The sequence below is a fragment of the Paenibacillus sp. 1_12 genome, from assembly GCF_900114475.1.
Lineage (GTDB): Bacteria > Bacillota > Bacilli > Paenibacillales > NBRC-103111 > Paenibacillus_S.
Genome location: NZ_FOTE01000020.1, coordinates 1 through 57,671 on the forward strand (window position 1 = coordinate 1; position 57,671 = coordinate 57,671).

Genomic DNA, 57,671 nt, shown 5'->3' on the forward strand with positions numbered 1-57,671 from the left:
AAAGTGGAACAACGAATTTTTCGTCAGGATTGGTCTAATTCCAGCTTTCTGGCTCTACTATGAAGCGCAATATGGATACACATTAGAAAATTATACCCAGTATATGAAGGATAAACAGAAAGCGAAAAGTGCTAGTAGATTAGCAAAAATGAAAGAACGCGGACAAGAATATTACACTCCTGAGCGCGTTCGGAAAATGCAGTATGCCCAGAGATTAGCTACATATTAAATTCAAGTTGAATCACGTTGGTGAGCCGTATGCCTTAGTAGGGCACGTGCGGTTCGATAAGGGGGGAGCCATGAGAGTGGTTCCCCTACTTTATTTGCATGCAGCCTTAGCCTACGAGGGTGTCTTCTAATGAAGTTATCTATGAACATTCGACATAATAAGATGAATTTCATCAAGAAACCTAATAAATTTCTAATAGTTACCTCAAACTTTTTGAAACATTTTCACGTATAGTAAGTGTATAGCTTAAGTGGAGGTGTTCTTATGAGAGACATACAATTACTACACAAAGGAAAAGTTTATCATGGACGCATAGGATATGATCAACCAGATATGATGGAAGTAGAAACCCTAAAGCCCGTAGAATTTGCTAGAGGGGATAAAGTGCTTTGCTTTGATTTCCAAAGACGTCAACCGACAAAGGTTTTATATGCAACCTCGACAAAATTGATTCTTGCCACAGCAGAATCGGAATTGTTTAACATAGGAAAAAGACCTGAAAAAGCGTATGAGGACTTCTTTATGAATGATGATTTGGAACCGGTAAAAAGCTTTAAATTGAACACCTATGCGACACTTAACGATGATTTTAAAATTACAGCGGTTCGAATCTCAGATGTAAGTCAGATTGGTATTGGCTTGGAGGTCAACGATTTCTCGATCAAGCTGAACCATGTGTATGATACCAAAATATTTTGCGATGATGAGTGCATTATGCCTAAAATTATCGTTCGTTACGCACATATTTTGGAAAAAACGATTCGCTACGGAGCAGAGATTCACCAGATCTCATCCAGTGACTTGAACAAATTTCAATATTATGTAGCAACTCAGCAATTTAAACAACTGATGCACGCTTAACACTTTTATAACATTTCACAAACGCTGGGAGCTGATCTCAGCGTTTTTTTTACGTTGATTACGATGCTTGAAAGAAGAATGTGGAAAGATAGGATTAGGCTCGAATGATGAAGATGAGAAAAAGTATTGCCCCTGTTTATAACACGTGTTATATTGAGTTTGAGGTGTTAGACATGACGGGTAAAAGAGTAACCAGCTTTGATGTCGCCAAACGTGCTGGAGTGTCCCGAAGCGTTGTTTCGGCTGTGTTAAACGGAACCCAGGGAATTGGGGTCGGTGAGGAAAAGCGAAAAGCGGTGTTGGATGCAATTCGTGAGCTGAACTACCAGGTCGATGCACAGGCACGAGGGATGAAAACAGGTCTTAGCCGCTGTCTGGCTGCGTACGGCAATGTGACGAACCTGCTTTTTTTGCAGGTGCTTGAGGGTATGCAGGCCGCTTGTGCAGGTCAGGGCTATCATGTACTGCTGTATCCATTCGGTCCATCGGAGCATCAGAAGCTGGAGGGGCTACTCGATTTATACCTGCAGCGGCGGATTGATGGCATTGTCGCTTTGGACCGTCCGAATCAGGTAAGTGAATCTTGGGTGGAGTTGGTGAACAGCCACAAGCTGCCTTATATTTCTGTAGAAGGTTACCCCGAACATAATCAGATCACATCCGTATTAATGGATTATCGGGAAAGCATTCACCTTGCTCTGGACTTTATATGGGAACGCACGGGGCTGGCTCCTGTCTATCTGGAGTTGTATCATGAGCATATTCCACTTGGCAGCGGGGACCGGCAGCGTAGACTTGCTTATGAGGAGTGGATGGCAGACAAGCAATTGGAGCCTTGCATGCTGTCAGCGGCCGATGGTCCATGGGAGCAGCGGCGTGAATTTTGGACAGATTGGGTTTCGGAACGCAGCAAGCCCTTAGCCATATTGACCAACTGGTCAAGGGGGGCTGTGTATATATGCCGTGCCGCACAGCTGCTTGGAGTCGAGGTTGGCCGCAATATTCATGTGATGGCAGCGGACAATACGGAGCGGATCAATCAGCATATGTATCCGACGATTACTTCTGTAGAGGTTCCCTATGTAGAGATGGGGCGTCTGGCAGCGGAACGTATATTGGAAACGATTGATGGCCGCAGAGCCTTCACCGATCATAGCGATATGATGGTTTCCTCAAAGCTCATAGTTCGGGATAGTGTGGGCTGCTGTATATGACACTTCGTTTTTCTAGAAGGGTCCGCTTTCTCTACTCGGGCTGTGTGTTTCTTTTATTCATCTTATATAGTTTTTTTTGAATTTAATAACACGTGTTATCAAATAAAAGGAGTGGTCTGTATGTTTTATGTATGGGAAAAACTGAACGCCCGCGTGCTTGAGCTTGATGAATTTCGATACAGAGAAAAATTAGCGATTCCTGCTTTTCAAAGCTTGGAGGACCCGGAGGGTGAAATTGGTGCGAGACCTGCTTTGCCTTTAACGCAGTCTCCAGATATGAAGGAAATGTCATTGGGCGAGCATTGGCGTGGACGTGACCGCTATCTGTGGTTGGCTGCTGATGTGGTGGTACCGAAGGATTGGCAGGGCAAGAAGGTGCTGGGTCGTTTTGATTTTGGTAAAACGGGAGGAAGCTCTGGTTTTGAGTCACTGCTGTATGTGAATGGACAGCCTTATCAAGGTGTCGACTCCAATCATCAGGAGGTTTTTTTCGAAGAGGCTGCAGGAGCGACTTTAGGGCTGTGTTTCAGATTATGGAGCGGTTTGGGCGGCTATCAATCCAAGGCAATTATGGAGCATCAGTTAAAGCGGGCTGAGCTGTGCTGGCTGGATGAAGCTGCAGATGACCTATATTACACAGCTCGTGCGGCACTCAGTGTAGCTAGAGTAATCCATGAGCACTCGCCGGAGCGGCAGACATTGCTGTCTGCGGTTGATCAAGCTTTTCTACTAGTAGATTGGTCCCGACCGGGCTCGGATGATTTTTACGCATCAGTAAGTGCCGCGGCACACCTGCTGCGGACAACGGTCAAGGAGCTTCCAAAGCATCATGCGGTTACGGTACGCTGTATCGGGCATACGCATATTGATGTGGCCTGGCTGTGGCGGCTTAAGCATACGCGTGAGAAAGCGGTTCGATCTTTCTCCACGGTGCTGCGCTTGATGGAGAAGTTTCCGGATTACGTGTTCCTGCAGACGATGCCTCAGCTGTATGATTATATCAAAACCGACTATCCGGAAGTGTACGAGCAGATTAAAGAGAGAGTCAAGGAAGGACGCTGGGAAGCCGGCGGAGGCATGTGGCTGGAGGCCGACTGCAACCTGACCACAGGTGAATCCTTGGTAAGACAACTGCTGTATGGTACGCGGTTTCTTCGTGAGGAATTCGGTGCGGAATGCACGTATTTGTGGCTGCCGGATGTATTTGGTTACAGCTGGGCGCTGCCACAGATTTTGCGGAAATCCGGAATCGACACCTTCATGACGACCAAAATCAGCTGGAATCAATATAACCGTATGCCGCATGATACCTTTCAATGGCGGGGGATTGATGGCACCGAAATTTTAACGCATTTTATTACGACACCTGATCCTGATGCAGGTGATGGCGGTTGGTTGTATACGTATAATGGCGAGGTAACAGCTAGATCAGTGAACGGAATCTGGGAAACGTATCGCGACAAGCCTGTGAATCGGGAGCTGTTGTTAGCTTATGGCTATGGAGATGGTGGCGGTGGCGTCAATAGAGAAATGCTGGAGCTGCGCCGTAGGCTTGATGAGCTGCCAGGTATCCCGCATGTGACGACAGGTCGAGCCGATGAATATTTTGCCGAGCTGCATAAAACGATAGCGGAAACAAAGGAATATGTCCATACATGGGATGGCGAGCTGTATCTGGAGCTGCATCGCGGTACTTATACGAGTCAAGCTTATAACAAGCTGATGAATCGTAAGCTGGAATTGCTGGCTCGCGAAGCGGAATGGCTGGGAGTTATGGGCAGCCTGAGCCAAGGAAATTGGCAGCCTTATGCGAAGCAAAGAATCGATGAGGCATGGAAAATCGTGCTTAGAAATCAGTTCCATGATATCATTCCGGGCTCTTCGATTAAAGAGGTTTATGAGGACTCGACGTTAGAATATGCTGAAGCAGAAAAGCTGCTGCAGTTGGCATGCGATCAAGCCGAGGGAGCCCTGATCGTCAGCACGACTGCAACTGGAAATCAGACAAACGAAATGCATGACTCTGAAGCTGACAGCTCGGTTTATACGGTATGGAACAGCGCAGGCTGGGAAAGAAGCGGTCTTGTGCAGGTGAAGTACGATAGCTTCCTAATGGCTAACCAGCACATGGAGTGGAAGGATGAGAAGGGTCATACGTTAACCGCGCAGCAGGATGCCGATGGCTGGTGGGTGCAGTTGAATGGAGTCGCTTCGATGGGTTATACGACGATTTATGCTGTGCTTCGTGGTGCAGCGGCTAATCAAGAAACTCAACAGGCAAAAGCTACAGCTGAATCCCGTGATCTAACGGGCAAGGAGCGTATGTTGGCTGCCTCTTCTGAAGTGTTTACCTCACTCGACAATGGGATTGAAACACCGCATTATGTGTTGGCCTGGAATGAGAAAGGGCAGCTGACTTCGATTTGGGACAAAATGGCGCAGCGTGAAGTGTTAGCTGAAGGCTCCAATGGCAATGTGCTGCAAGTATTTGAGGATAAACCCAAAAGCAGACATGAAGCTTGGGATATAGATATTTATTATCAGGAGAAAAAAGAAGAAATTACCGCATTAACTTTAGCTGCAATTAGCGAAATCGGATCTCTACGTGCTGTCGTGACATTCAAATGGACTTACAAAGCTTCTACTATCGTTCAGCAAATGGTTCTGTATCGCGATTCGCGCCGAATTGATTTTGTGAATGAAGTAGATTGGCATGAGCAGCGCAAGCTGTTAAAAGCTGCATTTCCAGTTGAGGTACGCTCGACGGAAGCGACCTTCGATATTCAATATGGGAATGTGAAACGGCCAACACATTGGAATACGAGCTGGGATTATGCACGCTTTGAGGTTGTAGGGCACCAATGGGCTGATTTATCCGAGCGCGGTTATGGAGTCAGTCTGTTGAACGATTGCAAATACGGCTACGACATTAAGGACAATGTGATGCGGCTGACCCTAATCAAATCGGCAATCGTTCCCGATGATCAGGCAGACCAAGGGTACCATGCCTTCACTTATTCACTGCTGCCGCATACAGGGGATTGGATTGAAGGCGGAACGGTGGTCGAGGCATGGGATCTTAATGCACCCATGTCGAGCAAGCCGGGTGCTTCTGCTGGATCTGCATCGTTATTCAGGTTGTCGGGCGGCTATGTGCATATTGATGCCGTGAAAAAAGCAGAAGATGATGATCGCATGGTACTGCGCTTCCACGAGTTCGGCGGACAGCGTGGAATGATTGAATTGAATAGTGATTACACGATACGAAGCTGGCAGGAATGCGATTTGATGGAGCGTCCGATAAGCGAGCCGTCGAATGCATCAGTGATACGTTTGGCTGTTAAGCCTTATGAGATCAAGACAATTCTGATTGATGCTGTCAAAGGCTGATTCGATATATAAGCAGCTCATTACCACATAACTACAGCCTGACGGTATTCCGATTGGACTGGACATCAGGTAGGGGAAGGGCTGGGGAGCAATCCTGCTCTGTCACAGGAGAACATATATGAATGCCGATGTTTCATCAGTAATTAATTCATATAGAGACAATGATTACTATAGAGACAATAAACAAATAACCTGTCTAACACCTTCGTGTTTGGACGGGTTATTTGTTTTTCAGGATCAGGATTGAATCATCTACACCTTGTTTGACAAGGCAAACGATCCTAGCATTTCTTATTGCTGCTGCAGTTGTTTGACGAGCCGCTTGGCGGGACCGTTAGGCGTTGAGATCGTTTCATATACATTGACCGTCAAACCATTTTCAAACTGCTCGGTTTTAATGCTGCTGAAGGTAATTTTCTGATTCCCGGTTATAAGCTTCTGGGTGCCTGTAAAACTGGCTGTTTGTGATCCGAGAGAACGTCCAAGCCCATCGACCAGCTCAAACTCAAGCTGCGAGAAGTTAGGATCGATAATAACCTGCTCCTGCCGTGTTACGGTCAAGTCCATTTTCAGGACATAGTTGTAGGCATTGGAGCTATATAAAGTTGTGATGGCATAAGCATCAAAGCTAAGCTCAAACGGATAAAAGCTGATGGTTTTATCAATGGACTCATTTTGTACGGCCACCTGATACGTACCTACGGACAGCTTGTTGGCAGCCGAGGATTTGGGGTCAAATACGTTCAGCGCGAGCTGTGAACCCATTTCCGTTGTAGGCAGCATGTAAGAATAGGACACGACGTAGCTTGTATTTGGCATAATTTGGCTTGCTGCTGTAGATTGTCTGACTCCGGCAAAAGCAAGTCCTTGTCCATTAATTAGCTCGGTTCCAAGCGTAGGAAGTGTAATGGGGCTGCTTCCATTATTGGTAAGCTTGTATTTGGCAATGGCAGTTCTATAACCAAAATCACTGTTTTCATGTATATGAAGCTCCATTAAGGAAACCCCGATATTCGTATCCAGCCACCCGTTAGCGGCAAAGCTCATGGGCGTACCCATTTCATATGACTTGGCTTGAATAGCAGCATTACTCGCAAACTCGGCATGACTTAAATCAAATAGCATAACTGGACGTTTGACGGTGCTGCGGTTGGTTGTGTTGGAGCTCGAATTGGCTGATGTATTATTCGATACGTTTGAGCTGCCTGATGCTGTATTCGGAGAGGAACCATTATTATTACTGTTCGCGCTGCTCGATCCATTGTTAGTACTGCTGCTTCCTGTACTGCCTGAAGCATTGGAACCTGAATTCGTATTTCCGCCCGTGCCTCCATTGGATGACGTGTCTGTGTTATTTGTGTTCGTAGCGGTATTTCCAGCTGTTCCAGAATTGCCTGACGTATTGGTATTACCGCTGCCTGTGTTGTTGTTTGAGGTGTTACTATTACTATTTGTATTGACGGCAGAAGTGGTGTTTTCAAACAAAACAAGATTAACGCTTTGAGGCTCAATACCGTCTGGAAGCAGGACTGAATATTGGACAGTTGCCGTTTGACCTGCAGATAGGAAACCGCTCCGTACAGACTGTTCCTGGCTTGCTTCCATGCTCCCCGTACCAAACTGGTAGCTTCCGGTTAAAGCGGGAAGTACCGCAGCAGCAGTACTGTCATTGCGGATTTTAATCGTTGTTTGCAAAAGGACGCCTTCAGTTTGTTTCACGGCTATACCCTTGTCAGCAGCAATCGTCAGGCTGCTATCACTACCGAACAGGGAATAGGGCTGCTCTGAACCCACGGGCACTTTGATTTCGGTTTCGGATACAGGTAATGTTCCCAGCAGATGCTCTTCCGCTGCACTGACATAAAAAGCATCTAAATGTGTGCTGCTCATTTTGAAATTATCAGGTACCGAGGTACGGATCATGAGCTTGGTGAGCTTGCCTGGAAGCAGGGATTGTGGGCTTCCTTCTATAAAGGCTCCACTGTATTTTAATGAATCGGACGCCTGTAAACGAAACTGCAGGCTGTTAGGCAAGGTTAGTGTGGCTTTATCGCCATTTTGTGCAAATAATTCGGTATAGATGTAGCTCCCGCCATTTTCATTAATTCGGTAGCTTCGACCTAATCGAATAGCCACCTGAACTTCCTTTGAATAGGAAACATCCAAATCGTTCATAGGAATTAGAATTTGCTTAGATGCATCGTACATGGAAGTGACGACATTCGAAATCGATAAATCGCCAATGCTTCTCATAAAAGTAGGTTGGCTGTTATCCCATGCAAACAAATTGATTACAAGCTCATCAGGACTTTCTCCCGCTGCCATTTCTGAATAGAAGCGGAACTCCTGATCCTTTCCTGACGTCACACGAGCATTTTGCTTGCTTGTCAATTGGGCGGGAAATAAATTTCCTTGTCGATCCACAATACGAACACCGTAGCTATTGAAATCAATATCACTCCCGCTGCCATTGTGCATGTTTAATGAAAACTGTATAGAAGTCGAATCCTTTCCCGAAGTAAAGGCGGCGTTCTCCAAAGTGAAATAAGAATCTGCGGCAACAAATACACCTTCTTTTCCGGCAAAAGCCGATGGGGCCACAGCTAACAAGCAGCTTGTACAAACCGCTACAGCAACGAGCCATTTTTTTGCAGATAAAGACCATTTATCATTGCGTTTCATGTAGGTTCCTCCTAAGGGCTTTCCTGTGGAAAGCCTACTTCGTAAGTATGATTGCTCTAATCAGTTCTTAGCGCATCTATTGGACGCAGCTTGGAAGCTTTATTGGCAGGGTAGAGCCCGAATATCATGCCTACTGCAACTGAAAATAAAAAGGCATACAGACTCACCTCAAAAGAAAGCTGCGTGGTCTGTTTCGGATTCATCATCGGCCAAGCGATGGCGATGCCGCTTCCCAGCAGCAGGCCAATAATACCCCCAAGACCGCTAATCACCGTAGCTTCTATTAAAAATTGCAGCAGTATGTTTCTGCGTTTTGCTCCGATGGATTTACGGATCCCGATTTCCCGTGTTCGTTCACTAACCGTAACAAGCATAATGTTCATAATTCCGATACCGCCAACAAGCAATGAAATGCAGGCGACACTAATTAGTTGATTATTCAAGGTGCTAGATGCGGCTACACGAGCATTCATTAATTCATCCTGATTCACTAGTTGAAATCCAGTTTCACTTTTAAACTTATAGCTCAAATATTGCTTCATCGTATTTTGCGCGACAGACAACTCTTCTTTGGTAGGTGCCTCCAAATAAGTCGTACGGATATTGCCAAGCTTAAAGGCACGGCGTGCCGTCTCCAAAGGGACAAAGACGGAATTATCCAATGAGACCCCGCTAATGTTGGAGCCTTTGGTTTTTAAGGTGCCGACGATAGTAAATACGATTCCATCTATGTTAATATCTTCGCCGATCGGGTCCAGAGTTCCAAAGTAATTCTGGGCTACCGTGCTGCCCAATATAGCCACGGGGTTGCGAAACTCCATGTCCGCATCAAGAATAAAACGGCCTGAGGCCAGTTCCCCTTTCATCAGGGACAAGTAGCGGTCATTGGTTCCAACTACCGTATACTTTTCCTGGATACGATCGTATTTAATATTGGAATTGCTCTTAACCATGGTAGGTGCGATAGTTTCAATCTCGGGAAGCTGCTCAAGCGACATCAACTCATCATAATCGAGCTGAGTGGCGCGGCCGTTGCCCAGCGTGTTGACGACAATCAGATTGGTGCCCAGACTTTCATATTGCTTTTCTATCTGAGCGCTTGCTCCTTGCCCAATGGCTACCAAAGTGACAACAGAGCTAACCCCGATAATAACGCCCAGCATGGTCAAGATCGTCCGCATCGGATTTGCAGTTACTGTTCGCAGTGCCATATACAATAATTCCAACGGATTCATACCTGCACCTCAGAAGGTTTAGTCTCAGGAGAAGTAGTAGGTGCGCTGTGTGCACGCAGTGACGTTTCGTCAGGCAGCGGCAAAAGACGTTCATCCTTCACAATAGCTCCATCCCGAATGGAAATAACTCTTCTGGCATGATCGGCGATATGGGAGTCATGAGTAATCAGCACAATCGTATTTCCCTGCTTATTTAACTCAATGACGAGCTCTAGCACCTCATTGCCTGTTTTCGTATCAAGTGCGCCTGTAGGTTCATCCGCCAACAGCAGTGAAGGAGAGCCTGACAACGCTCGGGCGATGGCAACACGCTGCTGCTGTCCTCCGGAAAGCTCGCTTGGCTTATGGTGACCACGCGCACCCATCCCAAGCAATTCGAGCATGCGCATTGCTTTCTCCCGCCGCTCTTTTTTGCCGAGTCCTGAGTAGATCAAGGGCAGCTCGACATTTTCCAAAGCATTCAGCCGGGGCAGCAGATTAAATTGCTGGAAAATAAATCCGATCTTTTTGTTCCGCAGCTCTGCAAGCTGATTATCGCTCATATTTTCAGTGGCAACACCATCGAGTGAATAGCTGCCGGAAGTAGGGATATCCAACAATCCAATCGTATTCATAAGCGTTGATTTACCTGAGCCGCTGGGGCCGATTATAGCCACAAAGTCGCCCTTGGCGACTGATAGTGAGAGGTCGTTTAATATGTGCAGCTTCTCCGCACCGCGTTCATATACCTTTGTGATATTGCGTAATTCAATCATTGATTGCATCCCGGGAATACCTCCTTATCGTGCTAACATTTATCGATTGTTCCCGCCTGTTCTTTGATTGCCGCCGCCACCAGTGCTACCCGCACCAGCACCGCCAGCACCACCAGCACCACCAGGAAATCCGCCAGCACCACCAGCTCCAGCCGGAAATCCGCCAGCTCCAGTGCCACCTGCACCGCTTTGAAATTGTTGACGGAGACGGTCGATGTCAGCTTGACTGGCATTCTGTGTTCTTTGACGTGTGGCCACCACTACTTGATCGCCTTCCTTCAGGCCCTCAGTAACTTCAATATCGGTTTTGCTGCGGATCCCGATTTTTATTTCGTGGCGTTCTTCTTTGGTGCCATCCGCTTTTTGCAGTGTAACGTATCGTTTTCCCTGCTGCTGCTGAAGTGCTTCGATAGGAAGCAGGACGATATCTTTTTTATCCTGAATAATAATTTCGGCTGTAGCTGTCATTCCGTAGCGCAGCTCGCTCGTGTTTTTGACGGATAATACCGCATCAAAAAAGGTAACTCCATTCGTGGTCGTACCTACGGTTGATACTTGATTAACCTCGCCTTCAAACACTTTATTGGTGATCGAATCTACACGGACCGCAGCCTTCATGCCTGCTTTGACATTGGGCAAGTCCAATTCATCGACTTGAATCGGCAGCTGCATATAATCAAGGCTGGCAACAGCTCCGAGCAGCGTATTTACTTCGATCTTGGAGCCGACCGGATAGCTGGCGAGCACGTTGCTTTTCTTATTGGCAAAATCGGTAGAAAACACGCCATCAAAAGGAGCGAGTATCGTCAGCTGCTTCACTTTTTCCTGAAGGTCGTTGATCGTATTTTTTTGACGTTCTATCGCCGATTGCTTACTTGTAATGTCGTTTTGCAGCGTATCGTTGAACAGCGAGGCAATGATATCGCCTTGCTTGACCATGCTTCCATTTTTCACCTTTAATTCTTTGATGACACCGCTTGCGCTGGTAAGAATGGTTTCAATTGAATTGTAATCCAGTACGCCTTTATCCGACGATTCCACAAGACGACCGTTGAGCTGTAAGCTGCCCTTTACCTTCATTCCAGCCGCTAGTGTACCGTCATTGGTTATCTTGATGTCGACTTCAAGCAATTTGCCGCCGTTGGCATCCGCCTTGGGTTGAGTCCCAACAGCTTCAACCTTAGCGGTTTTAGTCAGGTTAAAACCGTCAATGGTAAGGTCGATCAGATCTCCCTTTTTAAGCTGCACCGCATTTTCCAGCAAAAAGGATAGCTTCGTAATGAACGAGGAAGAGTCGGACAACGTTGCGAAGCGGCTGGTTTTACCGACATTGGAGCCTACATCCAAATTGTTGATCAAGCTCAAGGTACCAGTGAGAGGCGCAACGATTTGTAAATGATTTTGCTGATTTTGCAATTCACTTAGATCCTTTTGCAGCTGTAGATAAGTGGATTCAGCCTCCTGTAGGCTGATTTCCTGGGAAGGTACCGATATTTCCAGTAAAACATCCCCTTTTTTGACAGCCTGATTACGTGTCAGGTTCATGGTTTTGATCGTACCATCGGCAGTAGCTATAATATTCTGCATATCTCTGGCCTCGAATTGTGAAGTGCCTGATACTACAGATCGGATGGTCCCTTTTTTGATTGACAGAACTTTCTCTTGCGGATTAGCAGCCTGCGTTTTGGGTTTGGAGGAAACGTACCAATAGGCACCAGCTCCACACAGTACCAATAGACTGACTACTAGGATCCCTATTTTTTTGCGAAATTTCATTCAAGCTTCTCCTTTCAAGCGACTTGGCAGGGGGGTGCCAGTTTCCTAATACTTTAGCAATGGGATGTGAATGAAGTGTGAAATGCTTCCAATGGAATCCGGTTAAGTGTAAAAAAAATGTGAAGACGAGCTCAGAATAGACAAGGGACCACGCGCAGCAAATAAAAAATTCGGTTCGTGATCAAAACTTCAAGATCTCCTTGTCTTGCTTGTTGTGCTCTTTCATTAGTGAGGTGAATGTCAAAAAAACCTTGATTGGCATCATGCCGTTCAAGGTTTTTTGGGGTGGGGCTGCCGAACCATAAGATGAACATATTCATACCACATTTATCCAATCGGATCAGATTGACCACCGGCACTTTTCTTATCTCAGGGCGGGGGTTATTCCTGAAATAGCTTTTTTAAATTCTCTTGATAAGGTGCGCGGATAACGCCTTTTTCAGTAATAATCGCAGTCACATATTCATTAGGCGTAATATCAAAGGCTGGATTAAACACTTTAACGCCCTTCGGTGCGGTACGTTTGCCAAAGCCCTGTGTAATTTCGTCCTCATGACGTTCCTCTATCGGAATGTCTGCTCCGTTAGCCGTATTCAGGTCAATGGTTGACATCGGGCAAGCCACATAAAAAGGAATACCGTGAGCCTTGGCAAGCACTGCCACGCTGTAAGTACCAATCTTGTTAGCAACATCGCCATTGGCGGCGACACGGTCCGTACCAACAATAACAGCTTGTACCCAACCTTTACTCATGACTACTCCGGCCATGTTGTCGCAGATCAGTGTAACGTCAACACCTGCCTGCTGAAGCTCGAAGGCGGTCAGACGTGCGCCTTGAAGCACTGGACGGGTCTCATCGGCGAACACCTTAAGATTCATACCGCGCTCCTGTGCCAAATACATCGGTGCGAGGGCCGTACCGTAGCGGGCTGTAGCTAGGCCGCCTGCATTGCAATGCGTAAGCACGCCCATTCCGTCCTCGAACAGATCCAGCGCGTGCACGCCGATAAGCCGGCATGTTTCCTCGTCCTCGCTTTGGATCAGCTTCGCTTCATCCAACAGCGCCTGCTTCATCGCTTCCGGCTCGCCGCCTGCGGAAGCCAGCTCCGTAGCACGCTGCTTCATCCGCTCCAGCGCCCAGAACAAGTTCACCGCCGTCGGGCGCGACGTCGCCAAATAATCACACTGCTTGGCCGTTTCGGCAAGCAGATGCTCCAGCCCGCCGCTTGTACCACGCATGCCGAGGTAAACCCCATACGCCGCTGCAATGCCGATAGCGGGTGCGCCGCGTACTGCGAGCTGCTTGATCGCATCCCATACCTGCTCGGCTGTTGTCAGCTCCAAATATACGATTTCATCCGGCAGCAGCCGTTGATCGAGCAGATCCAAGCTCTGGGTCGCCGAGTTCCAGCGTACCGATTGCAGCCAATCGGCTGCCTCATTCTTTTCTTCCTGCTTCTCATTTACGCTCATCTTAGTTGCTCCTTTCAAATTCTATTCAATCGCTTTGGCTGCAATTTCCAGCAGGTCGTTAATCGATTGAGCCTGACGGTTATGCTTGATAAGAGCCGTTCCAATTCGGAGCGCAATGCGCTGTGCGCGTTCTTTGGCTGCTTCGTCCTCAAGCTTATTGATGTCGGCAACCTGTGCAAGACCGTGTACGCGGCGAACCATTTTGCATCCGGTATAACCGATGGCGTCACGAAGCAACTGCTCCAAATACCACTCCTGATAGTTTTCATCTGCAAAGACGCGGTCTACGCCATACAAGGACCAGATAGAACGAAACTCACCACTGAAGGTATGCCAAATATCTCGAATCGTTCCAAGTAAGTAACCACGGTAATCATCACGTGACAGCTGATCCTGACTCCAGCCTTCCTGTGCGGCATAATTCAGCAGCAGGTTGGCAAATACAGCGCCGATATCAAAACCCATTGGACCATAATAGGCGAACTCAGGATCGATAACCTTAGTGGAATCCTCGGTAATAAAAATACTGCCTGTATGCAAATCACCGTGAAGCAGGGCTTGAGCTTTGGTCAGGAAGCCGTTACGCAGAACGGCAACCTCAAGGAGCAGCTCCTTGTCGACCCATAGGGCTTCGACTTCACTTTGGATGGCTGGAGGAATATTATTCGTTTCCGCATTGCGATACGGATCGTCAAAGATCAGATCCTCCGTAATTTTGCAAAGCTCTGGATTAATAAATTGTTTGACGCGCAGCTTCTTTTCCTGCTGATTCATGCCAAGATCCGACGTATAAAATAACGTGTGAGCCATGAAACGTCCGATATGCTGAGCAAAAAGCGGATAGCGGTTGCCATCCATCAAGCCTTTACGCATGATCACATGATCACTTAAATCCTGCATGACCGTTAAGGCCAAATCTTTGTCATACGTATACACATGAGGTACCAGATCAGGGCATAAGGATTCTTGTATTTGTAAAGCTTCGCTTTCAATACGTGCCCGGTCCAGCGTGAGCGGCCAGGATTCCCCGACAACCTTGGCATAAGGTAAGGCCTGTTTCAAAATGATGCTTTTGCCTGTCGAAGCTTCTGAAATATGAAATACGAGATTCAAATTGCCGTCTCCGATTTCATGACTGGAAAGCTCGCTTCCAGCGGTAAACAAGTCAGGTATAGTGCGTGCATAAGCTACTGCTTCTGCTTCTGTCAAAGCATGATATGTAGACATGGTTTGATATTCCTCCTTCTAGTTTGGGTAAAGAACGAGCCTCGATAAATTATGCTTATAAAATTACATGGAAAAATGCATCAAGTATGCTCTTTATCCGAAAGACTGCTAACCTATAGTATAACAAAATGAGTCATCGCTTGGAATAGCAGATCATGGTTACTGTGGGGAACAAACTCTAATTTACAAAATATACATCTGGCGATAATACACCGATAACGCTCAGGTTCTATATTAAAGCTATACGATTCGTATTGGGAGGGTTTCATAGGATGAAGCTGCTTGGAAAATTATTGTCTGTAGTTTTTGCTGCGGGTGTTGTACTTCTGTTGGGAGTTCAGGCTCAAGAGGAGCCAGTTCATGCAAATCCATATAAGGCTAATTATCAACAATATGAACGTATTCAAAAGCCAGTACTCGTTGTAAACAGTGATAATAACCGGAATCCTTAAGCAGAGCACTAAGCAATTCTTCCATAACAATAAAAAGAAAAGGGAAGGCTCTCAGGCCCTCCCTTTTTTCTTTTTGCATCAAACGCTCCTAAAATAGCTTGCTGCGACCTCGATGCTCGACAAGATCGATGGCACCCAATACCACATGGGCTAAACCGAATCCTGCTACAGCTGCTGCGGCCATGGGGTACTTACCTCGCAGTGCAACACCGGAAGCCGTAACAGCTGTACCCAAAACAGTAGGAATAAGTCCTTCTCGCATGGTGGTTCCTCCTCTGGATCTTGAGTGGATGTTCGAATGCATTTATAGTTTGAGGTTAAATCGATAAATGTATGTTTGCCAAATAGTTGCATTATCAAGCTGAACAATCTTATAATGGAGTATTACGAATTACAGTTGGCATCATTATTTGCTTGTAGAAGGGGGTGAGGGTGATCAAGGAAAGCGTATCAAAGCCAGTGGCGTTAAAGGAATGGGCCGTAGCTATAGAAGCACTTCGAGAAGGGCGGCAAATTTTGATCATGCGAAAAGGTGGGATTCGTGAAGAAACACGGGACTTTCACATTGAAAGCGAGAGCTTTTATTTATATCCGACCTATGAGCATCAGAAGAAGCAATGGATCAAGCCGGAGCATCAGTATAAGCTGGATCTGACCTTGAAGGACTGGAACATTGAGGATACAGAGATTGAGGTTCATTGTTATGCGGAGCTGGTAGAGGATATACTAATAGAAGATCAGGAGCAATTGAACAAGCTGAGCGAGCTGCATTTATGGACCGATTCATTTGCCGAGGAGAGATTGAAGTGGAAGCGTGCCAAACCGCTCCATGTGATGCTGCTGCGGGTCTATGAGCTGGATGTGCCGATCAAGCTGCCGATTATTCCTTCATACATAGGCTGCAAATCATGGATTCAATTGGAGGACAGCACGATTAACACGGCATCTCGTAAGCCAGTGCTTCCAGATGAAGTGTTCGAAGGAGTAGTTGCTCAAATCAACAACGCTTTAAAAGGGTAATAGATAAGAAGAATGAAAAACTACGTTAAATGAGACATGTTTGGCATATAATTTGCAAACTCTTCGCTCCAACCATTGAGAATCAGTGATAATCAGTTTATAATGATTATTAGATAAGAATAATCACTCTAAATATAGACTTTAAATATGGAGGAAATAAGATCATGGCACAAACAACGGAATTCACTATAGACGGTTTGAAAGCTACTGTCGAAGGCAAGGAAATTTTGAAGGGCTTGAACCTCACCATGAAGGGCGGAGAAATCCATGCTATTATGGGACCCAATGGAACAGGTAAAAGTACGCTGGCTTCTACAATCATGGGTCATCCCAAGTATGAAGTTACCGAAGGCGCGATCACAATCAATGGCGAAGATGTTCTTGAAATGGCTGTTGACGAAAGAGCTCGTGCAGGTATTTTCTTAGCCATGCAGTACCCGAGTGAAATTACCGGTGTCACGAATGCCGATTTTCTGCGCAGTGCAATTAATGCCCGTCGCGAGGAAGGCAGCGAAATTTCCTTGATCCGCTTTATCCGTCAAATGGAGAGCAAAATGAAAGAGCTTGAAATGAATCCGGAATTTATGCACCGTTATTTGAATGAAGGATTTTCCGGCGGCGAAAAGAAGCGTAATGAAATTTTGCAAATGCTGCTTCTTGAACCAAGTGTTGTTATTTTGGATGAAATCGACTCCGGTCTGGATATAGATGCTCTTCGTATTGTCGCAGCTGGTGTGAACGCTATGCGTTCCGAAGATCGCAGCTTTCTGATCATTACCCATTACCAACGTTTGCTTAACTACGTAAAACCGGATTTTGTACATGTTATGATGCAAGGACGTATTGTGAAATCGGGCGGTCCTGAACTGGCAGAGCGTCTTGAGAATGATGGCTACGACTGGATTAAGGAAGAGTTGGGCATTGACGATGAGACCGTTGGCGGACAGGAAGAAGAATTTAAAATCCCAATGAACACTTCAGGTCCAAAATACTAAGTGATAATCGTACAGGAGGAATATATATGACTACACAAGCCATTCTTCCCATCGATCGTCAAGCCATCGTGCAGCTGTCCCAATCGAGACAAGAGCCTGAGTGGATGACCAATCTGCGTTCAGAAGCGCTGGAATTGGCCGGATCGTTGGAATTACCCGTGCTTGAAAAAACAAGAATTGACCGTTGGAACCTTCGTTCTTTCGGAACACATAAAGCAGAAGCAGAAATAACTTCCATGGAGCAGCTGCCCGAATTCACTAAAGCACTGCTGCAGGATGACAGCCATCAAGCAAGCTTGATCATTCAAAGAAACTCCAGCATCGTTTTCCAGAATGTTTCAGAGGAGCTAACCAAGCAGGGTGTGATTTTTTCCAGCCTGGAAGCTGCTTTAACGAATCATCCGGAGCTGGTAAAGCAGTACTTCATGAGTGTGGTCAGCAAGGATGAAAACAAACTGACAGCTCTGCACACAGCACTATGGAGCGGCGGCGTATTTTTGTATGTACCGAAAAATGTAAAAGTCGATCTGCCGCTGCAAGCTTTATTCCTTACGGATGACGCAGATGCTTGCTTCTCGCCGCATGTACTTATCGTTGCCGAGCAGCATTCTTCTGTCACCTATGTCGATAATTTTGCGTCAAACGGGGATTTGAATAATCTTGTACAGAACGGTGTTGTGGAAGTCATCTTGAAGCCTGGTGCGGTAGTTAACTATGCATCGGTCCACAACTTTGACGAATCAGTTATCGATTTATCCTACAGAAGAGCTCTTGTCGAGCAGGATGCTTCGATGAACTGGGTGATCGGTGAAATGAACTACGGTAATGTGATGTCGGATACAACGTCTTTGTTGAAGGGCAATGGCTCCACCTCTGACGCCAAAATCATATGTGTGGGTACCAACGAACAGAAGCTGAATGTAACGACTCGCGCAGTTCACTTTGGCAAAAACTCCAGCAGCGACATGATTACCCGTGCCGTTATGCGTGATGCAGCAACAGCGATTATTAACGGTATCACGAAGATCGAAAAAGGCGCTACTGGAGCCAACGGCCAGCAAACCGAAAAGGTGCTTATGCTGAGTCCTAAAGCACGCGGCGACGCGAATCCGATCCTGCTTATCGATGAGGATGATGTGAAAGCCGGACATGCCGCCAGCGTTGGCCAAGTAAATCCGGAGCAAATTCATTATCTGATGTCCCGCGGGATTACACGTGAAGAAGCACAGCGCTTGGTTATTTATGGTTTCCTTGCACCTGTGGTTTCGATTATCCCAATGAAAAACATTCAGGAACAGCTGCAGCGCTTCGTTGAAAGGAAGCTGGGACAATGAATAGCAGAGAAATCCGTCAACTATTTCCCATCCTTCATCAGGAAGTAAACGGTCATCCTCTGGTATATCTGGATTCGGCTGCGACTTCGCAAAAACCGGTGTCCGTCATTGAAGCCATCAAGCATTATTATGAATATGATAACTCCAATGTGCATCGCGGTGTCCATACACTGGGATCAAGAGCTACAGACGCTTATGAGGGTGCACGTGAAAAGGTAGCTAAATTCATTAATGCCGGTTCTACTGAAGAAGTAATATTTACCCGCGGCACAACAACGGCTTTGAATATGGTCGCATCCGGTTATGCACGTGTGATTTGCCAGGAGGGTGATGAAATCGTCATTACCCCAATGGAACATCATAGCAATCTGATTCCATGGCAGCAGGTTGCCAAAGCAACCGGAGCCGTCTTGAAATATATTCCACTGCAGGAAGATGGTTCGATTCTTCTGCAGGATGTGGAAGCTACGATAACGGATCGTACCAAAATTGTATCGGTTACCTATGTTTCCAATGTGCTTGGTGTTGTGAATCCTATCAAAGCTATCACAGAAATCGCGCATCGTCATGGTGCAAAGATGGTGGTCGACGGCGCGCAAAGCACACCTCATTTGAAGGTTGATGTACAAGATCTGGATTGTGACTTTTACGCCTTATCAGGGCACAAAATGTGCGGTCCAACCGGCATTGGTGCCCTGTATGGAAAAAAGACGCTGCTTCAGCATATGGAGCCTATCGAGTTTGGCGGCGAAATGATTGATCATGTGGATCTCTATGACTCTACATGGAAGGAGCTCCCTTGGAAGTTCGAGGGAGGAACGCCAGTCATTGCGGGAGCCGTAGGACTTGGCGCCGCGATTGACTTTCTTGAAAGCATAGGCATGAGTGAAATTGAACGTCACGAAAGGCAGCTGACAGCTTATGCTGTTGAGCGCTTGAGTGAGATTGAGGATTTGAAGATTTATGGACCGCTTACGGATCGTGCCGGTTTGGTTACATTTAATTTAGGTGATGTACATCCGCATGATGTAGCTACCGTGCTGGATACAGATGGAATTGCTATTCGTGCAGGTCATCATTGCTGCCAGCCATTAATGCGCTGGCTGCAGGTATCGTCAACGGCTCGGGCGAGCTTTTACCTTTATAATACGGAAGAGGATGTTGACCGTCTGGTTGCTTCGCTTCTAAAAACAAAGGAGTACTTCGGCCATGCAATTGGATGATTTGTACCGTAGAGTCATTATGGATCATTATAAAACCCCTCGTAATCGCGGCACCTTTGAAGATGAGGCTGTCACCATTGACCTGAACAATCCGACATGCGGCGATAAAATTCAGCTTCAGATGCAGATTGATGACGGCAAGGTGAAGGCTGCCAAATTTGTCGGTGAAGGCTGCTCCATCAGTCTTTCCTCCGCTTCGATGATGACTGATGCTGTCAAAGGCAAAACAATCGAAGAGGCGTTGGAGATGGCAGACAAATTCTCCTCGCTCATGAAGGGTGAGCCTGTAGAATTTGAATATGAGGATATTGAGGCCCTCTCAGGGGTGAACAAGTTTCCGGCACGCATCAAGTGCGCAACGTTGTCATGGAACGCCTTACGTAAGGGAATTGAACAGTCGCAGCGACAGGAGTAAGTCGTATAGCATAGCAATATGATGAACATTTTAAAGGAGGTTTACCTATTATGGCCAAGCAAATGCCCGAAATGGAAGCTTATCAATATGGATTTCGTGACGAACACGAATCAATCTTCAAAAGCGGCAAAGGCTTAACCCGCGAAATCATTATGGAAATTTCCGCCATGAAAAAAGAACCGGACTGGATGCTTGATTTTCGCTTAAAGTCCTTTGAGCAGTTTTTGAAAATGCCTATGCCACGCTGGGGCGGCAACATGGATGATCTGGATTTCGAAGAAATTCAGTACTATGTTAAGCCTTCGGAAAAGCAAGGTAAAACTTGGGAAGAAGTTCCTACGGAAATCAAGGAAACCTTTGATAAGCTCGGAATCCCTGAAGCTGAGCAAAAGTTTCTAGCCGGTGTTTCTGCACAGTATGAATCCGAAGTGGTATACCACAGCATGCAGAAGGAGCTTGAGGATCTTGGTGTTATCTTTACGGATACCGACACCGCGCTTCGTGAATATCCGGAACTTTTCAGAGAGCATTTCGGCACGATTATTCCTCCTAGCGATAATAAATTCGCTGCACTGAACAGTGCGGTATGGTCGGGCGGAAGCTTTATCTATGTACCGAAGGGCGTAAAGGTGGACACTCCACTTCAAGCTTACTTCCGTATTAACTCCGAGAACATGGGACAATTTGAGCGTACGCTGATTATCACAGACGAGGACAGCTTTGTTCACTATGTTGAAGGCTGTACAGCTCCAATCTATAGCACGAATTCCTTGCACAGCGCGGTTGTGGAAATCATTTGTAAGAAAAACTCACGTGCCCGTTATACAACGATTCAAAACTGGGCTCCGAATATTTATAACCTGGTAACCAAACGTGCTGTTGCTGAAGAAAATGCGACCATGGAATGGGTTGATGGCAACATTGGCTCCAAGCTGACCATGAAGTATCCTGCAGTTGTACTCAAAGGCCGCGGCGCTAAAGGTATGGTTCTTTCCATTGCTGTTGCCGGACGTGGACAGCATCAGGATGCAGGCGCCAAAATGACTCACCTGGCACCTGATACGACGTCAACGATTGTATCCAAATCGATCAGTAAGCATGGCGGTAAAGTAACTTATCGTGGTCTTGCTTCGTTCGGACGGAACTCTCAAGGTTCTAAGGCTAATATCAAATGTGATACGCTGATCATGGATAAAGAGTCCACCTCGGATACAATTCCATACAACGAAATCATGAATGATAATATTACGCTTGAGCATGAAGCTACGGTATCCAAGGTATCTGAAGATCAATTGTTCTATCTGATGAGCCGTGGTTTGACGGAAGCGGAAGCTACACAAATGATCGTCATGGGCTTTATCGAACCATTCACTAAGGAACTGCCGATGGAATACGCAGTTGAAATGAATCGTTTGATCAAGTTCGAAATGGAAGGTTCTATCGGTTAAGCTTTCTCATTACAGCCAGCTGTGATCGGCTTAGATAAGGCATCGTCTCTCTACGGAGGAACGATGCCTTTTTGTTTTGCATGGAAATGTATAAGGGAACTCTTAAATTCTCATGATAAGCAAGAGTTATCAATTTGGATTCTATTATGATGAGAAAGAGGAGCAGCCTACTTATGAAGCTTCCAGTCAAATACGTGATGATCAGTGTATTGGCGGTATGTTTGACCACTGCAGGCAGTGGATGCAGTCCGAATAAGGTCCAGCAGCAATCGGTTGCAGATTCAAAATTAAAAATACTCAATAGGGGAGGAGTTGGTGGTGCTAACTCACTGAGTGCAGACGATTCGGCACATCTGCCTATTACGATTTATGACGGAATTTCCTATGTAACAGGTAACGATTTGGCACAAGCCTTGCAGTTACATAGCAAATGGGAAGCAGATCGGAATATTTACCAGCTGGGGGACTTTGATGCGGCTTATGAGCTCAAGATTGGCTCTAATGATGTTCAGGTAGATGAAGGCACAATAAGGATAGCTCAGCCACCTATATTGCATAATTCAGTGGTTTATGTGCCGGTATCTGCACTTTCCCCATTGTTTGCATCGTATACAAATTTTATCGTTACAGACAAAGAAGTTAAGATCGATCCCTCTACTGTGAACACAACACAGCCTATAGATGGACCCGAAGATACAAGTTCGGGAGGGGATGCTGATTTTATGGACGATCCGAATGATCCTTTCAAGGGAGACCAGCGAGCATCAGATCAGAAAGAGAAGACAATAGCTTCTTTTGCCCATAACATCGGTTCAGCAAGACTCAATGACCCTATATCCGAGCTTTCACATTCAGCTATCCCCGCAGCCAATTTAAAAAATGTTGATGTCAATCAATTAATAGCAAAAGCCGAAAGTTATATAGGTGTCAAATATTTGTTCGGTGCTCCGCCTTACCCGCAGTCGGCCAAATTTGATTGCTCTACATTTACTCGCTATATTTATGGCCGTTATGGGATTCCCTTGGGCAGAACAGCGCGTGCACAAGCAGCTGAGGGAACAAGTGTAAGCAGGAAACAGCTTCGTAAAGGCGACTTATTGTTTTTTTATGTGCCAGGTCGGTTTCGTTCAAATAAAACAGTGGGTCATGTTGCTATTTATATGGGCAATAACCGTGTCATCCATGCTTCGCCTTCGCCGGAAAATGGTGTTCAAATAACGAATATCGATAAACCGTATTGGAAAGAAACCTTCTTAGAAGCCAAAAGATTTGTTTATTGACTACAAGCTAGCTGGATAGCAGCATCATGACAAAAGAGCCTATCTATGGGGATAGGCTCGATTAAGCGAATGCTATTCATTATACATTGCTTTTTATAGCTATACATATACCTCTTCGATTACTAATTCTGGGTGATCGGTCAGATTTACAAAGTGGTCGTCAACCTGCACCAGTGGCTTAAACATGTCGGATGGATGTGTTAGTACAATGAAACCGGTCTCACCAGATGATAAAAGAACACGCTTACCAATAAAATTTGGTATCATATTCCGAATAAACACCTGTGTAATCTTGGGATCGAGCTTGCCAAAGCTCAGCCTATGAAGTTCTCTAAGCACGAACAATAGATCCCGCTTTTTTTGGTAAACACGGGAAGAAATCATGGCACTGTATATATCAGCAACAGCAACTATTTTGGAAAGCGGAAGAATTGCAGATCCCTTAATTCCATGAGGATAACCGCTTCCATCGAATCGTTCATGATGCTGCAGAGCTGCTTGAGCCAATGCTTCACTCATGTTAGAGTCCTTAATAAGCTGATACCCAATGACCGGGTGCTGTTTAATCTCTTCGAATTCTTCATCCGTCAAACGTCCAGGTTTGGTCAATATGGATTTATCGATCCGGCATTTGCCTATATCATGCAGATAGCCGGCTTTTCCAGCTATTAACGCTCTTTCGTTGGTTTGTCCAAGCCATTTGGCAATATAGTAAGAAATCATGCCGACTTGCACACTATGCTGATATGTATAATCATCTTGGTTATTTAGTGTCAAAAGCAACGAAACGACATCTCTTTCATGAGCAAACTCGTTAGAAAGTGGAGCAAAGCTTTCGTTAACCTGGGATTCATCAAGCTTGCCGCTTCGTTCAACCTGCTCGAACAAATCCTTAATACCGTCGACCGCCTCCTCATATGCTTTTGCATGTTTGGAAAGATCCTCTTCAAGCAATGGAGCAGATTCTGGATGATTAGATGAATTATCGAAACGAATCATCAGATCCACATAATCAATGTGATGCAAATTCAGCTTACTGATATCCGAAGAATTCAAAACGGTATGGGCAGAAACGACAAGGAGCCCGTTTTTATTAAAAATATCTGAACCCGTGCGATCTCCAACCTGTAAATCCATTACTGACACTCTCAAGAAGATCACCTCAACTAAAAGTATAAAAAATAGTAGAATAATTCCAGTTTTATGCCCTTATCCTATCAAACTAATCTAGTTCTTGACAATAAGCATAATGAACCATATACCTCCAAAAATAGTCAAGAATAGATTAAATTATACTAAAGTCATGGGACGGTGGGATCACATTCCTATATAACGACTGTATAAGCTTTTGGCTTGGCTTGGATCATTCGTACCTTGAATAAGGATACGTCCATCTGGAAATAAAACAAGTGTTAACGTCTCGTTTATATGAAATTTTAGAAGAAAAGGATTCAGTTCAATACGGCCAAGCGGCTCCCATTTGGCAGCCCATTCCTCCAAATGAAATGATCCTGCTTGCAGTGGCTGTATTTGTACGGAGTTTCTCCCGCATAAGGTTTGAATGGTATCTTCTCCAAGGTCCTGTTCCAAATATTCATAACGCTCCAGCGCACAGGCAGGGCAATCAGCTTTACGAGCCTTACTGACGTCTACAGCGGCATGCTGGTTGTGCCACAGATCCCAATGCACCATTTTACGATTAAGCTGTTCATGGGCGCCCACGAGCAGCTTCAAGGCTTCTGTGGACTGATGGGAGGCTACAGTGTGGATGATAGGGCCAATCACACCTGCCGTATCACAGGTTTCGGCTGTTCCTTGGGCAGGCGATTGGCCAAACATGCAGCGCAAACATGGTGTAGTACCGGGAATGATCGTTAAGGAAACACCACGGGAGCTCACAGCTCCCCCATAAATCCACGGAATACGATGCTTAGCGCTCACATCATTGATAAGAAACCGTACACTGAAATTATCGGTGCCATCCAATATAAGATCGACATCGGATAATAAGCTTTCAGCATTCAATGCATTGAGATCAATGACGATCGGTTCCAGCGTAATAGCAGAATTCGCTTGCTGTAGCCGTTTGGCCGCTGCCATAGCTTTGGGCTCGGAGGCATCAGCGTCCGCTTCGTCATACAGCATCTGGCGCTGCAAATTGCTCTGCTCCACAAAATCACGGTCGATTAGTCGCAGGAAACCAACGCCTGCTCTTGCCATATGATTGGACAGCACCGTACCTAGCGCGCCCATGCCAACAATAGCAACACGTGCTGCTGCTAGCTTGGCTTGACCTGTCGCACCTATAGGTGCAAATAAAAGCTGACGTGAATAACGATTGGAAGAGGATGTATGGTCTGCATCGTTGTGCAGATTGATTGTATTCATGAAGCGATTCATCTCCTAATGTTTAAAATGCCGTGGATAGGTGGAGTATTCAGAGTACTTCTCGAGGATTCCAAGGCCCCTGTTGATGCCCTTTCCACTCGGAGCCATCCTCCCATATTTCTTTTTTCCAGATCGGCACGACCTGCTTCAGTCGCTCTATGGCATAACGATTAGCTTCATAGGCAGCATCTCGATGCGGTGCGGATACAGCGATAACTACACTGATTTCTCCAATATCAACTTTGCCGAGGCGGTGGGTGATAGCACACAGAGCGCCCTCGTATTGATCATGGATGAAGGCAACGATTTGCTCCATCATTTTGACGGCCATGGGTTCATAAGCTTCATATTCGAGCATTGTCGTTCTCTTGCCGTGGGTCCATTCCCGAGTCGTTCCGATAAAAGTAAGCGCAGCCCCATGGTTGGGATGCAGCACTTGGGCTGTAACTTGTTCGATGGAAATTTTTTCGCGTGTCAGCTCAGCTCGCTTGGGCTGGCCTCCGGATACCGGAGGGATAATCGCAATTTCATCATTTTCATGGATGATCTGATGATCTCCAGCATAGCTTTGGTTAATAGCTACGAATGCTTGCGATAATAAGGTGGACGCCTCGGGGTATTGGACTTGTAAATGCTCTTTTAAAATAACCGGAGTAAGTGGGATTGAGGAATCCCAGTCTAGTACGAAAAGCGGTCCTTGCATTCGTTCGGCCAAACCGGCAAAAACCTGAATGTTAAATTTCATCATGTATCGCTCCATGCTTATATGTAATGACGATCAAGGATTTGTAACTTCAATTTGTGACCATATGCTCAAGATGAGCTATCTGATGTTTGTCTTCAGCATACCATATTCTATAGGGATAATGGTATAATAGGCATTATCCGTTTTATTACAGGTCCAGCTTTAATGATGGAGGAAGCTAATGAAAATTCGTGTAGTTGATGAAGTTAGCGGGCAGGCGGAATTGACGATCGAAGAGATGACAGCTGCAGCTCCGCGGCTAATATCTTTGGAAACACGTGTTCCTGGTGTTCAGGGTGCTGCCTTCGATCTGAAGGAATGGTACTTTGCATGGCAAAAAATGCAGCAGCATCGTGCAGATCGTGAGCCTGCACGGATGACCGTCGAGGCGGTAGATGAATTTCAAGCGGCGATCCCTTGGAAAGAGCTGGGTGAAGCTGCATTTCTGTATGAGCAGAATGGAGAGCCACTCGTAAAAGGGTTTCCGATCCGTTTATATGTACCGAATGGAAGCAGTGAATGCTTGAATGTAAAAAGTGTTGTTCTGATTCGTTTTCACTATACGGACTCGTCTGAAGAAGCAACCTACGGCTTCAAAAATCAAATTACTTTGGAAGAGCTTAAATATCGTAAATAAGCCATAACTTACATAAGGAGGTGGCCGATTTGGCTTCACGAACGCTGCGGTTAAGAATCCTTCACTCGAATGATATTCACAGCCATTTTGAACAAATGCCGAGTATTGCGGCTGCCTTTAGGGAGCTGCGTGAATCAGCCGGGGCAGAGCATACGCTTACGCTTGATATAGGTGATCATATTGATCGTGTCCGGATCGAAACAGAAGGAAGCGGGGGCTCAGCCAACCTGGCCATTATGAACGAAACGGGCTATGATGCGATCACCATTGGTAATAATGAAGGCCTGACCTTGTCTCAGGACGCTCTAACTCAGCTATACGGCTCACAAGCCCGTTTTACCGTACTGTGCAGCAATTTGTACGATGCGTCGAGTGGTCAAATACCGAAGTGGGGTAAAGGCTCTCATATCATAGAGAAATCTGGAATGAAGATTGGTTTAATTGGAGTGACGGCCTATTTTTCGGACTTTTATCAATTGTTGGGTTGGGATATTAGAGAGCCTTTGTCAATAACATCAGACTTGGTTCGCGAGCTCCGTCCGCAGGTTGATCTTATTGTTGTGCTTTCACATCTGGGACTGCGCAACGATCAGCGAATGGCGGATGAGATTAAGGGTATCGATCTGATCCTTGGAGGACACACCCATCACCTGCTGGAGGAGCCTCTTCGAATGGGAGAAACCTATGTGTGTGCAGCGGGCAAGTTTGGGCAATATTTTGGCGTAGTGGATATCGAAATGGACGCTCATACCCGACAAAAGGTGAAAGTGAATGCTTCTATTCATGAAGTTTCCAGTTATCCCGCTGATGAGCAGATCACGAAGCTGGTGGATAGCTACAGATCAAGCTCTGAACAGGCACTTTCGCAGCAGGTAGCATATTTAGAGCAGCCTTTAAGTGCGGAATGGTACGAAGAGGCGCCATTGGGTAATTTACTTGCCGCCGGCATACGGCGTTGGACGCATGCGGATCTGGCTATTGTCAACGCGGGACAACTGCTGGGAGGACTGGATAGGGGTGCCGTTTCTATGGGGCGCTTGCTGCAAATATGTCCTTCACCGATTAATCCATGCCGAATGCTGTTAACCGGAGATCGGATATGGAGAGCTCTGGAGGAGTCACGTATTCAGGAGTTCATGGAAAAGCCGCTATATGGCTTTGGCTTTCGGGGTAAGGTGCTGGGTATGCTTAATGTTGATGGGATGCAGGTAGAATATGATTCGAAGGCGCCTGCTTACTCCAAAATCAAACGTGTATGGATTGGTAACGAGCAGTTGGTAAGGGAAAAGGAATACGTAGTAGGGACGATCGATATGTTCACCTTCGGAATAGGTTTTCTTTCCTTGTCCGAGGGCACGGAGATTGAATATATATTGCCTAACTTTATTAGGGACGTCATTCGCGAGGAGCTTCAGGAAACGGGAGCGGTTCAAGCGAGTCTGGTCAAGCGCTGGACAGCTGTCGATGTCAATGATTCAAGAGAAAATCATTAAGCTCCTTTTCTGAGCAAAGCTGCAGCTTGAAATGAATGGTTTTGTTATGTAATTAGATGACCTTACCCCGGCTGAATGCCAGGGCAAGGCTGATGAAGAAAAAAGCATTTTATTTCGTTGTAAAGAAGTAAATTGCGAAGATAGCGGCCAAAGCAAAGCGATAATAGGCAAAATAAGCAAGGCTTGTATTTTGTACGAGCTTAATAAATGTCATGACAGCAAGCAATGCGACAATGAAGGAAACGATGAATCCGACAATGAAATAACCGATAAGATCAACAGTAAACAGATGGTAGGACTTTAACAATACCAAACCTGTAGCTGCGAACATGAGCGGTATAGCCAAAATAAAGGTAAAGTCTGCTGACGCGCCGCGGCTTACGCCGTTCAACATACCTCCGGCAATGGTAGCTCCCGAACGTGAGAAGCCTGGAAACACAACGGCAAGAATTTGATACAGTCCGATGAAAAAAGCCTGTTTGTAGGTGATGTCATCGAGTTCTTTTGCTTTGGGGCGATATTTGGCAGCCCTTTTTTCCCCGATAATGAGCAAAATCCCACCGATCACCAAGCTGATCATGACGGTTTTCGGAGAAAATAAATATTTATCCACAACTTTGTTAAGCAGAAGCCCTACAATGCCCGCAGGCAAAATTCCGATCAAAATATGGACGAGGTTCAGACTGCTTTTTCCCACTCGTACCGGATTTTTTGTCAGACCAAACAGTCTGAGCAGCCTTTTCCAATACAAAACAACGACAGCCATAATAGCTCCGAGCTGAATGACAACCTCAAAAATTTTCATCATGGTGTCTTCTTCAGGAATTCCAAGCAGCGATTGCACAAGAATCATGTGTCCGGTCGAAGAAACTGGCAAAAATTCAGTGAGTCCTTCTACGATACCCATCAAGATTGAAACCCAATAATTTAAACTTAGCATAAAAGCCTCCCACTCATTTTGTGCAAACCTATTCTATTTTATCTTGTTATGGCATGTCCGACAATAGCGATTTACTATAAAAACATACGTATGCGGTACAGTTCGAAAATATACCGGATTTCCATAGGTTTATGGTCATACAGAATATGGCTTTCTAGTTGTAAAGGTTCATAGAATGTTCCCACCTACCGCCAGGTTTCTGCGTAATGCGCCTTATTTTTTCCGAAAAGCCTGCATCTGATGTCGTATTTTGTAAAAAGCGTATTGCTCTTTTGGATGTAATCTATTACATTTATGCATAGAACTTATTTAACTTCCTAGTAGAAAGAAGACGTGGTTTGTCCTATGCGTTTGCTGCCTATCCATATAGTTCGACCTGGGATGAAGCTCGGCAAGAAGATTTACACCGAAGAAGGGCTCGTCCTTCTGGCAGAAGGCGTCGAATTAACGCAGTCGCTAATCAATCGGCTAGGCAAGTACGGGGTTGATTTTATTTATATCGCTGATCCTAGAACTGCTGATATTGTAATTCCGCAATTGCTTAGTGAAGAAACGAGATTCAAGGCTATTACTGAAATACGATCTTCGTTCCGTAAATTGATGGAGAATTCCGCTAAAAGTAAAATAGCGAGTTATAATCAGTTAGGTAAAAACTTCGGTGAAGTGATGAATTTGATTATAGATGATCTCAGCGGCCATCAAGACGCGATGATTATGCTCACCAATATTAGTGTTATGGATGATTATTTGTTTCAGCATTCGCTGCATGTATGTATTTACTCAACAGTGCTAGGAATGGCTTATGGCTACAACCGGAATGATCTGATGACGCTTGGACTCGGTGCGCTGCTGCATGATATCGGCAAGACACAGATTCCTTATGAGATTCTTCGCAAAAAAGCCCAATTGACGGATGACGAATTTGCTTGTATGAAAAGACATACGGAGTACGGATATAGACTTCTTAAGGATGAACCCAATATTCCACTACTCTCTGCTCACTGCGCGTTTCAGCATCACGAGCGCCTGAACGGAAGCGGGTATCCGAGAGGTATTGAAGGGCCGGAGATTCATGATTTTGCAAAGTGGATAGGACTGGTTGATTCTTATGATGCGATGACTACCCATAGAGTATACCGCAAAGCTATGCTGCCTCATCAAGCTATGGAGATCATTTTTACGGGAACCGAAACCTTATATGAAAAGAAAAAAATCGAACTCTTTCGTGATAAAATAGCGATATATCCGCTTGGCATTAATGTTACCCTCAGTACAGGTGAAATGGGTACGGTCGTAGCTTTGAATAACATTTTCCCGCAAAGGCCCACCGTAAGAGTTCTACAAACCCATGAGGGAGAAGAGATAAGTGCCCCGTTTGATGTAGATTTATCTGAAAAATTATCGATCATGATCACTGGAGTCAATGATATAGCATAGTTATCATGGACAAGAGCAGCCCAAAACTAGACTTTCTGGTTTTGGGCTGCTCTTGTTCTAGTCTTCTCCATAGCTGTCCTCATGGAGATTGGACTTCCTCAGCCTGAAGTCAGGTTTCATTTTTATCCGTCATAAGCTACAATAGGTTGTAAAATACGTCAAGAGTCAGGTGAAATGTATCATGAACCAGAAGCTAAGTTCCATACTGCCAGCGATGTCTCCAGAGAATGATCCTTGGGACCCGATTCGATCGCTGCAGCGGCATGGAAAACACATATTAACTAGCATTGAATTAACAGTCACCAATTTATGTAACATGCGGTGTGAGCATTGTGCTGTTGGGGATGCCCTAATGATGACAGAAGGTCCGCGGATTCCTGTTGCTCAGGTACTCAAACGGTTGGATCAGGTTGAACATCTGGAAACGATCTCCATAACCGGGGGCGAACCGAGCTATCACGAGCAGACAGTTCGCGACTATATCGTGCCCATTCTAAAATATGCCCGTGAACGCGGGATTCGGTCGCAAATCAATTCGAATTTAACTATGCCGATTTCCAGATACGAGATGGTGGCACCCTATCTGGACGTGATGCATATTTCCTTTAATTATACCTCTGCTGCAGACTTTCATCGGGTCGGATTTGTTCACTCAGGCCGAACCGTTTCCGATAAAGCAACTGGCAAGCTCTATGAGCTGATGATTGAGAATACAATGAAGCTCAGCAGCAATGGTATGTTCATTTCTGCAGAATCCATGATCAACTATTTAACCATCGATAAATTGAGTGATATTCATCAGCTTATCGTGGAGATGGGCTGTGAACGGCATGAAGTGCATCCGATGTATCCAAGTGCTTTTGCCGCGAGTCTGCCAAGGCTATCACTAGAGCAATACAGCAAGGCGATACATAAGCTGCTGGACGGCCGGGATCGCAATCTGTGGATGTTATTCGGGACACTGCCATATTATGCATGCAATACAAGTGAAGCTGATCAGCGCCTGCTGCGGAGGCTGAGGGAAGAGCCGAATGTAACGGTTCGGAATGATCCCGATGGACGGAATCGATTGAATGTGAACTTGTTCACCGGAGATGTTTTTGTCACGGACTTTTCTGATGTGCCTTCTTTGGGTAATATACATACAGATAAGCTTCAAGAAGTATTCGAGCGTTGGGAAGCACATCCTCTACATGCATCCATGAACTGCCATTGCCCAGCGGTAAGCTGCTGCGGGCCTAATCTTCTGGTCGTCGATTCGTATTACAAGGATATTGATTTTACCAAGCGCACGGCAATCTTATAGAGGATGTTCACGAAATCCCCACCGGATCACAAAGTTTTACAGGAAGCTTACTCGTTATCGAATCCTGCAGGGATTCAGGGTAGTTATTTTGTGGAAAAGGAGTTTGAAGTCTTTGTCACATACGAGCTTTGAATGGGGATCTATTGCACTCAATATTTTTATGGTTCTGCTGCTGGTCGTGCTAAACGGTTTTTTTGTGGCTGCGGAGTTTGCTTTGGTCAAAGTACGTGAAACCAGACTGCAGCAGCTGTACAATGAGGGAGTGGTTAAAGCCAAATATGCGCTTTCGGTTACGAAAAAGCTGGATGTGTATTTGTCGGCAACACAGCTCGGCATTACACTGGCTTCGCTCGGTCTTGGATGGATCGGTGAACCCGCGGTTACTCATTTGATCGTGGACCCGCTATTTGCCATGCTTCATTGGAACACGGCTTGGTATTCCTCGGTTTTGTCTGTGTTTATAGGTTTTGCAGTGATCACTTTTTTACATATTGTGCTTGGAGAACTGGCCCCTAAATCGCTTGCGATTCAAAGATCGGAAGGTACTGCGCTCTGGACATCGGCACCGCTGCTGCTTTTTCACAAAATATTTTTCCCGGCGATCTGGGTATTGAACGGCGCGGCGAATCGTCTGCTCAGCTTGATCGGGATTAAACCGGCGACAGAGCATGATGCAGCGCATACAGAAGAAGAAATTCGCATACTTATGAATCAAAGCGCTAGAAGTGGTCACATCGATAAGGACGAGTTTGCGTTGTTTGATAATATCTTTGAATTTTCGGATCGTGTTGCGAGAGAAATTATGCTGCCGCGCACGGATATGGACTGCCTATTTGCCGAGGTACCGTTTGAAGAAAGTTTGAAGGTCGTTTACAGAACGAAGCATACCCGCTATCCCGTAGCGAGTGAGGATAAGGACAATATTATCGGTTTTGTTCACATTACGGACCTGCTGACTGCGGACCCGGACGAGGAGCGCCAATTGCAGGATTACATTCGTCCTGTCTTGATGGTAGCTGAGTCGATGGAAATCAGCCACGTCCTGAAGCTGATGCAGCGTAAGCATTCTCAGCTTGCCATCGTTGTTGATGAGTATGGCGGTACGGCAGGGATTTTGACTGCTGAGGACATTCTGGAAGAAATCGTCGGAGAAATTCACGATGAATTTGACGAGAACGAAGTCCCCAGTGTGGAAAAGAGAGGCAGCGGCTACTCTGTAGATGGACGGGTTCTGCTTGAGGATTTGGACGATTTGCTGGGCCTTGGTATCGAGGATGACGAGGTGGATTCGATTGGCGGCTGGCTGTTTACGAAGCTGGATGGGGTTGTCGCCAAAGGGAAGAAGCTGGAATACGAAAATTTTGTTTTCGAAATTACGGAGGTCAGAAAGCTTAGAATCATGAGAGTCTTGATCCAGAAGAAAGCCGAACTAGCGAAACCAGTCATTCAAGAAACTGAATGAGGGGGAAGCCCGTTTCATGTCATTAAGGATGATCCTGTTTGTAGCGTTGGGTGTGCTTCTGCTGTATGGAATGTTTACGATAGGATTTCCTTTTATGCTGGCCTTGCTCGTTGCTATCCTGTTGGAGCAGCCAATTCAATGGTTGATGAAGCTTACTCGGATGAGCAGAGAATGGGCGGCCGGTGCGATTTGCACCTTGTTTACGGCGGGAGTGCTGGGGTTCTTTTATTTGCTCGGGTTTAAGATGGTTTCGGAGCTGATCCAGTTCTGGCGAAATGCACCTGAATATTTAAACGAAGCCCAGCTGTTTTTTGATATGACCTCTGAGAAAACGCAAATTTTTTATACCACCTTGCCAGCCGGTTTGGCTGTGCAGCTGCAAGCCTGGATAGAAGCAGGTATTAATACGATTTCGGAAAATCTGAAAGAAATTATTACGGCAGTTTCTGTTTATTTTCTGGACATTGCGCGTACGATACCTAATTTATTTATTTTCTCCGCTGTTTTTGTGATTGGCCTTTACTTGATTTCCTTAAGCTTGCCTGCACTGTATCAGTCCTTCTTGAACATATTTGAAGGCAAGTCGCAGTCTAAGATCGTAAGTGTTCTCTATGATCTGAGAAAAGCGCTTTTCGGGTTTATATTCGCTCAAGTGCTGATCAGCTTCCTGACGTATTTTGTGACGCTTATCGGACTGCTCTTCTTAAGGACAGATTACCCGCTGGCGATCGCTTTGTTGATTGTGGCGGTAGATGTATTGCCGGTTCTCGGAACGAGCGTGGTGCTCGTTCCTTGGGCTTTATACAGCATATTGGCCGGGAATGTATCGCATGGTATCGGTTTGTTGATTTTACTGGTTGTGATCATGCTGTTTCGCAGGCTGGTTGAGCCCAAAATTATCGGGAATGCGGTCGGTATTAACGCGTTGGCTACTTTGATCAGTATGTACATAGGCTTCAAACTGGTAGGTGTTATTGGACTTATCCTGGGCCCTTCCCTCATTATTGTGTATATGGCGCTCCGCCGAGTGGGGGTTATGAAGCTTAGCATTAAATTATGAAATTAATGGTCAGGAACAATTACGGCGATCGAAGGGATCGTCGTTTTTAAATGGAAGCCACAAGTCCGTTTGCAGGTATGCAGGCGGCTTTTTGTTTTTCTAATAATTACTCATAATGGACAAGATCATAGCTATATACATAGGGATAGGAGTTCCACGAATAGAACCTGGGAAGGAGGTATGATAATGAATCAGGAAAAGGCCTGGTTTCCATATGTAGGTCCATGTGATCCTTGCCCGCCGATCCGAGTGAAGATTTTTTCTACACCACCGCAATTGTACATTCACTTTCAACCGATGAATTTACCTCAATTTAGTCCTCAGGAGGCACTAAGGCATGGGACGCTTTGGCCTGCGCTCTATAGTCCATACGAGCCCAAATGCTAGTGAAGAAGCGCGTAGACCCTTTGTACAATGGCACAGCAAACTCGGCTAAAGGCACAATTTGCTGAGCAAAACTTTTAAGGAGCTGCAGGCTATGGAACATACAATGCCGGAGCAATTCTATACAATGCTTTTAGAGCTTCAAGAGGTAGACTTTGTGTTGGTAGAGCTTACTTTATATTTGGATACACACCCGCGGGACACCCACGCGATACAACAATATAACCAATACGCGCAAAAGAGAATGCACCTTGCCGCGCGTTTTGAACAGGAATTCGGCCCGCTCAAAAGTTTTGGTCAAAGCTTTACACGACACCCTTGGCAGTGGATCGATACACCATGGCCTTGGCAGGTTTAATTGGCTTATATGACGAGAGGGGGGCGACTCAGCCATGTGGGTTTATGAGAAGAAGCTGCAGTATCCAGTCAGGGTCAGTAAATGCGATCCGCGGATGGCGAAGCTGCTGCTGGAGCAGTATGGTGGCGCGGATGGTGAGCTTGCCGCTGCGCTGCGTTACATGAATCAACGCTATGCAATTCCTGATAAAATCATTGGATTATTAACAGATATTTCCACTGAAGAATTTGCCCATTTGGAAATGATCGCAACCATGGTTTATAAGCTTACGAAAGACTTGAATTTCGAACAGATCAAGGCTGCGGGTCTGGATGATTATTATGTTAGCCATGATCGGGCTTTATTTTATACGAATGCCTCAGGTGTACCTTGGACGGCAGCTTATATTCAGGCGAAGGGTGATCCGATAGCCGATCTTTATGAGGATATAGCAGCTGAAGAAAAGGCCAGAGCCACCTATCAATGGTTAATTGATATGACGGATGATGTGGATCTGCAGGACAGCTTGAAATTTTTGCGGGAGCGGGAAGTGGTTCATTCCTTGCGTTTTCGTGAAGCAGTGGAAATCTTGAAATCGGAGCAGGGTGCGAAGAAAATATTTTGAAATAAGGATGAAACTCGTTACGGCCTTTTGGCTGTAACGAGTTTTTTGTTCATGAATCAACAAGTCTACAATCGATTGTGATCTGCTTTCCAATGCGTTATCGCTTTTTTGATGTCATCTGGGTTTAAATTTTCGTTGACGGTCTTAGTGGATAGTGCTGCCAGCTCTTCATCTGATGCGAAACGCAGGGCAATGATTTGTTTAATTGTCAATCTGGAATCTGCTCGTTGGCCAGTTATTAGGTAGTGGCGCAAGCTCTCCTCAGCAAAAATGGCACGATCCTGTGCTTTTAACGCATAGACTCGAAGTTTTAGGAAATGCACACAAGCAATCAGTGATCCCAGCACGAAAAGCACAGCTTCGAATATTCGCTCCCCCTTGGCCAGAGACATGCCCAAATAAACGAGTGAACCGACCAGAAACAGTAAAGTGAGCAGGGTAAGCAAGTAGTGATAACCCGGGTCCATCTTGCGATGATTTCCATAGTTTTGTTGTTCCATCGAAATGACCTCCCATAAGTGTAATAACCATTCCATTCGACGAGAGGAACAACATCACCTGCCTGGTACTGATCCATTCTATGGATCATGGATACTTATTTGACAAGCAATCCAAATCATGTTTGTATAGAACATGGACTATTCAATCAGGAGGGATTACGCTTGTCACAAACTTTTCAGAAGCCGGAAGCGATGATTTTTGATTTGGACGGAACTTTATTTCAAACCGAAACACTTTTACTGCCTGCCTACCATGCTACTTTCGAGCAAATGAGGACAGAAGGCATTTATAGTGGTGCAACACCACCGGAGAGCGCTATTCTTGGAAGTCTGGGAATGCTTCTTGAACATATTTGGCAGCGTGTCATGCCAGATGTGGAAGTACAGGTACATAGACGAGCTGACGAGCTGCTGTTGGATTATCAGATGAAAGGCTTGGAAAATGGAGAGGGCTCTTTGTACGAGGATGTTGCCGACACGTTGGCAGCACTGCATGCCCAAGGAATCCGTTTATTTATAGCGAGCAATGGATTAGAAGGCTATGTTAAAGGGGTTATGGAATTTAAAGGGTTAACGCCCATCTTCGAAGGCCTGTACAGCGCAGGTGAATTCCAGACAAAGTCCAAAGTTGATCTGGTGAAGCAGCTTTTGGAAACCTATGGCGTGAAATCGGCATGGATGGTCGGTGACCGTTCTTCTGACGTGGAGGCAGGCAAAGAAAATGGCTTAACTGTAATCGGTTGTGATTATGCCGGGTTCCGCAATAAAGGCGAATTGGCTGGCGCTGATGCCCGTATAGCGAAATTTTCTGATATATTGGAATTAATCGAGAAATAAGCTGTTTAATGGATAAAACAAACAACCGTGTGATCGCTGATGCTGACACGGTTGTTTGTTTTGGATATATTCAATTTCGTAATTAATCTTTATCATCTGAAATCTTGTATTTATTTTTGTTGTGATGCAGCCAAAGTGCGTATTCCAAAGGTCGCGTAATAGCTTTGCGGTACGTTTCACGTTCCCCGATTCGATAAAATACTTCACGCGAAGGCTTGGGATTGACCTCAAGCAGCCAAACCTTTCCTTTAGGATCAATGGCCAAATCAATTCCGAGCTCACACTGCTTACCAAACTTACGCTCCAAAAAGTGGGCTAGGTGGATTCCCAACTTATTAGCCTCCTGCTGGATAGAAGCTACCTTCTCCTTATTGCCAAAACGCCGCATCAGCAGCTTTTCCATCGCGATGGCCGTACCGCCGCCGTGCAGGTTAGAGGTGACAGAGTGCATGGGGCCGATTCTTCCTGCACAACCCGTAACCTGCCACTCGCCATTACCATCCTTTTGAATGAGCATTCGGAAATCATGGACACGGCCATCCTTGAGTGTGAGCGAGATTCCCTGCTGTACGATGTAGCGGCCCTGAAGGCGCCAGCTGCCTAATTTGGTTGAAATTTGCGACTCGCTGATTTTTTGCTGGGGAATGATACGCCGCTGCTCATCCCTTCCCTGCATCAAATAAGTCGAATCTGATATTCGCTGCAGCCGCACGATGCCCCTACCACCAGTTCCGTTTCTCGGCTTCAAATAAATGCGTTGATGCTGTTTTAATAGACGGATCATATCTTTATGATCATTATAACGGACAGTTGCTGGTAGATGGTCAGCAATGTCGGAATCCTCCGATAAGGCTTGATGCATAGACCATTTATTGGCCAGTGGACTGCTTAGATATTGAAGCTTTTTATGCTCGGCACGAAATCTGGAGATTTTATGAAAGTTATGAACACCGTGATAACGGCAGCGATCATAGATCAGCTCGGGAAGGAGAGCCCACTTGCGCTGCCATTTGCCGGAGGACATATCGTAAACCAGAGCTTTGATTTTTTTTTTGCGTTTATCCACATCATCAGGTGTAAATACAAGTATTTGGACGCCCAGCTTATGTCCGTAAGTGCTAAGCTTACGAAAATAAGACAGCTCTTCCAGCCTTTGCTCCGATAAATACATAGCTAATATGCCTAAACGATACGGAATCATGTTTCATCACCTGCTCACCTTGCTTTTTTGGACATGGTGTTAACTATCTTTTTTTTGGCTTTTTTGGATAAGTGAATGCAGTAGTTAATTAAATTGTCCAGAGACAGCTTGCGAATATGTGGCTCATCGAACTTCATAGGTTTTGAATTCGCTTCAAAAAACCAGATTTGGCCTGTTGTATCTACCCCAAGATCGAGAGACATTTCACCGAGGTTGCTGCCGCTGGCTTTTCCGATCTGCTTGGCTATCAGCAATGAGGCTGACCTAGCCCGCTGTAAAATCTTTTTGCTCTCCGCTGCGCCAAAACCGGCACTGAGCAGTTTTGCAGGATCATCGATGGAGCCGCCTCGCGGCACATGTGTAGTAATGCTCAGCTTTCCAGCCAGCCGTGCGCCGATTCCGGCTACACTCCAGGCTCCTTTGCTGTTTTTTTGCACAAGCACCCGAAGATCGAAGGGGCGCTGCTTGTAAAGAGATAGTGAAATCGCTTGCTGCATAATATAGTCCTGCGTGACCATCATCTCATTAATTTGTGTCCACAGCTGCGACACGTTTGTATATCGGGAAATATGGCTTCTTGTTTTGTCTTGTACGCTTAGCTGGTATTTTTGCGTTTTGGACGTCTTTTCGATAATCCGGCTGACCTTCATAATGCCTTTGCCCGCTTTACCACGAATCGGCTTTAAATAAAGGCTTGAATGCTTGAGCAGCAGCTTATCCAGATCTTCACTGTTTGTCAGCTTTTGCGTGGTTGGAATATAAGGACCGGTTTCTTTGGATTTATTCAACCACTCAAAGAGCGTCCATTTGTTGAAAAAGGAAGGATTGAAAAAATGGATGCTCCTGTGGCGCAAACAGCTCTGGAGAATGGGCTGTACCTCGGGAAGCTGCTCGAACTTACGGTAAGGAATCCGATTGTAAATAACATGAGGAAGAGGGAGCAGCTCCTTTTTCCATGACTTGGTTTTAAAGTTGTACGAATATCCTACGGCCTGATTGTTGGTCAGCTTGAAGTTGGCGGTCGTCATCACATACACATGAACACCCTTCGCTTCTCCCACAGCGATCAGGTCGATATAATTTTCTTTATTTCCCCTAAAAAGTCTCGTGTCATCGGAATGAGTGAGAATGGCCAAGGTAGGTCGTCGTGGTTTTTGGTGAAGGAGAGGTTCCACTCATGATTCCCTCCTTGAGCGAAATCGGCTTAGGTATAAACAGTAGTCGTAAACATGCTTGAGCGCTGCCTTACCTTCTCCTTTGAGTGCGGGATGCTTGAAAATGGAACGACCTGGCTTGGAGTTGGCTTCAAACATCCAAATATGCTCGTTTTGGTCAATGCCAATATCAAAGCCAAGCTCACCGAGCATATGCTTGTCGTTACGTTCGAGCGCTTCCGCCAGCTTGATCGCAGATTCCTTGGCAGTGTTCAATACTTGCTCTGCACGCGAACCAAATATTTGCCGCAGTACCTGATCGGGGGTCATCAATTGGCCTCCTGAACGAACATGTGTGGTCACACTGCCTTTACCTGCCTTCTTGGCTCCGATGCCGGCGACTACCCATTGGTTGTTAATGTTCTTGGTTAAGTGAAAGCGGAAATCAATCGGACAGTTATCGATTTCAATGAGACGGATCCCCTGTTGGGCCACGTAATGGTTAAGTTTGGCATTGCTTCGATTCAGCATGGACATCAAGGAATCAAATCGGCTGAAGCGCAGCAGCACATTTTTGCCGTTGCGACGGTAGCGGGCGTAATAACCGCGTTTGGGATTGTAAGTTACCCGATAAATACCGATGCCGAGACTGCCGCCAGTTGGTTTTAAATAAATAAACTTGTGTTTATCAAGCATTTCCTTGATTTGACCTGAAGAAGGGTTGATATGGGATTCAGGTACATGTCGAAAAGCATCTGTTCCTTCAAGTAAATTATATACATCCCACTTCTCGTAAAATGCCCAGTTAAACAAAGGAATGCCTTTGCGCACAAAACGCTGCTTGAAATTGTTCATGGATGCCAGCTTTTCGGCTTTGCGGCTGGGTAAGCGATTGTATACCACATCCGGCAGCGGCACGGTTTTACGGTACCAGCCTCCTTCTGAGCGTGGAAAGGTGCCTAACACCGTTTCTTGGGACCAGTTGACATCGCTGGGAGAAAAGCCGAAATAAAAGGATTTATCCGACCCCGCACGCATAAACTCGCGAAGAAATCCGGTACGTGAACCAAAAGGCGCTGTTGCGCTGGGCATGACATTCGTTAAGATACCGATGAGCGGTCCGATGCGGATATCTTTACCGTTATTGCACACCACCATGCTCGTTCCGAGTTTGGGAATACGCAGTTGAGTCATGATGGAAAGAGGGACATGAAGATGATTGCCGGCTTTTTTAATCAGCTTGAGACCCACTGAGACGCTCTTGCTTCCCACATGCAGAATGACGGATCTGGTTTTTGCCAGCTTGAGGGATCTCGCCAATTCACTGGTTAAGTAGATGACTTTTTCCTGCCTTTGTGTCACATGAATCGTGCAAGTTGTCAAACTCATGATTGGGGTTTCCTCCTAAAGTTTTTGCAATAGCAAAAACTGACTTCGAAAGCATGTGCCATGTTGTTGTATAAGCAAAAACTGACGTCGATTGCATGTAAGAGTTTGCTGCTTTAACGATGTGTAATTGCTGCAGTCGTTGCTAAACGATGTAGGCTATCGCTACCCGCAGGTACAGTTGAAATAAGTGGTGAGCGCGAATTTAATAAATAATGGGCATAGTGTATGGGTTTCGTAACAGCACGGATATAGGATGAAGCTTCATTAATACGTGTCAGGGCGGAGCGCCCGGGTTTTGAATTGACTTCCAATATCCACACGTGCCCCGACATATCGATTCCAAAATCAATGCCAAGCTCAGCCAGTTGGCCGTGACCGGATTCGAGCACCCCAGGAATGAGCTCGGATAGATTGTAAAGCTCTTCCAAAATCATATTTGCCTGGATGGAGGGGAACTGGCTGGTAAGAAAGCTGTCGACAGGAAGAGCGGTTCCGCCTCCATGAAGATTGGAGGTCAAACTACCCTCCTGGCCTCTACGAACGGCCATGCCGGTAACGGACCATCTGCCAGTGCCATCCTTTTGCACAAGCGAGCGCACATCGTATGCATCGCCGGATTGTGTTTGCAGCAGCAGGTACTGCTGCTGCAGATAAGGGCGCCGTGCCGTGAATCGGCGCAGCCAGCGCAGGAGCGCCGCCTCGTCGGCGAAGCTTAGTGTGATGCGCTGATTGTGCGCATCACGACCGCGCACGCTAAACGTCTGCGTTGTCTCGCTGCGCTGTACGTGCAGCACGCCGCGGCCCTGCGAGCCCGACTGCGGCTTCACAATCAGCTGGCCCTGCTCTCGCAGCCAGTCTGATACAGAATGCATGCTGCGCAGCGCCACGGTCCGTGGCAAATAGCAAGCGAAGCGTCCATCCTGTTCAAGCATGTGCTGGACTTCCAGCTTTCCCTTTAGGCCGCAGCCCAGAAACAGAGCATGATGCTCCTTCTGCAGTCTGCGGACAGCAGTACGGTGTTCCAAATATTGCGTGCGGTGCGTAAAAAAACATCGGTCATAGACAGCATCTGGCAGTGGATAGGTGCCCAAAACCCATCGTTTGCCTTGCTCCTCGTAGATAAAGCCTTCGGTTCTTCCGTTCAGCCAGTCGATGCCCTGCGGAGTAAAAACGAATACGTTCAATCCAGACCGCCGACCTGCCACACATAAGCTTCTATAAAATGGACGACTCCCAAAAGGAGGTTTTTCGACAGCTCGAACTGCGGTGCGGCCCGAAGCAAGCCATTGGCCAGTTCGGGTCGTCATAATACCAAGGCTGTGCCGGAATGGATTTAACTCTGTCTCCATGCCTCTCACCCCCGCCTTCTCAAAACTTTGCTGCATAGCGCGAGTACTGTACGACCTTCTTCACAGATGGCCGTATGGCTCTTGATGTGGAGAGGGCAGTATTATCTTCCTTCGATGGCTTGGAGTTGACTTCCAGCAGCCATATTCTTCCTTGTGTGTCCAGAGCCAAATCAATACCAAGTTCGGCGAAATGTCCCGGTATCTGCTTCTCGATCCCTTTGGCAATTGCCAAAGCCGCACGTCTGAGCTTCAGCGCTCCACCAGAGGCTGAGGTGGAATTGGAGCGAGCCAACGCTTCCCTGACGGTTGACAAGCTGCCGCCTCGAGCCAGATTGGATACAAAATGATGACCGCCGGCTGTTCTGGCAACAATCGAAGTAATACTCCATTGTCCGGTATCATCGAGCTGTACCAAAGCGCGAAAGTCCACAGGTCTTCCACCTACCGAAATCAGGTTAAGGCCCTGTTGGATTTGATAGCGTTGACGGTTGATCTTTTTGACAAAAGCATTGGCCAATTGGCTGGAATTTCCAAAGGCCAGCTTGTTCGCACCGTTTCGGGTTGTAAAATGGCATAAAAAGCCTCCGTCGATTTTTCGCTTGATTCGAATAATGCCTTTTCCCAGACTGCCGGTAATGGGTTTTAAAAAGACCGTGTCATATTTCGAACACATTGCTTTCAACATCTGGGTATTTTTCAGCAAGTGCGAATCCGGCAAATAAATATGAAGACCGCTTTCTTTGCGAAGCGCGTCAAATACCTCGGTCTTGTTTAAATACTTCTCATTGAATAACACAGCCTGATTTTGCATTTTGGCATGCCGTATAAATTGCTGAACATTTGCGCGATTTTCCAGTTTCCGAGACGTTAGGCGATTATAAATGATATGAGGCAGCGGAAAAGCACGTTTAATCCATTTTCCAGCATAATGCCAGCCTCTCACCGTCTCGCCATGACCATTAACCTCATCGGGAGTAACGAAGTATACGGCGGCTCCGTACAGACGGCACGCATCATCCATTTCTCTGCAAAATGCGGTGACCGCACCGAAGGGTCTCTCAGGGGCCCCGGCATGCGCACGACTGATCATCACGCCGATCAAGGGTCCGATATGGAGAGAGTGCGTGGAAGATTTATAATGAAGGCATAGCGGAATGCCATGGACAAGCCCCCACTTAGCGGCTATGGAGTCAGGGATCCGAAGGACACCGGCTTGCGACAAGGGAATGACCTTCACCTCATGCTTGGCTGATCCGAAACGCAGCTGCAATGATGTTTGAGCAGTTATTTTCCACCTTTTCACCAAGGAATCGCTAAGCATGATCGTATGATCGTCTATCTGCAGACCGGCAGGTTGTATTTGAATCTTGACCTTCGTTCTTTTCACTCTTGCAACTCCTTCCTTGCGCCGACTTGTGTGACTTATCAAGTGATCTACTGCATCATATGAGGGCGTTTTACCCTTGGTGAAAAGAAAATGTCCGTTACACGGTAAATGAGCATGAGGCAAGCGCCATTTATTTTAAAACAAAAAATTTCTTTTATTAAATTTGTGTCAAAATACCTATGTTCGGAAGGGAATAGGTGAAATTTGTCTAATTGTAATTTAGGAGATAAGGAGGAGCTGAACCCAATGAATATTTACGCCAACGAGTATTTCACTTTATCGGCTGTAGAGAACCGGGTTTATATATCGGTGTGTGAGCCTGATTATCCTTTCACGGAATTTGAGCAGGTGCTTCAAGCTGTTCCACGGGTGCAGATTACTCAATTCGGCAGCTTGCGTAAGGTCATTCAGCAGAATCTTCCGGATAGGACGGAAGTAGGACGATTGAAGCCGGAGTATGAGCTTGTCATTAGCCCTGATTATATGAAGGCCACGATACGGTATTATTTAAGTGAGGACGAATACGAATCGAAACAGCAGGAGCTCGCAGGGGCTATTTTGGGAGAGCTGAAGCAGAAGGGAATTACCGAAGGTATTTTGTATGATGCGTTGAATGGGCCGTTTACAAGACAGGAAATGCTGATTGCACAGGGGATTCAGCCTGTTGAGGGTGTGGATGCGGTGATCCGATATTTTGAGCTGTCTGAACGGAAGCCTACCATTCATCAGGACGGTACCGTTGATTATTATGAATTGAATTTCATTGATGAAGTAGAAGAAGGCGATTGGCTGGGTGAGAAGATACTTGCCACGACCGGAATGCCCGGTCGCAATCTGAAGGGTGGCATTCTGCCGGCCAGAAAAGGACGCGACAAGCCACTATATTATGATAAAGAAACAATTGAGGAGAACCAAGAGGACGGTAAGATCGTGCTTCGTGCCAAAATAAACGGTGCGGTGGCGAAGGCTGGACGCAGCATCGAGGTTCAGCGCGTACTGACCATTCATGGAGACGTAGGACCTAAGACGGGTAATATTGACTATGATGGAAGTGTGCAAATTACGGGGACGATCATGGATGGCTATTCAGTGACCGCGACTCAGGATATTTCAATTTTGAGCCAAATGGGTATCGGTGCTGCGGAAAGCATTACGTCGGAAAGTGGCGATATCTTCATTAAAGGCGGTATCTTCGGCAAGGATCGTACCGTAATATCGGCAGCAAGGGATGTATTCGTAAAGCTTGCCAATGATTGCACGATACGTGCAGGTGAAAAAATTCATATCGGCCTGTATTCGATGGGCAGCAAGCTGTATGCCAAATATGTATATCTGGACAAATCAAGGGGGAAAATTATAGGCGGCCTCGTACAAGCGCAGGTTCAAGTGATTTCAGCTTTTATAGGGAATGAAATGGAGCGGCCGACGGTTGTTCAGATCGAAGGCTTTAACCGCGCTCAGGTAAAGCAGGAGCTGGAAGCGCTGTTGAAGGAGTACCAGACACTGCTGACAGAAATTGAAAATGTCAGAAAAGAAGTTGATTTGTTCGGAGATCGTGGTGACAATGGAGATAGTCTGACGGGTACACAAAAAAAGGATTTTATTTATTATTGGTCCAAACAGGAGTCCTCGGTAGATAAGATTCACCAACTGGAGGAAGCACGTAAAAAGCTGATGGCCTATTTGAGTGCCAAAGGCGACGGCGAAATTTCAATTATCCAAAAAGCTTTTCCGCGTACCATCCTACAAATTAAAGAAATGGAAAAGCATATCGAGCAAATTACGACGGGCAGTTTTTATGTGAGTGAAAACAAGCTCTTTATTGAATAAAATCAAAGGGGATGCTCCAATGACATCTTCAAACCTACATATGGATCTGGGAGATACTAACCATACCTTTTACCGATTTGAAGGCTTGCTGTTAGCTATCGAGTTTTTTACTCAGCGTTTTCATTTGAATCAGCTTATCGAATTTTCATTTGAATTTGTCAATGAAATTTTGACGTTGAATGCCTCTGCCCTATTTATTAGGGATGGAGAGCGGTTCATTATGAGGCAAAAAAGGCTGTATGCAGATAGGGAATACTTTATTCCTTATACGGGTAAGCTGCGGAGATTGGTTACTTTTCACGGACGAACTGTGAGTAACGACTTTACTGCATTTTTTGAGCAGCGGGAGGTTGACCATTTCCAGATGAAATGGGCTATGCCGTTGATGATTGATGATGAGCTGCACGGCTTTATTGTATCCAATGGCAAAATTATGGGCCAGTTTACCGATGAGGATATCGTCATGTCAGATACTTTAATGCGGTTGATTAACAATTCAATGGAAAATAGCAAGCATTTTGCTGATTTGCAGCAATCCAACCACAAGCTTGATCAGAAGATTTTCAACCTGTTTGCGATTCATCACAGCACCAAAGCTTTGCTCTCCGAAGTAACACTGCACCGCCTCCACGAGATTGCTACAGATGTATTCAGTGAGGTGTCCTCAAGTCAAATTACATCCTTTGGCGTCATCGATCCCATCACGGGCAGACTGCGTATTACAGGATATCGGAATGTGTCCTCCTACAAAAGCTTTCATGGTGATTTCGAGCTACACACTCATACATACACTGGACCGATTGTCCTTCATACGGAGCGTGATCAGGAGCGTATTCAAGCATTATTCGTGAGAGGCGAGCAGCTTCGGGATCTGGAGGCCGAGTATATTATTCTGATTGTGAAGGATCACATTATCGGTATGGTAACGCTCAGCCGACCAGTCAATGATCGTGTATACGACGAGTCTACGTTTGAGCTAATTGAATCGTTGGCAACCTCTACGTTTATTGCGATATCCAATGCAATGCTGTTTCAAGAGGTTCATAGACAGAGGGAAAGCGCGGAAAATAAGCTGAAGCTGTTAACGACACTGAACAGGCTGGTTCGTAATTTGAATGAATGTACAACGAGTGAGGAGCTATGCTATTTTACACTCAAGACGCTGCAGGTGTCCTTTGGTGTGCGCAAAGCTTTGATTTGCATTCGTACAGGTGATGATTATGTGGTTGCGGATACCATTGGCTGGGAGTCCTCGATAGATGAGATCGTATTGACGCTACCGCTTCCTGAATGGTTTGAACCCTGTATGGACGGGGAAACTTTGTCCGACTATATGGCAAATGGAGCAACGCGATTTTTTTCGGAGGAAGTGCTACAATGGATGGGAGCAGGGAACTGCGCAGTAATAGCACCGCTAACCGTCAGCAATCGAATGGTCCTGGCGGAAGATCCGCATCCTAAGGGTTTTTTAATTGTGCTGGAGACGGCTTCCTCACTTACGGAAGAAGAGGTTTTGCTGATCGATACGGTTGCCAAAAGCATCGCCCCTGTCTTACACCAAATGTCCATCACCCAATCCGTTCGTAAGCTATACAAGCAGGATCAACGTCAAGCATTCGTTCAGTTCTTGCAGCAGCAAATTCAAAGCTGGGAGCTGTATCGGATGGAATTTTTCCTTCACTATCAGCCATATAGGCTTTCCCCATTTGCGGCATCTTGTCATGCTGATCCAGTGGCAGATGGACGGGATTCGATCGATCAGGGGGATGTCGAGCAGACGATGTTCAGCTTTGACGGACACCGCTTTATGATTAGCAATGAGCCTGTGGAGGATGCAGACTGGCTGCTAATCCCTGATCAATATGATTTACAGGCTGTGCTTTCATTTAATTACCCCCATTGAAACCAGGGGGACAGTCGCGATAGTTCCTAATTCAAGCATAAAGGAGATTTTTAACGATGAATGTGTATGACAAAGCCCATGAATTGGCACGGGCGCTGCGCGAGAGCAATGAGCTTAAAGAGCTTCAGCTGTTAAATAATCAGATTCAAACAGATACAGAAAGCAAACGAATGCTGGATGGTTTTCGTCAAAAACAGGCTGAGCTGCAGCAGAAGATGATGTCCGGTGAAATGCCAAATCCGGAGGAAATGCAGCAGATGGAGAAGCTTTATGAGGTTATTAATATGAACCCATCGTTAAGAGGAATATTTGATGCAGAGCGTCGCCTTAGTGTTGTCATGGAAGATATACACCGGATCATCTCCGAGCCTTTGCAGGAAGCCATGAAACCTTGAATCGAATAAACTGTGGATTATATAGAGATTAGGCAGCTTAACTTGCCTGGTCTTTTTTTATTTCGCAAATGTTTTATATTGCAAAAATGTGCTTTGAGTTCTTCATGGAAATTAGATGTAAAAATGACAAAAAGACTGGACAAGCTCAATTTCATCTTATTTTAATATTCAAGGTTTACAATGTCTATACAAATAAGAAATTCTTACAAAGGAAATAGAATAACAAGGGATAGGAGTGTAGATGCGATGCGTCCCCGAGCTACTAAAAGACAGAAAAAAACAAAATCCGAGCAAAGTAGGAATTGGAGCATATTTTGGACCTTAGCTACTTGTTTAGTAATACCTTTATTATTGGTACTAAGCGTGGAATTTATCCAACGCGGGAACTTCAATGAAACGTGGATTTGGTTCGTTCAGAATCCCAAATTGGTAGCGATGAACGCTATATTAGACTTACTTGTTTTATTAATTATTTATGTATTGGCTGGAAATTTATTGATCTCAGTCTCACTGACTCTGCTATTGCTCTGTACGATGTCATTTGTTAGCTTTTTCAAATTGAAATTGATTGGCGAACCCTTTTTTCCGTGGGATATTTTCCTTAATAAAGAAAGCATGAACATTTTACCGCTGGTAGCGAACAAATCGGCTTTGCTGCGCATAGGAACTATGCTGGGCGTGGTTCTGGTCTTATTTGCGCTGTCATTCAAGCTGCCAAAGCTGCGTATGCGGATAGGAGGGACACGTATTGTCCTTGGCGTGCTGACCGTAGCTGCATTGTATTCTTTTGGCGTGAACGCCCCTTGGGCTAGCCGGATCATGGACCGGATGGGGGCCAACGAGATTGTATGGAACCAATCGGAGAACTACGGGAATAACGGGCTGGCGCTTGCTTTTACGATGAATGTGAAAAACGCCATTGTCCCCAAACCAGCGGGTTATGACGATCCGTCCATGGCGATTTTAGCTCAATCCTTGATGGATCAAAATGGTGGCGTACAAACAGCGTCAGCCAAAATGAATAAAGTCAATGGGGTAAAACCGAATGTGATTTTTGTTATGAACGAAGCGTTCTGGGACCCAACGCTGCTTCCGGGCGTTGAATTCAGTCAAGACCCGCTGCCTACTGTTCACCGCCTGCAGCAGGAATCGACTTCGGGATATCTGCTTTCACCCCAATTTGGAGGTGGAACGAGCAACGTCGAATATGAGGTATTAACCGGGCAATCGATGAGTTTTCTCCCAGCAGGCTCCGTCCCATATCAGCAATATATATCCAAACCGTTACCAAGCCTTGCTGGATATTTTGAGGATCAAGGCTACAAAAGCAAGGCGATCCATTCCTACGAAGGTTGGTTTTGGAACCGCGAGAACGTCTATAAGCAAATGGGCTTTGAAAGCTTCATGAGTAAAGATCAGTTCCATAATCCACAATACAAAGGTGATTTCATCTCTGATGAAGAGGTATCCAACAGCATCATTGAACAGGTCGACAGCACCGACCAACCGATGTTTATCTACGCGGTGACGATGCAAAATCACGGTCCTTACGATGATAACCGCTATGGTACTAATGCGATTCAAGCCGAAGGCAATTTGACGCCGGATGCGAAGAATACACTGGAAACCTATACGCAGGGAGCATATGATGCGGATGCAAGCCTACAGAAGATGATCGATCATTTTACCGAAACAGGTGAACCTACGGTAATCGTATTTTACGGTGATCATCTACCTATGCTGGGCTATGACTACGATGTATATACGCAGACCGGTTTTATTCCAAGCAGCAAGTCGGAACAATGGTCACTGGAAGATCTGAAAAGGATGCACAGTGTGCCGTTCGTAACATGGTCTAATATAGATTTGCCAATGGAACAAGTTCCTACTCTGAGTAATTCTTTTCTGGGTGCTTATATGTTGAATCACATGGGTATGGAGCTTCCTGCGACGCTTGCCTATAACGAAGAGCTATCTCGTAAGATGCCAGGTATGTTGCGAAATCTGGTAGTGGACGCAGATCAGAACTTGTACAGTTCTGTACCCGATATTTTTAAAGATGATGTAAACAAATATCAACTTTTGCAGTATGACACCTTGTTCGGGAAACAGTATTTGGCGAAGAGTATAGATTCGCGTTACCTTCAGCCAACTGTAATGCCAAATTATAATCAGGAATTTGCTGATCCGGCTCCTGAGGACGTAGATAATAGTTTGAGTGCTAGCGGGGACGAAAGTCCATAGCGCTTAGGTGCCATTCACATAAGTCTAAAAAAACGTGAGCGACGGCCGCTCACGTTTTTTAATGTCTACTAGTTTACTAAATCCTATGCGATTAGTGTGATATAAACATTAAATAATATCATAGGATTTCTGATAAATCAAGAAAACTATTGATTTCTGCTGCTGGATATAGTATCTTACAGAAGTGCCTAATAATTGGTAACTATTATTCATAGATGGAGGGAGGCAGCTAACATGGAAAAAATGTGTATGGATATGATGATGGGTATGTGCATGGAAGACATGATGTGCAAAATGAAATCCATGAAAATGATGATGGACAAGATGACTGAGATGAACATGATGCAGGATATGGATATGAGTATGATGATGTCCAAAATGCAAGAGTGTGATGAAATGATGACTATGATGATGAACATGATGCGTGAAATGAAACAAACTTCGATGTAAATCATGGAAGCATATTCATCAGCCAATGAATATGTTAGATTTAGAGCAGAGCAGGTAACTGCATGCTATTGAGTTCCGCCGGCTTTGCAGATCACTGCTAGCCCTTCGTTCCATCCCACTGGCAGAGCGGTCGTCTGCATGCCACTATATTTTACTCGCTTATCAATCCGATTAACTTCTTCTGATTTTTCTTGAAAGTTCGATCCGCTGAGTTTTTAACTCCCACACTTGTTGTCTTAAATCCTCTACTTGCTTAACATCCTGACTTTTGCGTAACTCTTCATATATTTGCAGCATATTTCGGTTCACCGTGTCGAACATTTTCCAAAGATCCTGTTTGAGCTTTTCCTGCATCTCAAGTACATGGTTTTGGATGATAGACTCTTTATTGCTTAATGCTTCTGTTATTTGCTGCTGCCATTCTGTATCACCAATATATTTGGCGTAATTGTAGAGATCCAGATAATCATCTACCCACGCTTGGGTTAATTTTGTTGTTAGTGGGGTCGTCATGAGGATCAACACTCCATTCGGAATCTTTAATGTTCTTATACCGAGTATTATACTAGGAATTATAAGAATTGCAAGTGTTGTTTTTCTGCTTTCGAACTGAAAACTTATTTGGCTGCATGGCGTCTATTGGTTACAAACATTTCCATTTTAATTAGGAGGTATTGGGTTTGAAAACATTTCTTTTTGGTTTGGCGTGTGGGATCCTTGTAACTGCTTCGACTGCTGCTTACGCTTCGGACACGATCCAGGCTTACTTGTTCCCCGTCGGTTTTGAAGTGAATGGACAGGATAAGAAATTAGACAACGAATACACGGTGTTGAATTACAACGGGCATGCTTATGTGCCTATTCGTTTTGTTGCAGAAAATCTTGGAATGGGTGTCAGGTACATAAACAGTATAGAAATAGGCAAAGTCATTTCAATAATGAATAAACCCATAGATGAAGATCCTATCATGAAAAAAGTGTGGGAAATCCAATATCGCTTAAACTTAGGAAATGATCAACAATATGTGCGAAAACTTCTGGGCCAAGCGGCGGTTGAGAAAACCAATGACCATAATCAACAAGCTGCTTGGCGGTATGATATTTACCCGTCACCCAGATATCAGTATAAAGGGCTAACGATAGATATAACCGGGTTGGAGCAGGGTAAAATAGGTGCCCAGCTTATAGTCAATTGGACTGATGATAGTAAGGTAGATGCAATCGAACTATGGTACAATCACATCAAATCAGGAAAAATAGTCACGCATTATGTATACCCTGATGGTACAACCGGAGGGGCTACTTTTGAATGAGCACTCTAGAAGAAAAGAAAGGCCATTTCACATCAAATAACGCCACGTTCTGCTCTAGAAGAGCAAGCGTGGCGTTATTGGTCTATTGCTATAGTGAGAAGGCTCGGTTATCTGAAATTGTCTGCGGTTGAAGGGGTCGCTGTGGCTTGAATGGGCTTCAATCTCGTCATAACTACAATAAGCAGTACCATCAAAGCCGATAGTCCAACCAGAAAATAGAGAGTGAAGGCGATGGAGGTTTGCTCCATAAACCTTCCTGTTAGCCAGGACATGCATGCACCGCCAAGCCCGCTTGCGGCAATCAGCTTACTTGTAGTTTGCTCGGTGCGACCAGGAAACAGACTGTTGGAGAAGATGAGCGCAATCGCGAACAAACCGGACATTAAGAGACCCATTAATGTAATTATCGCGAAGGCAGCCCAGGCTGTTTTGACAAACAAGAAACAAGCCAGCACGATAAAGGTGCCGATAGTGCTCCATAGTAAATAACGCGTATAGCCGAATTTCTCAGCCAACAGCCCGCACACGAGTCTCCCTACAATCATGGCTCCCCAATAAAAGCTGACACTGAGAGCTGCGAAAGCGGCATCGATATGCATCGTTTCCAGTAAAATCGAGGGCAGGAAATTAACAAGACTCATCTCCAGTCCTACATATACGAAGAATAAGAGAATACAAGTGGAAACCATAGCAAAAGGTATAAATCCACGGTGATCCGGAATGGATACAGTACGGTTTTCAGCACTCTTTTTGTGAGCCAAAAGATGTCCATGTTTGGAGGTAAAACGCGACCAGGCCCACGCCAGAAGCAGCGCGAATAAGCAGGTTGCGTAGAAGCTCATTTTCCAATAGCCTGATGCAATGAGGATACTGATCAGAATCGGCATGGATAATGCCCCAACCCCGTAAAATACCTCCAAACGGCTCATAGCTACCGCAGTCCGATCCTTTATCGAGTCAATGATCATTGCACCAATGGTGGATTCAATAATACCCGAGCCGAACCCGACCATAGGAATAAAGCACAAAACAACCGTCCATGGAGGAAGAATCGCTATAACCATAAACCCGACAAATATAAACCATAGCGTAAAAGAAAGCATACGAAGCCGTCCGAATTTTCTGGACCACAGAGGCTGAGTCAGCACACCTAACAGAAATCCGCAAAACTGTACAAATATAAGATTTCCACCATCCGCATAATTGCGTCCATAGTGGGAAAGCAGTTCAGGTAAAAGTGCGGCAATCACGACAGAAGTAATTCCAATAAGTAAATAGAAGCAGCAGCAAACCCAGATTAATCGATTCATGTCAGCTTTGCCCTCGTATCCGAATTGTCAGCATTTGTTTGAAGCGCCCACGAAACAGCCTCCGCTACACTATCTACCACATAGGCTGCCCGAGCTTGAACATCAGGATGACTGGTACTCATTGCAAAGCTATTGGGGATTGCACCGAACATCGAGATGTCGTTAAAAGAATCGCCTATACAGATCGCTTCATCCGCGCGTATGCCGGAGTACGACAAAAGCGCCTGCAAGCCTGCACCTTTGGAAACATGGCGTGGCATAACGTCCATACAGTTCACATCGGAAATATAAGCATCAATCTTGTCACCAAGAGTGGATAACAATTCCTGTTGAAGCGCCAGCAGCTGCTCCATCTCACCCAGATACGATATCTTGCAGCACAACAGCTCACTGCCCAACGCCTCAATGGCATGGGGCATGACGCGCAGTGGAGCTAACAAATTGGCTTCAATAGCCGCGTACCCTTCATTCATAACTGTCGTGACATAATAGTCCGGACCGTTCAGCAACGTGTAAATGGGTGTTCCCTCAGCAGCCTGTGCGAGTTGTCTGATTAATGAGGTTTCAAAGATGTCTTGGAGGATTAGCTCTTGATCCTTGGTATGCACAAATGCACCATTTTGAGAGACTGAGTGTGCGGATATCCCAAGTTTATTGCTGACATGGATAATTTCAGGGTGCATCCGTCCCGATGCAAAGGTCACTGTAATTCCACTAGCTAAGGCATTGTGAATGGCAGTTTGATCCTCTGGTTTAATATGACGGCTATTATGCAATAGTGTTCCATCTAAATCACTGACTATTAATTTGATCATGCTTCTGTATCTCCTTTGGCTATCATGATGTCGACCTGGTGCTTAAGCAGCGTTTCTTTCATCGCATCATCGGGCTCACGATCGGTGATGAGAATATCGATGCGATCGAGTCCCGAGATTCGGTGAAAATGCTTTTTGCCAAACTTGGTATGGTCGGCGAGCAGAATAACTTGATCGCAGCGACGCATCATTTCCTTGGTAATGTAGCCTTCTTCTTCATAAGGATCTGTAATGCCATCTTCAGTAATCGCACAGGTTCCTAGCAGCAGCTTATGGACATGATAATCACTGAGATTGCTGAGCGCTCTGGCGCCATAAATGAAACGATGTTCCGGATGCAAAATACCGCCGAGCAGATGCACAGAGATCCGATCCTTTTGATTAAGAATGCTGGCGATGTCGATCGAGTTCGTGACAACGACATGATCCTGCGTGCGGATTTGTTCAGCGGCGATTTGGACGGTTGTAGAAGCGTCAAGCAGTAAATAATCACCATCATGCAGCAGTGAGGCAGCAAGAAGACCGATGGCTCTTTTGGAATGCGTAGTCGCTTGATCGTGAAGTCGTTCATTGTAATTGGCAATGGTACGGGAAATTGTAGGCAAAATGGCACCGCCGCGTGTACGTAGAATATGCCCCTGCTCCTCCAGCTTAATAATATCTCTACGAGCGGTGTCGCGCGAAATATCGAATAGCTCGCATATATTTTCAATGCTGACCCGATGATGGATTTGTAAAAATTCCATGATCCCGATCAACCGTTCTTCCTGATACATGGTGCAGCCTCCTTTTTCTATGGGATGGAATGTTGTCAGCAGCGGCAATGATATTCTAAAATGATTATAAGTATATGTGCATATTAAAGCAATATATTTTAAGTGAATATAAGTTTTTGTGTGCAAATATAAGTTTTTACAAAAAAGTTACATTTGTTTATGAGCTCCATGTGGTATGATTAAAATTGATTTTTGTAAACATATTTCAGCAATAGGTCCGTGTAAAAAACGGATCGGAGGGAAGGCATATTTTGACTGTGAAAAAATCAAAGCTAGTTGAACTGGATATCGTAAGAGCTTTTGCCATATTGGCTGTTCTCGTTATTCATGGGTCATCGGAAGCAACCGTTGAAATACCTATAGGCTCGACATCTCAAGCATTGTATTTGGGAATCAACAAGTTCAGTAACTTTGCCGTTCCTTTATTTATATTTTTAAGCGGATTGGTATTGTTTTACCGGTATATCGATGATTGGAGCGGAAAGCAGGCTGTCACCTTCTATGTGAAAAGGGTGAAACAAATCCTGGTTCCTTACTTGTTGTGGTGCGTGTTTTATTATGTATATAATCAATGGATTTACGATCCTGATAACCTTCATTGGGATTGGCAGGAGCTTCTGGGTATGCTGCCTTGGTCCGATGCGTCGTATCATCTTTATTTTATGGTTATCATCGTACAGTTCTATCTGGTATTTCCGTTATTGATCTGGCTGAGCAGACTCTGGAAGGGCTTTATGAACAGTCTGGTTGTGATTGGGATTGCGGTACAAGCTGTGTCCTATTGTTATGAGCATTGGGTTGCCCCTTTTGAGCACTCAGCGTCACTCTGTATTACATATTTCAGCTTGTTCACTTTAGGCGGTTACATAGGTGTACATTATCAAACCTTTATTACTTGGATACAGAAGCACATTGGCTGGGTATTGCCGCTGAGTGTGATGCTCGGACTCAGTTTTATGGGGCTGTTCCTGATTGAACAATCAAGTGAAATACGCTTCAAAGGCATTTGGTATACGGTTATTTTTAACGTGTATCCGATGTTTGCAGCGATGAGCTTTATCTGGATCGGTCGTAAGATTTTGCAGCATGCTCCGATGCTCTCCAAGGTCTTGATTTCACTGGGCTCTGTTTCATTTGGCATTTATCTGATGCATCCAGCGCTGCTCAGCTATTGGCGCACACACGTACAAAATGTGACTGGAAATATAATGCAGTATCACGCCTATACGATTTCTGCATTTTTAATAAGCTTGTTCATCCCTTGGCTGCTAGTCTACTTGTATGGGCAGATCGCCAGAAGGCTGAAATTACGCAGCAAAACACAGCCGCAAAGAGGCGCTGCATAAACTTGAATGCTAAGTCAGCTTGACCGGACCGTCTGTATAGTAAGCAGGCAGAAGATGAATATAGCTCTATCCCAATAAGCTTAGGCCCGCTATGCTGCTGATCTGTTCAGCGATAGCGGGCCTTTGATTGTAATGGATAGGCGAGAATTGCTGGCTCCCTGAGCCCAGTGTTAGTGCAGTTCGTCTCCTCATAGTCAGTATCAATACCAGCTACAACCTGATACAACCAATCCCCGATTGCTCTGCAGGTGATATTATCTGGTTTTGCCCTTGGTGGATTGATTGCGGCTTCTGGCTTTGGATGCAGCAAAACGCATATTGAGTTCACCAGCGCCTTGAGCTCGAACAGACTGCTTGAGGGAGTAGGCATTACGTTGTAACAAACGTTTTATTTGAGAGGGTGTTAGACGAGAATTCTGCTGAAGGAGAAGCGCGGCGGAGCCAGCTGTAATAGGAGAGGAGAAGCTGGTGCCCGACAAACGGAAATACCGTTTGCCTACCCTATTGCCGGGAAGCGTCCGGTCCAACTCGGAGCTGTCTGCGCGCAGGGAAATTATATTAGTACCGGGAGCGACCAGATCCGGTTTGACTCCTCCGCCTTTGGCAGGTCCACGGCTGGAAAAATCGGCAATTTGATCATCGGATTCGCGTATCGTGTTCCGATCATTCGTAGCTCCCACCGTAATAGCCAAAGGAGTGATACCCGGGGAATCAATGGAGCCCTTGGCTGGCCCATCATTGCCTGCCGACACCGTAACGACTAGTCCAGACCGAACCGCTTTGCTTACAGCCTGACATAAGGGATCATTGCTGTAGTTCTCGAGTGCTTGCTTGCCCAGAGATAAATTGAGTATTCGAATGCCCAACCGTTTCCGGTTTTTGACACACCATTCTATTCCTTTGATTATGGTTGAATCATAGCCGCTACCCTGCTGATCCAATACCTTGACCCCGACAATTCGGGCACCTGGTGCTGTTCCCCGGTATTTTCCTTTACTGGAATAGCCATTACCCGCGACGTCACCCGATACATGTGTCCCGTGACCGTTGTCATCGTAAGGTTTGGTTCGGTTATTTACGAAATCTTTGAATGCGATAATCCGATTGTTTGGCTTGGTCAGATCCGGATGGGGGGCTACACCGGTATCAAGCACAGCTACGGTCACTCCGCGTCCGTTGGTGCCTCTCGAACGGACTGATGCCGCGCCTACAGCAGGTGTCGCCACATTCAGATTGATTCGGTTTTTGCGGTCAAGCATAATCTTGGCTACGCTTCGATGGGAGCAGATAGTCTTAAGACAAGCAGGAGATACATGTGCCGCCCATGAGCCGATAAGCTGAAGATGAGCTTTTTCCTTAAAATGATGGTTTCCTTGATCCAGCTTTCGTTTCAAAGACGAGGCATGCCGTTTACTGGCAGCGCCCGTGAAGCGGACAATGACGCGTACTGTGCGCTGCTTAGCGGAGCTCCTACAGCGGCAGGCAGCACGGTGCAATGATGCGCTTACCTTGTGGTGTTTTTTCAATAAGGTTCACCTTCTTTACAGTTTGTGAAGAAAACTGACTTCGTAATCGATTCTTTCCCATCAAAATATGCGCTGCTGCTGTTATATTCTATTAAGTTCATGAATTTGGGCTATTTACCTTTG

Annotated in this window: 50 protein-coding genes and 1 pseudogene; 29 read left to right on the forward strand and 22 right to left on the reverse strand. The window is 45.6% G+C overall.

Going from position 1 to position 57,671, the window contains the following annotated elements:
* The 4 genes and pseudogenes from BM210_RS35445 to BM210_RS28055 all read left to right on the forward strand — a co-directional run.
* Nucleotides 1-229 (forward strand): annotated as a pseudogene (locus BM210_RS35445) (group II intron reverse transcriptase/maturase); the annotation flags it as partial.
* Between the two features lie 264 nt (nucleotides 230-493).
* A complete protein-coding gene (locus tag BM210_RS28045) occupies nucleotides 494-1,090 on the forward strand; it encodes a PilZ domain-containing protein (protein ID WP_091175669.1) in 597 nt (198 codons plus the stop codon).
* Between the two features lie 104 nt (nucleotides 1,091-1,194).
* Nucleotides 1,195-2,304, forward strand: a complete 1,110-nt coding sequence (locus tag BM210_RS28050; RefSeq protein ID WP_256224101.1) for a LacI family DNA-binding transcriptional regulator — start codon at nucleotides 1,195-1,197, stop codon at nucleotides 2,302-2,304.
* Nucleotides 2,305-2,424: 120 nt separating this feature from the next.
* Nucleotides 2,425-5,694 carry an alpha-mannosidase gene (locus BM210_RS28055; RefSeq protein ID WP_091175670.1) on the forward strand — a complete coding sequence of 1,090 codons (3,270 nt, stop codon included), beginning with the start codon at nucleotides 2,425-2,427 and terminating at the stop codon, nucleotides 5,692-5,694.
* Nucleotides 5,695-5,985: 291 nt separating this feature from the next.
* Here BM210_RS28055 and BM210_RS28060 read toward each other — a convergent pair whose 3' ends face one another.
* The 6 genes from BM210_RS28060 to mtnK form a co-directional block, all read right to left on the reverse strand.
* Nucleotides 5,986-8,376 (reverse strand): hypothetical protein, encoded by a 2,391-nt coding sequence (locus BM210_RS28060; protein WP_091175672.1) that lies wholly within the window; start codon nucleotides 8,374-8,376, stop codon nucleotides 5,986-5,988.
* A gap of 56 nt (nucleotides 8,377-8,432) precedes the next feature.
* Entirely contained in the window at nucleotides 8,433-9,611 is a 1,179-nt protein-coding gene (locus BM210_RS28065; RefSeq protein WP_091175673.1) for an ABC transporter permease, read from the reverse strand.
* Complete coding sequence (locus BM210_RS28070) at nucleotides 9,608-10,375, reverse strand: ABC transporter ATP-binding protein (protein ID WP_091175675.1); 768 nt, start codon at nucleotides 10,373-10,375, stop codon at nucleotides 9,608-9,610. The genes BM210_RS28065 and BM210_RS28070 overlap by 4 nt, the downstream gene beginning before the upstream one ends.
* A 30-nt stretch (nucleotides 10,376-10,405) precedes the next feature.
* The gene (locus BM210_RS28075; protein WP_091175676.1) at nucleotides 10,406-12,142 is read right to left on the reverse strand and encodes an efflux RND transporter periplasmic adaptor subunit; all 1,737 of its coding nucleotides are present in this window, start codon (nucleotides 12,140-12,142) and stop codon (nucleotides 10,406-10,408) included.
* A 381-nt stretch (nucleotides 12,143-12,523) separates the two neighbouring features.
* Complete coding sequence (gene mtnA / locus BM210_RS28080) at nucleotides 12,524-13,615, reverse strand: S-methyl-5-thioribose-1-phosphate isomerase (protein ID WP_091175678.1); 1,092 nt, start codon at nucleotides 13,613-13,615, stop codon at nucleotides 12,524-12,526.
* A 21-nt stretch (nucleotides 13,616-13,636) separates the two neighbouring features.
* Nucleotides 13,637-14,842 carry an S-methyl-5-thioribose kinase gene (gene mtnK / locus BM210_RS28085; protein WP_091175680.1) on the reverse strand — a complete coding sequence of 402 codons (1,206 nt, stop codon included), beginning with the start codon at nucleotides 14,840-14,842 and terminating at the stop codon, nucleotides 13,637-13,639.
* Nucleotides 14,843-15,114: 272 nt separating this feature from the next.
* Between mtnK and BM210_RS28090 the strand changes: the two genes are divergently transcribed.
* A complete protein-coding gene (locus tag BM210_RS28090; RefSeq protein ID WP_091175681.1) occupies nucleotides 15,115-15,294 on the forward strand; it encodes a hypothetical protein in 180 nt (59 codons plus the stop codon).
* An 88-nt stretch (nucleotides 15,295-15,382) separates the two neighbouring features.
* Here the strand turns inward: BM210_RS28090 and BM210_RS28095 are convergent, their stop codons facing one another.
* Nucleotides 15,383-15,556 carry an asparagine synthase gene (locus tag BM210_RS28095; protein WP_091175683.1) on the reverse strand — a complete coding sequence of 58 codons (174 nt, stop codon included), beginning with the start codon at nucleotides 15,554-15,556 and terminating at the stop codon, nucleotides 15,383-15,385.
* A 173-nt stretch (nucleotides 15,557-15,729) separates the two neighbouring features.
* Between BM210_RS28095 and BM210_RS28100 the strand changes: the two genes are divergently transcribed.
* The 7 genes from BM210_RS28100 to BM210_RS28130 all read left to right on the forward strand — a co-directional run bounded on the left by BM210_RS28100 (nucleotide 15,730) and on the right by BM210_RS28130 (nucleotide 23,009).
* Nucleotides 15,730-16,314: a DUF1802 family protein gene (locus tag BM210_RS28100; protein ID WP_091175777.1), complete on the forward strand. Its 585-nt coding sequence runs from the start codon at nucleotides 15,730-15,732 to the stop codon at nucleotides 16,312-16,314.
* A 164-nt stretch (nucleotides 16,315-16,478) separates the two neighbouring features.
* Nucleotides 16,479-17,309 carry a Fe-S cluster assembly ATPase SufC gene (sufC, locus tag BM210_RS28105; protein ID WP_091175684.1) on the forward strand — a complete coding sequence of 277 codons (831 nt, stop codon included), beginning with the start codon at nucleotides 16,479-16,481 and terminating at the stop codon, nucleotides 17,307-17,309.
* 26 nt (nucleotides 17,310-17,335) lie between these two features.
* Nucleotides 17,336-18,643: a Fe-S cluster assembly protein SufD gene (sufD, locus tag BM210_RS28110; protein WP_091175685.1), complete on the forward strand. Its 1,308-nt coding sequence runs from the start codon at nucleotides 17,336-17,338 to the stop codon at nucleotides 18,641-18,643.
* Nucleotides 18,640-19,866 (forward strand): cysteine desulfurase, encoded by a 1,227-nt coding sequence (locus BM210_RS28115; protein WP_091175687.1) that lies wholly within the window; start codon nucleotides 18,640-18,642, stop codon nucleotides 19,864-19,866. Before sufD ends, BM210_RS28115 begins: the two co-directional genes overlap by 4 nt.
* Entirely contained in the window at nucleotides 19,853-20,281 is a 429-nt protein-coding gene (gene sufU / locus BM210_RS28120) for a Fe-S cluster assembly sulfur transfer protein SufU (protein ID WP_091175688.1), read from the forward strand. The genes BM210_RS28115 and sufU overlap by 14 nt, the downstream gene beginning before the upstream one ends.
* Before the next feature lie 50 nt (nucleotides 20,282-20,331).
* A complete protein-coding gene (sufB, locus tag BM210_RS28125) occupies nucleotides 20,332-21,729 on the forward strand; it encodes a Fe-S cluster assembly protein SufB (RefSeq protein ID WP_091175690.1) in 1,398 nt (465 codons plus the stop codon).
* A gap of 173 nt (nucleotides 21,730-21,902) precedes the next feature.
* On the forward strand, nucleotides 21,903-23,009 hold the full coding sequence (locus BM210_RS28130) for a C40 family peptidase (protein ID WP_177238045.1): 1,107 nt from the start codon (nucleotides 21,903-21,905) through the stop codon (nucleotides 23,007-23,009).
* A gap of 99 nt (nucleotides 23,010-23,108) precedes the next feature.
* Here the strand turns inward: BM210_RS28130 and BM210_RS28135 are convergent, their stop codons facing one another.
* The 3 genes from BM210_RS28135 to BM210_RS28145 all read right to left on the reverse strand — a co-directional run bounded on the left by BM210_RS28135 (nucleotide 23,109) and on the right by BM210_RS28145 (nucleotide 26,142).
* Entirely contained in the window at nucleotides 23,109-24,161 is a 1,053-nt protein-coding gene (locus tag BM210_RS28135) for an HD-GYP domain-containing protein (protein ID WP_177238046.1), read from the reverse strand.
* Nucleotides 24,162-24,326: 165 nt separating this feature from the next.
* Entirely contained in the window at nucleotides 24,327-25,397 is a 1,071-nt protein-coding gene (locus BM210_RS28140) for a ThiF family adenylyltransferase (protein ID WP_091175695.1), read from the reverse strand.
* A 49-nt stretch (nucleotides 25,398-25,446) separates the two neighbouring features.
* Nucleotides 25,447-26,142, reverse strand: a complete 696-nt coding sequence (locus BM210_RS28145) for a molybdenum cofactor biosynthesis protein (protein ID WP_091175696.1) — start codon at nucleotides 26,140-26,142, stop codon at nucleotides 25,447-25,449.
* Between the two features lie 181 nt (nucleotides 26,143-26,323).
* Between BM210_RS28145 and BM210_RS28150 the strand changes: the two genes are divergently transcribed.
* Together BM210_RS28150 and BM210_RS28155 are read left to right on the forward strand one after the other, a co-directional pair.
* Complete coding sequence (locus BM210_RS28150; RefSeq protein WP_091175698.1) at nucleotides 26,324-26,779, forward strand: molybdopterin-binding protein; 456 nt, start codon at nucleotides 26,324-26,326, stop codon at nucleotides 26,777-26,779.
* A gap of 29 nt (nucleotides 26,780-26,808) precedes the next feature.
* Nucleotides 26,809-28,272 (forward strand): bifunctional metallophosphatase/5'-nucleotidase, encoded by a 1,464-nt coding sequence (locus BM210_RS28155; protein WP_371263562.1) that lies wholly within the window; start codon nucleotides 26,809-26,811, stop codon nucleotides 28,270-28,272.
* 109 nt (nucleotides 28,273-28,381) lie between these two features.
* Here the strand turns inward: BM210_RS28155 and BM210_RS28160 are convergent, their stop codons facing one another.
* On the reverse strand, nucleotides 28,382-29,212 hold the full coding sequence (locus tag BM210_RS28160; RefSeq protein WP_091175700.1) for an undecaprenyl-diphosphate phosphatase: 831 nt from the start codon (nucleotides 29,210-29,212) through the stop codon (nucleotides 28,382-28,384).
* Nucleotides 29,213-29,557: 345 nt separating this feature from the next.
* Between BM210_RS28160 and BM210_RS28165 the strand changes: the two genes are divergently transcribed.
* The 7 genes from BM210_RS28165 (at nucleotide 29,558) to BM210_RS28195 (ending at nucleotide 35,823) form a co-directional block, all read left to right on the forward strand.
* The gene (locus BM210_RS28165; protein ID WP_091175702.1) at nucleotides 29,558-30,649 is read left to right on the forward strand and encodes an HD-GYP domain-containing protein; all 1,092 of its coding nucleotides are present in this window, start codon (nucleotides 29,558-29,560) and stop codon (nucleotides 30,647-30,649) included.
* A gap of 181 nt (nucleotides 30,650-30,830) precedes the next feature.
* A complete protein-coding gene (gene yfkAB / locus BM210_RS28170) occupies nucleotides 30,831-31,955 on the forward strand; it encodes a radical SAM/CxCxxxxC motif protein YfkAB (RefSeq protein WP_091175703.1) in 1,125 nt (374 codons plus the stop codon).
* A 160-nt stretch (nucleotides 31,956-32,115) separates the two neighbouring features.
* Nucleotides 32,116-33,417 (forward strand): hemolysin family protein, encoded by a 1,302-nt coding sequence (locus BM210_RS28175; RefSeq protein ID WP_091175779.1) that lies wholly within the window; start codon nucleotides 32,116-32,118, stop codon nucleotides 33,415-33,417.
* 16 nt (nucleotides 33,418-33,433) lie between these two features.
* Entirely contained in the window at nucleotides 33,434-34,477 is a 1,044-nt protein-coding gene (gene ytvI, locus BM210_RS28180; protein ID WP_091175705.1) for a sporulation integral membrane protein YtvI, read from the forward strand.
* Between the two features lie 186 nt (nucleotides 34,478-34,663).
* Nucleotides 34,664-34,864: a spore coat associated protein CotJA gene (locus tag BM210_RS28185; RefSeq protein WP_091175706.1), complete on the forward strand. Its 201-nt coding sequence runs from the start codon at nucleotides 34,664-34,666 to the stop codon at nucleotides 34,862-34,864.
* A 91-nt stretch (nucleotides 34,865-34,955) separates the two neighbouring features.
* Nucleotides 34,956-35,219: a spore coat protein CotJB gene (locus tag BM210_RS28190; protein ID WP_091175708.1), complete on the forward strand. Its 264-nt coding sequence runs from the start codon at nucleotides 34,956-34,958 to the stop codon at nucleotides 35,217-35,219.
* Nucleotides 35,220-35,253: 34 nt separating this feature from the next.
* Nucleotides 35,254-35,823, forward strand: a complete 570-nt coding sequence (locus BM210_RS28195; protein WP_091175709.1) for a manganese catalase family protein — start codon at nucleotides 35,254-35,256, stop codon at nucleotides 35,821-35,823.
* A gap of 65 nt (nucleotides 35,824-35,888) precedes the next feature.
* Here the strand turns inward: BM210_RS28195 and BM210_RS28200 are convergent, their stop codons facing one another.
* The gene (locus BM210_RS28200) at nucleotides 35,889-36,323 is read right to left on the reverse strand and encodes a DUF6526 family protein (protein WP_091175711.1); all 435 of its coding nucleotides are present in this window, start codon (nucleotides 36,321-36,323) and stop codon (nucleotides 35,889-35,891) included.
* A gap of 192 nt (nucleotides 36,324-36,515) precedes the next feature.
* On the opposite strand from BM210_RS28200, the gene BM210_RS28205 reads away from it, so the two are divergent.
* Nucleotides 36,516-37,160 carry an HAD family hydrolase gene (locus BM210_RS28205; protein ID WP_091175780.1) on the forward strand — a complete coding sequence of 215 codons (645 nt, stop codon included), beginning with the start codon at nucleotides 36,516-36,518 and terminating at the stop codon, nucleotides 37,158-37,160.
* A gap of 82 nt (nucleotides 37,161-37,242) precedes the next feature.
* Here the strand turns inward: BM210_RS28205 and BM210_RS28210 are convergent, their stop codons facing one another.
* From BM210_RS28210 to BM210_RS28230, 5 genes are all read right to left on the reverse strand, one after another.
* Nucleotides 37,243-38,361 (reverse strand): YheC/YheD family endospore coat-associated protein, encoded by a 1,119-nt coding sequence (locus tag BM210_RS28210; protein WP_256224105.1) that lies wholly within the window; start codon nucleotides 38,359-38,361, stop codon nucleotides 37,243-37,245.
* Nucleotides 38,362-38,375: 14 nt separating this feature from the next.
* Complete coding sequence (locus BM210_RS28215) at nucleotides 38,376-39,536, reverse strand: YheC/YheD family endospore coat-associated protein (protein WP_091175712.1); 1,161 nt, start codon at nucleotides 39,534-39,536, stop codon at nucleotides 38,376-38,378.
* Complete coding sequence (locus BM210_RS28220; RefSeq protein ID WP_091175714.1) at nucleotides 39,537-40,904, reverse strand: YheC/YheD family endospore coat-associated protein; 1,368 nt, start codon at nucleotides 40,902-40,904, stop codon at nucleotides 39,537-39,539.
* A gap of 113 nt (nucleotides 40,905-41,017) precedes the next feature.
* Nucleotides 41,018-42,253: a YheC/YheD family endospore coat-associated protein gene (locus tag BM210_RS28225; protein ID WP_256224106.1), complete on the reverse strand. Its 1,236-nt coding sequence runs from the start codon at nucleotides 42,251-42,253 to the stop codon at nucleotides 41,018-41,020.
* A 19-nt stretch (nucleotides 42,254-42,272) separates the two neighbouring features.
* Entirely contained in the window at nucleotides 42,273-43,640 is a 1,368-nt protein-coding gene (locus BM210_RS28230) for a YheC/YheD family endospore coat-associated protein (RefSeq protein WP_091175716.1), read from the reverse strand.
* Nucleotides 43,641-43,886: 246 nt separating this feature from the next.
* Here BM210_RS28230 and BM210_RS28235 point away from each other — a divergent pair, with 246 nt between their 5' ends.
* The 5 genes from BM210_RS28235 (at nucleotide 43,887) to BM210_RS28255 (ending at nucleotide 50,462) form a co-directional block, all read left to right on the forward strand.
* A complete protein-coding gene (locus tag BM210_RS28235; protein ID WP_091175717.1) occupies nucleotides 43,887-45,470 on the forward strand; it encodes a DUF342 domain-containing protein in 1,584 nt (527 codons plus the stop codon).
* Between the two features lie 19 nt (nucleotides 45,471-45,489).
* Nucleotides 45,490-47,373 carry a GAF domain-containing protein gene (locus BM210_RS28240; RefSeq protein WP_091175719.1) on the forward strand — a complete coding sequence of 628 codons (1,884 nt, stop codon included), beginning with the start codon at nucleotides 45,490-45,492 and terminating at the stop codon, nucleotides 47,371-47,373.
* A gap of 56 nt (nucleotides 47,374-47,429) precedes the next feature.
* Nucleotides 47,430-47,768, forward strand: coding sequence for a YlbF/YmcA family competence regulator (locus BM210_RS28245; RefSeq protein WP_091175721.1), 339 nt, complete (start codon nucleotides 47,430-47,432; stop codon nucleotides 47,766-47,768).
* Between the two features lie 246 nt (nucleotides 47,769-48,014).
* Entirely contained in the window at nucleotides 48,015-50,012 is a 1,998-nt protein-coding gene (locus tag BM210_RS28250) for an LTA synthase family protein (RefSeq protein ID WP_091175722.1), read from the forward strand.
* Between the two features lie 234 nt (nucleotides 50,013-50,246).
* Nucleotides 50,247-50,462: a hypothetical protein gene (locus BM210_RS28255; RefSeq protein ID WP_091175724.1), complete on the forward strand. Its 216-nt coding sequence runs from the start codon at nucleotides 50,247-50,249 to the stop codon at nucleotides 50,460-50,462.
* 171 nt (nucleotides 50,463-50,633) lie between these two features.
* Here BM210_RS28255 and BM210_RS28260 read toward each other — a convergent pair whose 3' ends face one another.
* Nucleotides 50,634-50,975 carry a hypothetical protein gene (locus BM210_RS28260; RefSeq protein ID WP_091175725.1) on the reverse strand — a complete coding sequence of 114 codons (342 nt, stop codon included), beginning with the start codon at nucleotides 50,973-50,975 and terminating at the stop codon, nucleotides 50,634-50,636.
* Nucleotides 50,976-51,142: 167 nt separating this feature from the next.
* Between BM210_RS28260 and BM210_RS28265 the strand changes: the two genes are divergently transcribed.
* The gene (locus BM210_RS28265) at nucleotides 51,143-51,775 is read left to right on the forward strand and encodes a stalk domain-containing protein (RefSeq protein ID WP_177238047.1); all 633 of its coding nucleotides are present in this window, start codon (nucleotides 51,143-51,145) and stop codon (nucleotides 51,773-51,775) included.
* Between the two features lie 107 nt (nucleotides 51,776-51,882).
* Here BM210_RS28265 and BM210_RS28270 read toward each other — a convergent pair whose 3' ends face one another.
* Genes BM210_RS28270 through BM210_RS28280 form a run of 3 tightly spaced genes read right to left on the reverse strand, consistent with a single transcriptional unit; the run spans nucleotide 51,883 to nucleotide 54,676 of the window.
* Nucleotides 51,883-53,085 carry an MFS transporter gene (locus BM210_RS28270; RefSeq protein WP_091175728.1) on the reverse strand — a complete coding sequence of 401 codons (1,203 nt, stop codon included), beginning with the start codon at nucleotides 53,083-53,085 and terminating at the stop codon, nucleotides 51,883-51,885.
* A complete protein-coding gene (locus BM210_RS28275) occupies nucleotides 53,082-53,900 on the reverse strand; it encodes an HAD family hydrolase (protein ID WP_091175729.1) in 819 nt (272 codons plus the stop codon). The genes BM210_RS28270 and BM210_RS28275 overlap by 4 nt, the downstream gene beginning before the upstream one ends.
* Nucleotides 53,897-54,676: a DeoR/GlpR family DNA-binding transcription regulator gene (locus BM210_RS28280; RefSeq protein WP_091175731.1), complete on the reverse strand. Its 780-nt coding sequence runs from the start codon at nucleotides 54,674-54,676 to the stop codon at nucleotides 53,897-53,899. The genes BM210_RS28275 and BM210_RS28280 overlap by 4 nt, the downstream gene beginning before the upstream one ends.
* A 257-nt stretch (nucleotides 54,677-54,933) precedes the next feature.
* Here BM210_RS28280 and BM210_RS28285 point away from each other — a divergent pair, with 257 nt between their 5' ends.
* Nucleotides 54,934-56,022, forward strand: a complete 1,089-nt coding sequence (locus BM210_RS28285; protein WP_256224111.1) for an acyltransferase — start codon at nucleotides 54,934-54,936, stop codon at nucleotides 56,020-56,022.
* A 254-nt stretch (nucleotides 56,023-56,276) separates the two neighbouring features.
* On the opposite strand, the gene BM210_RS28290 is transcribed toward BM210_RS28285, so the two are convergent.
* The gene (locus BM210_RS28290) at nucleotides 56,277-57,548 is read right to left on the reverse strand and encodes a S8 family peptidase (protein ID WP_091175734.1); all 1,272 of its coding nucleotides are present in this window, start codon (nucleotides 57,546-57,548) and stop codon (nucleotides 56,277-56,279) included.
* Between the last annotated feature and the right edge of the window lie 123 nt (nucleotides 57,549-57,671).

Bases quoted from the DNA above. Each gene is read 5' to 3' on its own strand.
- BM210_RS28275 (WP_091175729.1), bottom strand. From the start codon at position 53,900: ATGATCAAATTAATAGTCAGTGATTTAGATGGAACACTATTGCATAAT.
- BM210_RS28205 (WP_091175780.1), top strand. From the start codon at position 36,516: ATGATTTTTGATTTGGACGGAACTTTATTTCAAACCGAAACACTTTTA.
- sufB (WP_091175690.1), top strand. From the start codon at position 20,332: ATGGCCAAGCAAATGCCCGAAATGGAAGCTTATCAATATGGATTTCGT.
- BM210_RS28090 (WP_091175681.1), top strand. From the start codon at position 15,115: ATGAAGCTGCTTGGAAAATTATTGTCTGTAGTTTTTGCTGCGGGTGTT.
- BM210_RS28065 (WP_091175673.1), bottom strand. From the start codon at position 9,611: ATGAATCCGTTGGAATTATTGTATATGGCACTGCGAACAGTAACTGCA.
- mtnK (WP_091175680.1), bottom strand. From the start codon at position 14,842: ATGTCTACATATCATGCTTTGACAGAAGCAGAAGCAGTAGCTTATGCA.
- yfkAB (WP_091175703.1), top strand. From the start codon at position 30,831: ATGAACCAGAAGCTAAGTTCCATACTGCCAGCGATGTCTCCAGAGAAT.
- BM210_RS28210 (WP_256224105.1), bottom strand. From the start codon at position 38,361: ATGATTCCGTATCGTTTAGGCATATTAGCTATGTATTTATCGGAGCAA.
- BM210_RS28260 (WP_091175725.1), bottom strand. From the start codon at position 50,975: ATGACGACCCCACTAACAACAAAATTAACCCAAGCGTGGGTAGATGAT.
- ytvI (WP_091175705.1), top strand. From the start codon at position 33,434: ATGTCATTAAGGATGATCCTGTTTGTAGCGTTGGGTGTGCTTCTGCTG.
- BM210_RS28095 (WP_091175683.1), bottom strand. From the start codon at position 15,556: ATGCGAGAAGGACTTATTCCTACTGTTTTGGGTACAGCTGTTACGGCT.
- BM210_RS28160 (WP_091175700.1), bottom strand. From the start codon at position 29,212: ATGCTAAGTTTAAATTATTGGGTTTCAATCTTGATGGGTATCGTAGAA.
- BM210_RS28280 (WP_091175731.1), bottom strand. From the start codon at position 54,676: ATGTATCAGGAAGAACGGTTGATCGGGATCATGGAATTTTTACAAATC.
- BM210_RS28185 (WP_091175706.1), top strand. From the start codon at position 34,664: ATGAATCAGGAAAAGGCCTGGTTTCCATATGTAGGTCCATGTGATCCT.
- BM210_RS28165 (WP_091175702.1), top strand. From the start codon at position 29,558: ATGCGTTTGCTGCCTATCCATATAGTTCGACCTGGGATGAAGCTCGGC.
- BM210_RS28175 (WP_091175779.1), top strand. From the start codon at position 32,116: ATGGTTCTGCTGCTGGTCGTGCTAAACGGTTTTTTTGTGGCTGCGGAG.
- BM210_RS28235 (WP_091175717.1), top strand. From the start codon at position 43,887: ATGAATATTTACGCCAACGAGTATTTCACTTTATCGGCTGTAGAGAAC.
- BM210_RS28140 (WP_091175695.1), bottom strand. From the start codon at position 25,397: ATGAATACAATCAATCTGCACAACGATGCAGACCATACATCCTCTTCC.
- BM210_RS28195 (WP_091175709.1), top strand. From the start codon at position 35,254: ATGTGGGTTTATGAGAAGAAGCTGCAGTATCCAGTCAGGGTCAGTAAA.
- BM210_RS28070 (WP_091175675.1), bottom strand. From the start codon at position 10,375: ATGCAATCAATGATTGAATTACGCAATATCACAAAGGTATATGAACGC.
- mtnA (WP_091175678.1), bottom strand. From the start codon at position 13,615: ATGAGCGTAAATGAGAAGCAGGAAGAAAAGAATGAGGCAGCCGATTGG.
- BM210_RS28200 (WP_091175711.1), bottom strand. From the start codon at position 36,323: ATGGAACAACAAAACTATGGAAATCATCGCAAGATGGACCCGGGTTAT.
- sufD (WP_091175685.1), top strand. From the start codon at position 17,336: ATGACTACACAAGCCATTCTTCCCATCGATCGTCAAGCCATCGTGCAG.
- BM210_RS28055 (WP_091175670.1), top strand. From the start codon at position 2,425: ATGTTTTATGTATGGGAAAAACTGAACGCCCGCGTGCTTGAGCTTGAT.
- BM210_RS28050 (WP_256224101.1), top strand. From the start codon at position 1,195: ATGATGAAGATGAGAAAAAGTATTGCCCCTGTTTATAACACGTGTTAT.
- BM210_RS28255 (WP_091175724.1), top strand. From the start codon at position 50,247: ATGGAAAAAATGTGTATGGATATGATGATGGGTATGTGCATGGAAGAC.
- sufU (WP_091175688.1), top strand. From the start codon at position 19,853: ATGCAATTGGATGATTTGTACCGTAGAGTCATTATGGATCATTATAAA.
- BM210_RS28060 (WP_091175672.1), bottom strand. From the start codon at position 8,376: ATGAAACGCAATGATAAATGGTCTTTATCTGCAAAAAAATGGCTCGTT.
- sufC (WP_091175684.1), top strand. From the start codon at position 16,479: ATGGCACAAACAACGGAATTCACTATAGACGGTTTGAAAGCTACTGTC.
- BM210_RS28130 (WP_177238045.1), top strand. From the start codon at position 21,903: ATGAAGCTTCCAGTCAAATACGTGATGATCAGTGTATTGGCGGTATGT.
- BM210_RS28270 (WP_091175728.1), bottom strand. From the start codon at position 53,085: ATGAATCGATTAATCTGGGTTTGCTGCTGCTTCTATTTACTTATTGGA.
- BM210_RS28190 (WP_091175708.1), top strand. From the start codon at position 34,956: ATGGAACATACAATGCCGGAGCAATTCTATACAATGCTTTTAGAGCTT.
- BM210_RS28220 (WP_091175714.1), bottom strand. From the start codon at position 40,904: ATGAGTTTGACAACTTGCACGATTCATGTGACACAAAGGCAGGAAAAA.
- BM210_RS28150 (WP_091175698.1), top strand. From the start codon at position 26,324: ATGAAAATTCGTGTAGTTGATGAAGTTAGCGGGCAGGCGGAATTGACG.
- BM210_RS28045 (WP_091175669.1), top strand. From the start codon at position 494: ATGAGAGACATACAATTACTACACAAAGGAAAAGTTTATCATGGACGC.
- BM210_RS28245 (WP_091175721.1), top strand. From the start codon at position 47,430: ATGAATGTGTATGACAAAGCCCATGAATTGGCACGGGCGCTGCGCGAG.
- BM210_RS28250 (WP_091175722.1), top strand. From the start codon at position 48,015: ATGCGTCCCCGAGCTACTAAAAGACAGAAAAAAACAAAATCCGAGCAA.
- BM210_RS28240 (WP_091175719.1), top strand. From the start codon at position 45,490: ATGACATCTTCAAACCTACATATGGATCTGGGAGATACTAACCATACC.
- BM210_RS28225 (WP_256224106.1), bottom strand. From the start codon at position 42,253: ATGGAGACAGAGTTAAATCCATTCCGGCACAGCCTTGGTATTATGACG.
- BM210_RS28075 (WP_091175676.1), bottom strand. From the start codon at position 12,142: ATGAAATTTCGCAAAAAAATAGGGATCCTAGTAGTCAGTCTATTGGTA.
- BM210_RS28145 (WP_091175696.1), bottom strand. From the start codon at position 26,142: ATGAAATTTAACATTCAGGTTTTTGCCGGTTTGGCCGAACGAATGCAA.
- BM210_RS28115 (WP_091175687.1), top strand. From the start codon at position 18,640: ATGAATAGCAGAGAAATCCGTCAACTATTTCCCATCCTTCATCAGGAA.